The organism is Paenibacillus sp. 01T443, assembly GCF_056398325.1.
Genome location: NZ_JBFTPE010000028.1, coordinates 1 through 57,671, shown reverse-complemented (window position 1 = coordinate 57,671; position 57,671 = coordinate 1). Strand labels below are relative to the sequence as shown.

47 protein-coding genes and 1 pseudogene (1 of these 48 running past the window's edge) are annotated in these 57,671 nt (G+C 45.5%); 9 read left to right on the top strand and 39 right to left on the bottom strand.

Annotated features, from left to right (window positions below; all coding sequences use genetic code 11):
* Window positions 1-365, top strand: the 3' portion of a protein-coding gene (gene arsC / locus AC1DLI_RS30290; protein ID WP_477608768.1) for an arsenate reductase (thioredoxin). Its footprint begins 58 nt before the window's first position; the window shows 365 of its 423 coding nt (coding positions 59-423); its start codon lies beyond the left edge, outside the window; its stop codon occupies window positions 363-365.
* Window positions 366-526: 161 nt separating this feature from the next.
* Here arsC and AC1DLI_RS30285 read toward each other — a convergent pair whose 3' ends face one another.
* The 5 genes from AC1DLI_RS30285 to AC1DLI_RS30265 all read right to left on the bottom strand — a co-directional run bounded on the left by AC1DLI_RS30285 (window position 527) and on the right by AC1DLI_RS30265 (window position 6,366).
* Window positions 527-1,180: a FusB/FusC family EF-G-binding protein gene (locus tag AC1DLI_RS30285; RefSeq protein ID WP_477608766.1), complete on the bottom strand. Its 654-nt coding sequence runs from the start codon at window positions 1,178-1,180 to the stop codon at window positions 527-529.
* 294 nt (window positions 1,181-1,474) lie between these two features.
* Window positions 1,475-1,651 (bottom strand): twin-arginine translocase TatA/TatE family subunit, encoded by a 177-nt coding sequence (locus AC1DLI_RS30280; protein WP_477608764.1) that lies wholly within the window; start codon window positions 1,649-1,651, stop codon window positions 1,475-1,477.
* A 24-nt stretch (window positions 1,652-1,675) separates the two neighbouring features.
* Window positions 1,676-2,875, bottom strand: coding sequence for a ZIP family metal transporter (locus AC1DLI_RS30275; RefSeq protein WP_477608762.1), 1,200 nt, complete (start codon window positions 2,873-2,875; stop codon window positions 1,676-1,678).
* An 18-nt stretch (window positions 2,876-2,893) separates the two neighbouring features.
* Window positions 2,894-3,757 (bottom strand): multicopper oxidase domain-containing protein, encoded by an 864-nt coding sequence (locus tag AC1DLI_RS30270; RefSeq protein WP_477608789.1) that lies wholly within the window; start codon window positions 3,755-3,757, stop codon window positions 2,894-2,896.
* Between the two features lie 404 nt (window positions 3,758-4,161).
* A complete protein-coding gene (locus AC1DLI_RS30265) occupies window positions 4,162-6,366 on the bottom strand; it encodes a methyl-accepting chemotaxis protein (protein ID WP_477608760.1) in 2,205 nt (734 codons plus the stop codon).
* Window positions 6,367-6,694: 328 nt separating this feature from the next.
* Between AC1DLI_RS30265 and AC1DLI_RS30260 the strand changes: the two genes are divergently transcribed.
* Window positions 6,695-7,855, top strand: a complete 1,161-nt coding sequence (locus AC1DLI_RS30260; protein ID WP_477608758.1) for a family 8 glycosyl hydrolase — start codon at window positions 6,695-6,697, stop codon at window positions 7,853-7,855.
* 423 nt (window positions 7,856-8,278) lie between these two features.
* Window positions 8,279-9,100 carry a pentapeptide repeat-containing protein gene (locus tag AC1DLI_RS30255; protein WP_477608787.1) on the top strand — a complete coding sequence of 274 codons (822 nt, stop codon included), beginning with the start codon at window positions 8,279-8,281 and terminating at the stop codon, window positions 9,098-9,100.
* 84 nt (window positions 9,101-9,184) lie between these two features.
* On the opposite strand, the gene AC1DLI_RS30250 is transcribed toward AC1DLI_RS30255, so the two are convergent.
* The 7 genes from AC1DLI_RS30250 to AC1DLI_RS30220 form a co-directional block, all read right to left on the bottom strand.
* Window positions 9,185-10,315: a WD40/YVTN/BNR-like repeat-containing protein gene (locus AC1DLI_RS30250; RefSeq protein WP_477608756.1), complete on the bottom strand. Its 1,131-nt coding sequence runs from the start codon at window positions 10,313-10,315 to the stop codon at window positions 9,185-9,187.
* 160 nt (window positions 10,316-10,475) lie between these two features.
* Window positions 10,476-10,994, bottom strand: a complete 519-nt coding sequence (locus AC1DLI_RS30245) for a GyrI-like domain-containing protein (RefSeq protein WP_477608755.1) — start codon at window positions 10,992-10,994, stop codon at window positions 10,476-10,478.
* A gap of 17 nt (window positions 10,995-11,011) precedes the next feature.
* Complete coding sequence (locus AC1DLI_RS30240; RefSeq protein ID WP_477608753.1) at window positions 11,012-11,521, bottom strand: GyrI-like domain-containing protein; 510 nt, start codon at window positions 11,519-11,521, stop codon at window positions 11,012-11,014.
* Between the two features lie 165 nt (window positions 11,522-11,686).
* Complete coding sequence (locus AC1DLI_RS30235) at window positions 11,687-13,507, bottom strand: rhamnogalacturonan lyase (protein ID WP_477608785.1); 1,821 nt, start codon at window positions 13,505-13,507, stop codon at window positions 11,687-11,689.
* A 343-nt stretch (window positions 13,508-13,850) separates the two neighbouring features.
* The gene (metE, locus tag AC1DLI_RS30230) at window positions 13,851-16,139 is read right to left on the bottom strand and encodes a 5-methyltetrahydropteroyltriglutamate--homocysteine S-methyltransferase (RefSeq protein WP_477608751.1); all 2,289 of its coding nucleotides are present in this window, start codon (window positions 16,137-16,139) and stop codon (window positions 13,851-13,853) included.
* Between the two features lie 109 nt (window positions 16,140-16,248).
* Window positions 16,249-17,151, bottom strand: a complete 903-nt coding sequence (locus AC1DLI_RS30225) for a LysR family transcriptional regulator (RefSeq protein ID WP_477608749.1) — start codon at window positions 17,149-17,151, stop codon at window positions 16,249-16,251.
* Window positions 17,152-17,221: 70 nt separating this feature from the next.
* Window positions 17,222-19,966 (bottom strand): PAS domain S-box protein, encoded by a 2,745-nt coding sequence (locus AC1DLI_RS30220; RefSeq protein ID WP_477608747.1) that lies wholly within the window; start codon window positions 19,964-19,966, stop codon window positions 17,222-17,224.
* Window positions 19,967-20,053: 87 nt separating this feature from the next.
* On the opposite strand from AC1DLI_RS30220, the gene AC1DLI_RS30215 reads away from it, so the two are divergent.
* Complete coding sequence (locus tag AC1DLI_RS30215; RefSeq protein WP_477608745.1) at window positions 20,054-21,934, top strand: PAS domain S-box protein; 1,881 nt, start codon at window positions 20,054-20,056, stop codon at window positions 21,932-21,934.
* Window positions 21,935-22,176: 242 nt separating this feature from the next.
* Here AC1DLI_RS30215 and AC1DLI_RS30210 read toward each other — a convergent pair whose 3' ends face one another.
* Entirely contained in the window at window positions 22,177-23,982 is a 1,806-nt protein-coding gene (locus AC1DLI_RS30210) for an ABC transporter substrate-binding protein (protein WP_477608743.1), read from the bottom strand.
* A 130-nt stretch (window positions 23,983-24,112) separates the two neighbouring features.
* Between AC1DLI_RS30210 and AC1DLI_RS30205 the strand changes: the two genes are divergently transcribed.
* The gene (locus AC1DLI_RS30205; RefSeq protein WP_477608741.1) at window positions 24,113-24,304 is read left to right on the top strand and encodes a hypothetical protein; all 192 of its coding nucleotides are present in this window, start codon (window positions 24,113-24,115) and stop codon (window positions 24,302-24,304) included.
* Window positions 24,305-24,356: 52 nt separating this feature from the next.
* On the opposite strand, the gene AC1DLI_RS30200 is transcribed toward AC1DLI_RS30205, so the two are convergent.
* The 4 genes from AC1DLI_RS30200 to AC1DLI_RS30185 all read right to left on the bottom strand — a co-directional run bounded on the left by AC1DLI_RS30200 (window position 24,357) and on the right by AC1DLI_RS30185 (window position 28,068).
* A complete protein-coding gene (locus AC1DLI_RS30200; protein WP_477608739.1) occupies window positions 24,357-24,998 on the bottom strand; it encodes a Bax inhibitor-1/YccA family protein in 642 nt (213 codons plus the stop codon).
* 133 nt (window positions 24,999-25,131) lie between these two features.
* Window positions 25,132-26,667, bottom strand: a complete 1,536-nt coding sequence (locus tag AC1DLI_RS30195; protein WP_477608737.1) for an MDR family MFS transporter — start codon at window positions 26,665-26,667, stop codon at window positions 25,132-25,134.
* Between the two features lie 71 nt (window positions 26,668-26,738).
* Window positions 26,739-27,656, bottom strand: coding sequence for a helix-turn-helix transcriptional regulator (locus AC1DLI_RS30190; protein WP_477608735.1), 918 nt, complete (start codon window positions 27,654-27,656; stop codon window positions 26,739-26,741).
* Between the two features lie 4 nt (window positions 27,657-27,660).
* Window positions 27,661-28,068 carry a TerB family tellurite resistance protein gene (locus AC1DLI_RS30185; RefSeq protein ID WP_477608733.1) on the bottom strand — a complete coding sequence of 136 codons (408 nt, stop codon included), beginning with the start codon at window positions 28,066-28,068 and terminating at the stop codon, window positions 27,661-27,663.
* Between the two features lie 156 nt (window positions 28,069-28,224).
* Between AC1DLI_RS30185 and AC1DLI_RS30180 the strand changes: the two genes are divergently transcribed.
* Both AC1DLI_RS30180 and AC1DLI_RS30175 read left to right on the top strand, forming a co-directional pair.
* Window positions 28,225-29,124, top strand: coding sequence for a YihY/virulence factor BrkB family protein (locus AC1DLI_RS30180; RefSeq protein WP_477608731.1), 900 nt, complete (start codon window positions 28,225-28,227; stop codon window positions 29,122-29,124).
* Window positions 29,125-29,197: 73 nt separating this feature from the next.
* On the top strand, window positions 29,198-30,034 hold the full coding sequence (locus AC1DLI_RS30175) for an alpha/beta hydrolase (RefSeq protein ID WP_477608730.1): 837 nt from the start codon (window positions 29,198-29,200) through the stop codon (window positions 30,032-30,034).
* A gap of 170 nt (window positions 30,035-30,204) precedes the next feature.
* Here the strand turns inward: AC1DLI_RS30175 and AC1DLI_RS30170 are convergent, their stop codons facing one another.
* The 14 genes from AC1DLI_RS30170 to AC1DLI_RS30105 all read right to left on the bottom strand — a co-directional run bounded on the left by AC1DLI_RS30170 (window position 30,205) and on the right by AC1DLI_RS30105 (window position 48,108).
* Window positions 30,205-30,714, bottom strand: a complete 510-nt coding sequence (locus AC1DLI_RS30170; protein ID WP_477608728.1) for a hypothetical protein — start codon at window positions 30,712-30,714, stop codon at window positions 30,205-30,207.
* Window positions 30,715-30,869: 155 nt separating this feature from the next.
* Complete coding sequence (locus tag AC1DLI_RS30165; RefSeq protein WP_477608726.1) at window positions 30,870-32,312, bottom strand: bifunctional 2-methylcitrate dehydratase/aconitate hydratase; 1,443 nt, start codon at window positions 32,310-32,312, stop codon at window positions 30,870-30,872.
* Window positions 32,313-32,332: 20 nt separating this feature from the next.
* Complete coding sequence (gene prpC / locus AC1DLI_RS30160) at window positions 32,333-33,454, bottom strand: bifunctional 2-methylcitrate synthase/citrate synthase (protein WP_477608724.1); 1,122 nt, start codon at window positions 33,452-33,454, stop codon at window positions 32,333-32,335.
* Complete coding sequence (gene prpB, locus AC1DLI_RS30155; protein WP_477608722.1) at window positions 33,444-34,343, bottom strand: methylisocitrate lyase; 900 nt, start codon at window positions 34,341-34,343, stop codon at window positions 33,444-33,446. Before prpB ends, prpC begins: the two co-directional genes overlap by 11 nt.
* 29 nt (window positions 34,344-34,372) lie before the next feature.
* The gene (locus tag AC1DLI_RS30150; RefSeq protein WP_477608720.1) at window positions 34,373-35,515 is read right to left on the bottom strand and encodes an acyl-CoA dehydrogenase family protein; all 1,143 of its coding nucleotides are present in this window, start codon (window positions 35,513-35,515) and stop codon (window positions 34,373-34,375) included.
* A 35-nt stretch (window positions 35,516-35,550) separates the two neighbouring features.
* Entirely contained in the window at window positions 35,551-36,402 is an 852-nt protein-coding gene (locus AC1DLI_RS30145; protein WP_477608718.1) for a 3-hydroxybutyryl-CoA dehydrogenase, read from the bottom strand.
* A gap of 15 nt (window positions 36,403-36,417) precedes the next feature.
* Window positions 36,418-37,590: an acetyl-CoA C-acetyltransferase gene (locus AC1DLI_RS30140; RefSeq protein WP_477608716.1), complete on the bottom strand. Its 1,173-nt coding sequence runs from the start codon at window positions 37,588-37,590 to the stop codon at window positions 36,418-36,420.
* Window positions 37,591-37,603: 13 nt separating this feature from the next.
* Window positions 37,604-38,743, bottom strand: a complete 1,140-nt coding sequence (locus tag AC1DLI_RS30135) for an acyl-CoA dehydrogenase family protein (protein WP_477608714.1) — start codon at window positions 38,741-38,743, stop codon at window positions 37,604-37,606.
* A gap of 165 nt (window positions 38,744-38,908) precedes the next feature.
* On the bottom strand, window positions 38,909-39,883 hold the full coding sequence (locus AC1DLI_RS30130) for a TIGR03943 family putative permease subunit (RefSeq protein WP_477608712.1): 975 nt from the start codon (window positions 39,881-39,883) through the stop codon (window positions 38,909-38,911).
* Entirely contained in the window at window positions 39,880-40,755 is an 876-nt protein-coding gene (locus AC1DLI_RS30125) for a permease (RefSeq protein WP_477608783.1), read from the bottom strand. The genes AC1DLI_RS30130 and AC1DLI_RS30125 overlap by 4 nt, the downstream gene beginning before the upstream one ends.
* Before the next feature lie 105 nt (window positions 40,756-40,860).
* A complete protein-coding gene (locus tag AC1DLI_RS30120; protein ID WP_477608710.1) occupies window positions 40,861-42,432 on the bottom strand; it encodes an ABC-F family ATP-binding cassette domain-containing protein in 1,572 nt (523 codons plus the stop codon).
* 111 nt (window positions 42,433-42,543) lie between these two features.
* The gene (gene nasC / locus AC1DLI_RS30115) at window positions 42,544-44,679 is read right to left on the bottom strand and encodes an assimilatory nitrate reductase catalytic subunit NasC (RefSeq protein WP_477608708.1); all 2,136 of its coding nucleotides are present in this window, start codon (window positions 44,677-44,679) and stop codon (window positions 42,544-42,546) included.
* Entirely contained in the window at window positions 44,664-46,814 is a 2,151-nt protein-coding gene (gene nirB / locus AC1DLI_RS30110) for a nitrite reductase large subunit NirB (RefSeq protein WP_477608706.1), read from the bottom strand. Before nirB ends, nasC begins: the two co-directional genes overlap by 16 nt.
* Before the next feature lie 28 nt (window positions 46,815-46,842).
* Window positions 46,843-48,108 carry a molybdopterin molybdotransferase MoeA gene (locus AC1DLI_RS30105; protein ID WP_477608704.1) on the bottom strand — a complete coding sequence of 422 codons (1,266 nt, stop codon included), beginning with the start codon at window positions 48,106-48,108 and terminating at the stop codon, window positions 46,843-46,845.
* A gap of 412 nt (window positions 48,109-48,520) precedes the next feature.
* Between AC1DLI_RS30105 and AC1DLI_RS30100 the strand changes: the two are divergent.
* Window positions 48,521-49,497: pseudogene (locus tag AC1DLI_RS30100) on the top strand (MFS transporter).
* A gap of 53 nt (window positions 49,498-49,550) precedes the next feature.
* Here AC1DLI_RS30100 and nfsA read toward each other — a convergent pair.
* From nfsA to AC1DLI_RS30060, 8 genes are all read right to left on the bottom strand, one after another.
* Window positions 49,551-50,309 carry an oxygen-insensitive NADPH nitroreductase gene (gene nfsA / locus AC1DLI_RS30095; protein WP_477608702.1) on the bottom strand — a complete coding sequence of 253 codons (759 nt, stop codon included), beginning with the start codon at window positions 50,307-50,309 and terminating at the stop codon, window positions 49,551-49,553.
* A 24-nt stretch (window positions 50,310-50,333) separates the two neighbouring features.
* On the bottom strand, window positions 50,334-50,537 hold the full coding sequence (locus AC1DLI_RS30090; protein ID WP_477608700.1) for a CLC_0170 family protein: 204 nt from the start codon (window positions 50,535-50,537) through the stop codon (window positions 50,334-50,336).
* A 33-nt stretch (window positions 50,538-50,570) separates the two neighbouring features.
* Window positions 50,571-51,809 (bottom strand): Ger(x)C family spore germination protein, encoded by a 1,239-nt coding sequence (locus AC1DLI_RS30085; RefSeq protein ID WP_477608698.1) that lies wholly within the window; start codon window positions 51,807-51,809, stop codon window positions 50,571-50,573.
* Window positions 51,778-52,896, bottom strand: coding sequence for a GerAB/ArcD/ProY family transporter (locus AC1DLI_RS30080; RefSeq protein WP_477608696.1), 1,119 nt, complete (start codon window positions 52,894-52,896; stop codon window positions 51,778-51,780). Before AC1DLI_RS30080 ends, AC1DLI_RS30085 begins: the two co-directional genes overlap by 32 nt.
* Window positions 52,897-52,902: 6 nt before the next feature.
* Window positions 52,903-54,531 carry a spore germination protein gene (locus tag AC1DLI_RS30075; RefSeq protein WP_477608694.1) on the bottom strand — a complete coding sequence of 543 codons (1,629 nt, stop codon included), beginning with the start codon at window positions 54,529-54,531 and terminating at the stop codon, window positions 52,903-52,905.
* A gap of 197 nt (window positions 54,532-54,728) precedes the next feature.
* Window positions 54,729-55,397: a ribose-5-phosphate isomerase RpiA gene (gene rpiA / locus AC1DLI_RS30070; protein WP_477608692.1), complete on the bottom strand. Its 669-nt coding sequence runs from the start codon at window positions 55,395-55,397 to the stop codon at window positions 54,729-54,731.
* A gap of 21 nt (window positions 55,398-55,418) precedes the next feature.
* Window positions 55,419-55,865, bottom strand: a complete 447-nt coding sequence (locus AC1DLI_RS30065; protein WP_477608781.1) for a GNAT family N-acetyltransferase — start codon at window positions 55,863-55,865, stop codon at window positions 55,419-55,421.
* Window positions 55,866-55,930: 65 nt separating this feature from the next.
* Window positions 55,931-56,905, bottom strand: coding sequence for a S66 family peptidase (locus tag AC1DLI_RS30060; RefSeq protein WP_477608690.1), 975 nt, complete (start codon window positions 56,903-56,905; stop codon window positions 55,931-55,933).
* Between the two features lie 232 nt (window positions 56,906-57,137).
* Between AC1DLI_RS30060 and AC1DLI_RS30055 the strand changes: the two genes are divergently transcribed.
* Window positions 57,138-57,428 carry a hypothetical protein gene (locus AC1DLI_RS30055; protein WP_477608688.1) on the top strand — a complete coding sequence of 97 codons (291 nt, stop codon included), beginning with the start codon at window positions 57,138-57,140 and terminating at the stop codon, window positions 57,426-57,428.
* Window positions 57,429-57,671: the final 243 nt, after the last annotated feature.

Here is a 57,671-nt window from a genome sequence, read left to right as displayed (position 1 = left end):
CTGATGGCTTTCTTAATGCCCTCGGCAGTGAACAGTACGAAGTGAAAAGCGCTGGACTCGAAGCTCACGGTTTGAACCCAAGAGCGGTTCAAGTAATGAAAGAAGCAGGCGTTGATATTAGTCTAAACTCTTCTAATGTTATCGATCCGGAAATTTTGAATCGAGCTCATTTTGTAATTACCCTTTGCGGTCATGCGGATGAACATTGTCCAGTAATATCAAATCCAAATGTCGTGAAATGGCATTGGGGCTTCGAGGATCCGGCAAAAGCAACAGGCACCGAAGATGAAATTATGGATCAGTTCCGTAATGTTCGCAACTCTATTAAGGCTCGAATTGAGAAGTTTGTGAATGAAGGACAATAAAATGTCCAACATCAAAAGAATGCATGCAGCCGAGAGTGCAGTGACTGTACGTTCCCCTTAGATGTTACATGGAATATATAAATACATTTCATCGTACCAAAAGTTTCAATAGCAGAAAATAAAAAATAGCCCGGCGCATTTGGGGAACGCCGGGCTTCGTGCTATCCTAATAGATTGTTAATGAATCTTTCCAATACGGTGACATCGGAAATGTTTTTGTTGCAGATGTCGCTGTTCACGCACATATAATTGCCAATCGCTTTGTAATAGTCAGGTGATGCATTAGCTGGCCTCGATTTCGAGATCGATGAGAATAATGCAACCTCTTCATGCCGATTACACAAACAACATATGCTTTTCTTGTTTGCTCGGGTAAACCTTCCTTCGATGCCAATAAGCTGTTCGTCTAGATGATACAAAAGAAACATCTTATTCGTCGCGATATCGGTCCAACCAATGTACGYCACATAACGAAAATCGAGGGCAGATAAATCAGGAACCTTCAGCTTCTTTACTTTTGGAAACAGCTTCTTGATTTGCGCAACCGACACTGGTTCGAATTCCGTCATCAACGGCTCCAAGGAATTTAGATACAGCTGGAAATCTTCCGTTCTATTCAGCGAAGAAAGCTTCTCCAAATGATGCTTTTGAAGTATCGTCGCTTCCGGAAATGCTTCTATCAATTTAGCTGATGCGCTAGTCCTGACCGCTTCCACTACCTTTGGATCGGATACGGTATTGCAGGCATTTTGCAGCAGGTTTACCTGTTTTTTTATCAAGTTATATTGATGGTTTCTAATAAATGGATGAACCATTGCTTTTCAGCCCCTTATTTTTATTAAAAAATATAAGGTGCAAAGCCTATTATTAGAAACGATATGAGCTCAATTGGGCGAAAAGGTGAAAATATTCAGTCCGGCCCCGTGCAAAGTATCGCCCTTCTATTAGGCTTTGCAGGAGCAGCATCTAGTACAGGCAATTTGATTTGCCATTCTGATCGCCTCCATTTCTATTTAATTATAAAATGGATCCTGCCGGTGCCGCAACCTCCAATGTGTAATCTGGCGCAATCGGATGGCTATTCCATCGATAATGATACGAGATAATATTTACTTATCCTTTTCGGTTTTTTCATTGTCGTCGACTAAACTTTTTGCTCCTCTTTTGAACTCCGACAAGGTAGCCCCGAAGGCTCTCCCTAACTGAGGTAATTTCGACGGTCCAAATAGCAGTAAGCCCAAAATAACAAGCAACACAATTCCGGCTACACCAATATTCATCGGCATTCCCATCTCTCCTTCATGTCTATTTTAAAAGTTAACTAGGAGGGCCGTAACATACATTAATAGCATTCCCAGCAGCAATCCTGAAAAGTTAATCCAAGATACGGTGGCCGTTCCTAAAGCCTTCGCATCTCTTATGATCATTTTGAATATGACATAGATGACTTGAATGATTGCTCCGGCTCCAATACCGAAGAACAGTGCCGCCAATGTCTGATTAAATACAAATCCACCTATCCATGTGCCTATAATAGCCGGTGCGCCTCCTATAACAGCAAGCGCTAGGAAAGTCTTCATGGCTGGCTTTGCTTTCAGCAGCGGCGCAGCAATCCCGATCCCTTCCGTAATGTTGTGAAGCGTGAAACCAATAATGAGAAAGGTGCCGAGCGCAGCCTCGCCTGCCGCAAATGCAGCTCCAATCGCGAGCCCTTCCCCGAGGTTATGCAGTCCGATTCCTCCTGCGATTTTGTACGAAACCCGCTTACCATTATCTTCGGCATTCAGAACTTTCTTCGAATGGGTTTGGTCAATTGCAAGTAGGAACAAGAAGCTGAGCAATGCTCCGAACCAAACGAGACCCGATCCTTGGAACACGCCAGGCGCTTCCGCACCAAGCTCAAGGCCTTCTTGAATGGTATCAACCGCAAGGAAGAAAAGAAGCCCTACTGTAAATGCCAAAACGGCCTGTATTCCTTTTGAAGAAAATCGCCGCATGAAGGGATACCACAACAAACCGAGACCAACGGGAACTACTCCCACATAAAAACCGATCAGCGAGTATTGGAGAAATCGATTGGTATCTGCAGCCGGAGTTTTTATTGCCGCAGCTACATCACCAATAAAGATTAGTCCATTCGAGGTAATGAGTTTAATTTCATGCGGATCTCCCTCTACCCAAGGATAAGGGATCGATATGGTAGAGCTGTCAAATCGTCCGATCGTCGCGCTTGGTGAAAAAGCAGCATTCCAGAAAGCTCCATCTACCACAACCTGTGCGACTGTCAGCTCTTTGGGTCCGGAATTAAGTATACGTACTTCAAATCCTTCATCTGTTAAGATGATACGTTCAATATTTAGCACTTCTATCGGCGCTGCCTGTTGTTCTTCTACGCCGGTGCCCCAAGTAGCTATAATCGAAACCATGCCAGCTAACAGCAGCAGCGGCAGAACGCCCAGCAGCCAAAGCTTCGGTTTATTCGACTTTTTAATTACATTTCCAGTTAGCACTGCATACTCCCCCTTTTGTTATCCGACTTCAAAGAATCCCATCCAGCCGAGCTCCGTAAACTCGCTTTGATGAGCATGGAACATATACTTTCCTGGTGCTGGAAACGTTACTTCAATGATGCCTCTTTCCCCCTGGCATTGCATGATCGTGTCCGTATATTGCGGCCTCGCGTCCGGGTCAGCACCTGTCGYATAGTAATGAAAGAAATTGGAATGTAAATGAAAGGAATTAATAGGATCAAATTCTGTCATGTTGCTTATATAGATTCGAACAAGTTCTCCCGTTTTCACTTTTATAGGTCTGGATTGATAAGCAAATGCGTAGCCGTTGACCGTATATACCTCATTTTCGCCATCTAAATCCAAGTCAAAGCCATTCATAACCATGCTTAATTCTTTGGCCTGTTTCCTTGGTTTCTTAGGATCAACGATGAAATGACCATAGAGACCTTTATGAATATGTCTGGCCAGCGGAGGAACATGGCAGTGATAGGGTTGCAGACCTGCTGGTTTTGCTTCAAATTCATATACGAATTCTTGTCCCGATGGGACAGGCTCCAATCCATCCATATTCGTCGGATGAATGCCATGGAAATGGATGGAATGAGGATGCGCTGAACCGTTCCCGAACTTGATCCGTACAATATCTCCTTCCGTACAACGCAATGTCGGTCCCGGAATCGTGCCGTTAAACGTCCATCCCGGAAATTTGATTCCTTTCGCTATCTCCACTTCGCCATCCCATGCCTGAATTTCGTAATCTCTGATCGTCCTGCCATCAGGAGACTTGCTTACAACGCCGTAATCAAAGGAAGTTAACGCCTTAACCGCAGCTTCTAGTCCCGAGGTTGAATCGGTTCCCGGATCATAACCATGCGCCATCCCATGTTTCATCTGATTTTTAAGCGAATGATGCATTTCTTCCTTTCCCATTGCTTGAGCAGGTTTTCCGAATAGTGCACTTGTATTTAAAAAACTGCTGCCCAGAACACCCAATATGCCTGCCGCTCCGACTTTAAGAATGCTTCTCCTTGAAAATTGCCGATTCGGATCCAATGCCATGAACCATCCACCCCCATGTTAATAAAAGGAAAATATTTTGCCTGTACGCAAAATATTTAATAAAAAAATTTTATTTTACCGTAGGACAAAATGTTTACCAAAGGAAACATTCAATCTGATTAGAATATATGATACAGTGGGCTCTATGTAAAGTGTTTTTTTCAAAAGAGCCCTTCAGCAGAAATTGCTGAAGGGCTCTTCTTCCTATCTTTCTTCATGTTTACTTATTTAATCAGGAATTGGGATAAGCTTGCTTTTAGCTCACGAGAAACGGCATCCAACTTCTCGGACAAGCGAACTAAACCTTCGCTTATGCTAAGCTGCTCGGTGCTAAGTGAGGCAACTTCCTCGGAAGTTGCCGACGATTCCTCCGCCACAGCACTCACATTTGTCATCGCATCTGCCAATACTCCTTGCGAATGGTCAAGCTGGCTAATTGATGCTGTCACGAGCTCAAGCTTTTCAGCAAATTGCCCCATTTGACCCTGCACGGACAAGAAAATCTGATTCGCTTCCTTAACCGATCCAATTTGCTCCTGGAACAAAGGATAAGCGTTTGACAGCACCTGTACCGTCTCATCGATCTCGCCTCTGATCTTTTCGATAATCTGTCCAACGATATCAATGGATTGACGCGACTGGTCAGCAAGCTTGCGGATTTCGTCTGCAACTACCATGAACCCTTTGCCTGCTGCTCCCGYGCGCGCTGCTTCGATCGTGGCGTTTAGGGATAAAATATTCGTTTGCTTTGTCAGATTATTGAGTACTTCTAGTATTTTTACAATCGATCCGGTGCTATCCTTGAGCGCATCTACTTTCTCGACCATGGAGCGGGTCATTTCCTCGGTTATTCCCGTCTTTTGTATGAGAATGCCCATATAAGAAATGCCCTGCCCACTCGCCTTTTCAACCTCGTTCGCTGATCGCACCATCACTTGATTGGATTCAATAACCTTTTTCATTTGCATATTTATGTGGCTTGTTAGATCAGTACCGCGCTCTGCTTCTACTGCCAGGCTGGACGCGCCGCCTGCAATTTCTTCTGTCGCGACCGCTATCTCCTTGGCTGATAGAGCCGTTTTACGGGAGGCTTCCGTCAGATCCGCTACCGTCAGCAGTACGTCTTCTGAGGAACGTGTAGTCTGTTTGGCCAATATTTGAATTTGGGTCATCATCCGGTTGAAGCTCTCCGACAGCTCTCCGATTTCATCATGGCGCTTGTTGAGGCTGGAGCGGACGGTCAGATTGCCGCCAGCACCTTCGTTCATAAGGTTTCGTAGCTTTACAAGCGGCTGCGCAATCGTCTTGATTACTAAAGCGCCGATCGCTACGGCGATTAGAGCAGCAATAAGTACGGTTATCCAAGTCAGCGTTTGGATCGCCTTTGCATCCCTTACAAGCTCTTTAACCGAAACCGTGCCGAGAAGTCTCCAGTTCATCGTATCGAATGTGGTATATGCAGCAAGCACATCCGAACCGTTCGTTGATGCCGCCTTTTGTGAGCCGTTCAGGGCGGAATCTCCTTCCGTTGGCAGGCTTACTTTGGCGGGTTTACCGATCAGCTCCGGTTCGGATGCAGCAATGTAATTGCCTTTCGAATCTAGAATCGCCATTTCGCTGCCCTGACCAAGCACCACATCCTCGAAACGCTTGTTAATCGATGCGAGGTGAATTTCCATTAAGAGTACGTAAGAGGGTTGATTCGTCAATTTGTCTTTGATTAGACGACTCATACCGATCGACGGCGGTGCCGGCAAAACAGCCAATCCATCAGGTTGTGGCGGAATCCAAAGTGTTTTCCCATCCCTTTCAATGACCTCTTTAAACCATTGTGTTTCTTTTAAAATCTCCGACCGGTTAGCTTGAGCAGTCCCGACATTTACAGCAGATAGCTTAGAATTCAATGGAATTAATATCACACCGCTAATGGAGACGTTTCCCGTCACGTAGTTTCGCAATCTATCCTTGAGCTTGCCTGCAGCTACGGATTTATTATAATCAGAATCGCTAGCCAGCACTTTCCTGACCTGTTCATGAAAATCCTCATCAATCATGATTTGCATGGATAAATCCTCATAAGTCCTAAATATAATATCCAGATTATTAGCGACTTGATTAACCGTTTGAAAGCTTGCTTCCGATACCTTTCCTTCGACGATCTCTTTCGCTTTTGCATAAGCTATTAAGCCAACAGTCATGACACACGCGATAATACTGCAAAAAATAATTGCGAAAAGCTTCATTCCAACGGATTTATACGGATTAGCCAGCTTAGAATCCTTCAACGTTCCAGAAAACGTCTTTGAGGTGTTCGAGTCGGCTTGACTGCCCGTTTGCACTTCAGCATTAACGTCGCCATCTGCTTTCGCAAGCTTTGAACCTATTGAATACGCCAACTTTCTTGCTTGTTTCTTTTCTGAATTTGTCATTGGGAAGATACCGCCTTTATTATTGTCAGTGAAAACACATCCATATCCTTCTAAATTACGTTAAAAAACAGCATATATCTTTTGTTTTTTTTTGATCGTCTATTTCATTTTGATCTGGTTTTAAAATTTAAGCAGAACCTTATGCCGAGCAAACGATGTTTGTGAAGTCCTATACTATTTAAAGTAATCTGTAAACTTTATAGGGTAGGCACCCAATCTAATAAAAGGTAAAGTTTTTGTTGAACCATAATGCAAGCGGTTATGTTCATTGATAGGCGAAAATTAAAAGAAAGCTTAACCGGATTACTATCATAGGAGGGATTATACGATGTTGCTTAAACAGGGAACAGGCGCTTATTATACAGGGAATTATAGGAATCTATTTATGGAATACGGCTATAAGAATGAGGATATCCATGCGCGTGTCGAACAGACGTGGGAGCAGCTGTTTTACGGTGATGAGAGCACGCGGATCTATTTCGAATCCGGAGACGATATGGGCTATTTGCTGGATACCGGAAATATCGATGTCCGCACAGAAGGAATGTCGTATGGGATGATGATGGCCGTCCAGATGGATCGTAAGGATATTTTTGATCGTATCTGGAAATGGACGATGACTTACATGTACATGAACGAAGGCGAAAATGCCGGTTATTTTGCCTGGTCCTGCAATACCGACGGGTCTAGGCGATCAAACGGTCCGGCTCCGGACGGTGAAGAATATTTCGCGCTAGCCCTTTTCTTCGCTTCGCATCGCTGGGGTGATGGCTTGGCGCCATTCGATTACGGAAATCAGGCGCGAAGCCTGCTTCACAGCTGCGTCCATAAGGGTGAAAATAACGATGGCAGCCCAATGTGGGAGCCTTCCAATCAATTGATTAAATTCATACCCAATTGTGATTATTCCGACCCTTCCTACCATTTGCCCCACTTTTACGAGTTGTTTGCACTATGGGCAAATCCGGTTGACCGCATCTTTTGGAAGAAAGCGGCGGATGCGAGCAGGAAGTATTTGAAGCTGTCATGCCATCCCGTTACAGGACTGGCGCCTGAATATGCCCATTATGACGGAACTCCAAACGATGAGCGAGGCTATGGCCATTTTTTCAGCGATTCTTATCGTGTAGCCGCCAATATTGGACTGGATTCTGAATGGTTCGGCGTCGATGAATGGCAGTACGAAGAGGCTAACCGGATTCAAGCGTTTTTCGCGGGTATTGACCCGTCTGATTACAGACGCTATACGATTGCGGGCGAACCGTTTGATGAAAAATCGCTGCATCCCGTTGGTTTATTGGCAACAAATGCGATGGCCTCCCTCGCGGCTCCCGCAGGTCCGAATGCAAAAGCAAGCGTTGACTTGCTATGGAATACCCCTCTTCGCACGGGTGTTCGCCGCTACTACGACAATTGTCTTTATTTGTTCGCTATGCTCGCATTGAGCGGCAATTTCAGGATGTGGATGCCTGAAGAAAACCCTTCGTAATAAGGTTTAGCTGCCTCCGTTCTTCCTATGAAACAAGCTGTTCAGCAATCTTCTTTCCCAGAAAAGGTACTTAGCATTTCGCTGAGTCCCTTTTTTTTTTGCTTTACTGTTTATATATTGAAATTTCATTCGCTGCTGATTTAGATCACCACCATGAATTGACGGGGAAAATGATCAGTTATAATATATGGATGGAGAGTATCTCATTTTTCAATATATAAGAATTTATAAGTTTTCACTTATAAATGTGCTTATATATCTCCGCGAAACGATAGCTTTTGCCACTGAGGACGGCGACAGCCGTTTACGCTTGTATTTTAACAATAATATGATCACCGTATGCCTTGCTATATAGGCAGTGATTTAGGAGGTTATGAGTTGCCTGAGATAGACAATAATTCTGTTAAATTATCCGAAAAAGCTATGAGTCTGCTAGGAGATTGCGAGAAATGTTTTGGCCTGTGCTGTGTAGCTCTCCCCTTCTCTGCTTCAGTAGACTTCGCTATTGACAAAGATGCCGGACAGCCTTGCCAAAACCTGCAAGCCGACTTCCGGTGCGGCATTCACAATCGCCTCAGAAAACAAGGCTTTCGAGGCTGCACGGTATACGATTGCTTCGGAGCAGGCCAAAAAGTTTCCTATGTCACCTTTAAAGGTCGCGACTGGCGCAGTACTCCAGAATCAGCCGAATTGATGCTTGAAGTGTTCCAGATTATGCGGCAGCTCCATGAGCTTCTCTATTATTTGACAGAAGCAGTGACATTGCAACCTGCAAGGCCCATTCATGATGATCTTCACGCTGCGCTTGAGGAGGTAGAAAATCTAACTCTACTTAGTCCGGGCTCTATTATTGAGATAGATATTACAGCAAGACGAGCTGAAATCAATGCTCTTCTCCTAAGGACTAGCGAGCTCGTGCGAGCCGATGCCCTGCTTCAGCTGAAAGTGACGGCAAAGCGCCAGAAATCCTATGGCCGAGGAGCTGATCTCATGGGGGCTAATCTCAGAAAAGCAGATCTTAGAGGCGCAAACCTGAGAGGCGCTTATCTTATTGCAGCAGACCTAAGAAGCGCTGATCTTAGAGCAGCTGACCTTATCGGAGCTGATTTCCGTGATGCAGACGTCAGAGGTGCTGACCTCACCGGCAGCATCTTTCTTACCCAATCGCAGCTCAATGCGGCGAAAGGCGATTCCGGTACTAAGCTGCCTAAAGCGTTAACCCGCCCATCACACTGGTCTGCCTAATCTTTTTGAGATATTCATGAGAATGCTCAAGAAAAAAGGCTGATCACATAAAAGTGATCAGCCTTAACAATCGTACCAACATTATCATTCGTTACTCGGAATAGTGAGTTTCTTTGACCAGGTTTTGCCGCCATCCGTTGTTCCATACAATGCAGGGGAAGACAAGCTTGTATCAGCCATCCAGCCTCGATTTTTACTCGTAAACGAAATGACGGACTCAAATCCTTTAATCGTTTTGTGATTTACCCAAGTCTTTCCAACGTCCAATGAACGGCCGACCCCGATAACTTCACCTGCTGGAGAATAACCACCCAGTATCGCTGCTCCATCAACCAGCTCCAAATTGCTGGAATGACCGCCAGGTGAAGCGGGCCCTACTTGAACAACGCCGACTGCTCCTCCCGGCGCAGCTCCGCCTCCGGCTGTGGATTGGCTTATCACCTTGCGCCAGCTTAATCCGTTATCAGAAGAAGCGTACAGCGAATAGGATTGCTGAGACATCCCGAAGCCTCCGTTAAATCTCGCCCAGACCTGACTGCCGTTAGTGTAAATTCCACCCCCGCTGACCTCACTTGATTTCACGGTTAGTTTTGTTGACCAATTCACGCCGCCATCCGTTGTTCTGGAAAGCTTGTAGCCAAACCCAGGTACAATGATTAGTGCCCAGCCATGCTTCACGTCAGCAAATTCTGCGTAACGGGTATTAGCAGGTGTTGAGATTTTCGTCCATGTTTTTCCGCCTGTCGATGTTTTGTAAGCAAATGCCCTTGTATAACCGAAGCCGTTTTTCGTATCTGTAAACTTAATCCGTTCCAGCGCGAGAGAACCCATTGGAATTTTTGTAAAGCTGCTTCCGCCGTCTGTCGTATGAATTAAAGCATTTGTTCCCGCAGAAGAGGATTTCGCCAACGCCCATCCGGTCGTATTGGATATAAAATCAAGCTGGGTAAACTGCCACGTACCCTTGTAGATCGACTGCCAGGATGAGCCTGTATCCGAGGTGCCAATTAGAAAACCGTTACCTGCTGCACGACCTGTGGTCGCGTTTAGAAATTCAATATCGCTGAAGTGGTAAGTTGAATCTCCGGCGGGCGTACCTATAAATAAATCTTTGGCACTAGCTGCTCCCGCAGCATGCGAAAGTGGAATCGTCCCAGTGATTCCAATGGCAAGCACCGCTGCTATAATTCCTGATTTTAGTTTCAATGATCTCATTTTTTTCCTCCTGCCTCTCCGTTGTAGTTTAGACATGTATACAACAAAATACCCTTCTTGGATCCAAACGAATCCGAAGGGTATAAGGTTGCTTAACGGGAGGAACAGAAAGAAAAAGATTCATCTCGGAAAGTTAAGCAGGATAGAAGTCACTTGTTCATTAACTTCCAAGCTTCCTTCGCACTGGATAAAGCATGTTGAAATTAAAGGTCTCGATAGCTTGATAAGGGATCGTCAAAGCGTTTAGCGGTTCCATGGGTACGGTCTCCATGCCGAGTACGCCCTGTCGACGATCAAGCTCATAGTCCTTCGACTGCTCTAGCCACGAGAACATGGTTTCATAAACACGCCACATATGCGCTTCGTTCCCAAGCACGCGGGCGCTCGCACACAATCCTCCGCTTACCTCCAGCTTCTCGACGACTTCCGGCACCGAACCGAACTCGCGAACCTCCAGGCCAACCCATAGCGTATCGACCTCCTTGTTCCATTGCTGCTGTGGGATGAATACATAAGCTTTCGGGCCAGCTGCCAAACGCGCATCATCGAGAGATATATGTTTTGTAAGCATGCTCCACGCGACTCTGGTTCCGCTCTTGTCCGGTGTCATGCTTGTCCGAACTGCCAACGCTTTAAAAGGCGCAACCTCTACCAAATCAACAACAATGGACTCTTGCATACGAACCGTCTCCTATTCTATTTCGCCCGTATTGGAAAATATAAGTCAATCTCGGAATTCGGATCGCCTGGCTGCGTATAACGCTGGTCATAAAATTCAAATTCGTATTTGCCTGTGTGTATGCCCCCGTCATATTCGTAGGTACTGCTTGGCAGCCAATGTCCCCAGAATTGCATGAAAGCATCGCTTATCCCGTCAAGCTGTCCTCGAAAAGTAAGCACAGCATAACGCGCAGCTGGTACTTCAATGCTTATCATGCCCTCAGGAATGTCACCATCCTGATTAATTTGTACGGAAGCGGTATAGTCGAACGGAGCTCCCGGCGGATTGTCTGGATTTTGCAGCATTAATCCAAAGCTGCGCCAGCCCAGCTGGCCTTGTATTTCCGGTATGCGGCTGCCGAATCGTGCCCAAAGCTTGGCAATGGCGTTTTCAGAGGCGGGCAATGAAGAATCAAAATGAATGGTCTCGGTGATGCCAACAACGTGAAAGGCAGGTTTCTCGATGATTTTGGTTTCAATAATCATAATCGATCCATCTCTCCTTAATCTAAACTGATTGATTCGGCTTTCATATGATGCATTTCCATATTACCACATTATGGTATAGGGTTTATGTTCTATTTCTGCCCATTGGCCATAAAACAAGACCAACCCGCAAAGGGATTGGTCTTGTTCCGCAAATCACACCCGTCAAGGCGTTGTATAAATTTCAGGCTTGGGCGAGGAAGACATCCCGTTTCCTAAAAAGTAACCCGTATGAGGCGGCTGATTATAGGCCACATTTTGCCATGCAATGGATAAACGATATACCGGATCATGCATCAGAGTATGGATTTTGGAGCTGGTGACATACGTGGTTGTATAAATTCGCAGCGCAGAATTATCCGATTTACGCCAAATTATTTCCTCACGCCAATCACCTAGCAAATCGGCCTGCAGGGATGGCGTTGCTTTTGTTCCGTTATTGGAGGCCACGCTTACTCCTGTCAACAAATTACTGGATTGATTCGCTGCCGGATTCCACTTATCGACCTTAATGCCGTCAAGAAGCTCCCGTGATAAATCACCATCCCACCATATGCCAAAATTGATCGATGGCGTGGAGGTGCTGATTTTGGCGCCAGTAATTGAATATAAACCAACGCTGTTGCTCGCCCATACCTCAGCACCCGGATAATTCGGGTCAATATCCGCTGCCATGCCTCGGCCTGTATCTTGACCAGTCTGAACTCCCCAGAGGATCGAGCCCGTTCCAGCATCCCATACCGCGGCCCCATATGGCGAGCTAGTGCTTTCCATTACCTTAAATACTTCCATTCCGGATCGATTGGGGTTTAAATCGCTGACATGAAGGGCATCCCCATGACCTAGATTGGTATTATATAACAATGAGCCATTGTCATTAATCGTTAGAGCGCCATAAACGATTTCATCCTTACCGTCACTATCCACATCGGCCACGCTCAAGCTATGATTTCCTTGGCCTGCTGTTCCCCCATTCGTAGAGCTGTTGCTGTCGAAGGTCCATTTTCTCGTTAAGCTTCCGTTTCTCCAGTCAAAAGCAACCACCACGGTACGCGTATAATAGCCTCTTGCCATAATGATGCTTGGCCGCACGCCGTCAATGTAAGCTACGCCAGCTAGAAAACGATCCACGCGGTTGCCGTAATTATCGCCCCAGCTGGAAACGGTGCCTCTTGGTGGCACATAATCAATCGTGGTGAGCGCTTTCCCCGTTTGTCCCGAGAAAACGGTCAAAAACTCCGGACCTGACAAAATATAACCGCTCGAATTACGATAATCCGCGCTTCCGCTGCCTATCGTAACCCCAGTTCCGTCAATCGTGCCGTCAGCCGTTTTGGTAACGATCTCGGCTTTGCCGTCTCCGTCGAAATCATATACCAAAAATTGCGTATAATGAGCGCCGGCTCGGATATTGAGCCCGAGATCAATTCGCCATAGCCGGGTACCGTTCAGCTCATAAGCATCCAAATAAACATTGCCTGTGTATCCGCTTTGCGAGTTATCTTTGGCATTCGAAGGGTCCCACTTCATAACAATTTCATAATCCCCGTCACCGTCCAAATCGCCAACGCTGGCATCATTGGCGTTATAAGTGTAGCTCACCCCATCCGGCGTCGTCCCTCCAGCGGGCTGCTGGATCGGAACATCCAAATAAGAATTGCTCCAGACACTTGCCGCTGGTGAAGCAGCCTGCTCCGTACCATTCACGATGGCTCGTACCGAATAACTCGAAGAGGAAGTACCAGCCGTATCCTGATAGTTAGTGCTGTTCGTGATCGGAGCTGCGTTTATCTTCGTTCCATTGCGATATAAGTTAAATGATACGGATAAATCCTCCGTGCCGAGCAGTCTCCAGCTTACAAATACGCCGCTGGCTACCTTCACGGCGACTACGCCTCGGTTTAGCTTCTCGGCTTGTCGCGCCGCGGCGGCATGAACCGTCTGATCAGGTATAACGGTTGGCATGAGCAACGTAAGCACAAACATAACGATAGCCGCGGAACGCAGCAAATGATGCAATTTTATACACATTTTCATTCCTCCAATCACTTTTTGATCTCAAAAGAAAACGCTTACCATGAAGGGGTCGCAGCCGCCTTATTCACCTCCCCACTATGAAATAGAGTCCACAGAGACTGGTTAGTCCAATGCCGTCAACCTCATTATTGACGCACTTTATTCGAATGCCTACATTAAAAATCAGATATCTTGTTCGAAAATCAGACTTTTTAGTTGATTTCTAAAATGTCCAAATTTTTATATAAAGTGAAAATTGCACTAAACAAAATAAAGCAGTCCCTTCAGCAAGGACTGCTTTATTCATTAAGTATTAAACTGTCTGAGTATGCTTCTCACGAGCGATCTGCGTTGCTTCGACCATGTTCCGCAATGATTCAACCGTTTCCTCGTAACCGCGAGTTTTGAGTCCGCAATCTGGGTTTATCCAGAACAGCTTTGGATCGAGTACGCGTAAAGCGCGGTCAATCATACTCGTCATTTCCTCTACGCGGGGAATACGGGGACTATGGATATCGTATACGCCCAAACCGATGCCAAGCTTGTACGTGTTCAGCTCAAAGCTGTGAATTAGCTCGCCGTGACTGCGTGAGGTTTCAATCGAGATAACATCGGCGTCCATATCCTCGATGGAATCAATCATGTCATGGAACTCGCAATAACACATATGCGTATGGATTTGCGTCGTATCCTGAACCGTGCACGTCGTCATCCGGAAAGCTTTGACAGCCCATGCGAGATAATTGGCTTGGTCTTCTTCCTTAAGCGGCAAGCCCTCGCGGACGGCTGGCTCATCGACTTGAATCATGCCGATTCCTGCCTGCTCAAGCGCCTCTACTTCTTGTCTTAGCGCATAAGCGAGCTGGTATGCAATTTGCTCACGGGAAATATCATCGCGGACGAACGACCAATTCATAATGGTAATCGGACCTGTCAGCATACCTTTAACGGGACGATCTGTTTTCGACTGCGCATATTTCGTTTCCTCAACCGTCATTGCTTCCTCAAAGGCTACATCTCCAAAAATAATTGGCGGTTTCACACAGCGGGATCCATAAGACTGTACCCAACCATATTGCGTAAACGCGAAGCCCGCAAGCTTCTCACCAAAGAATTCAACCATATCTGTGCGCTCAAATTCGCCATGCACTAGCACGTCAAGCCCGATTTCCTCTTGCAGTTTAATCCAAAGATCGATTTGATCACGGATATATCCAGCATATTGCTCATCGTTCCATTCACCCTTGCGCCATTGCTGGCGGGCTTTACGAACCTCAGCAGATTGCGGGAAGCTTCCGATGGTTGTCGTTGGGAAAATTGGCAGCTGCCATTTCTGCTGCTGCGCTGCATGACGTTCAGAGAAAGGCAGGCTGCGCTCAGGATGCTTAGAGCTAATCGCGGCAACAGCCTGCTGGATGTCGCTTCGATTACGCTCGCCTGATTGCTTCAATGCTTGAACGGCACGTTTATTTTCGGCAAGCTCACCCTCAAACTCAGTCGCGCCTTGCGTTATGGCTTTCGTGAGAAGAACTAGTTCTTCCAGCTTCTCATCCGCAAATGCGAGAGCCTCCTGCAGTTCTTTTTCAAGCTTCTGCTCATTTTTCACGGTTACCGGAACATGCAGCAAGCTGCATGAAGACTGCACGATCAGTTGGTTATCTGTTACGAGTTCAGTAAGCTCAGCGATAAGTGCGAGTTTTTCGCGAAGTGAAGCTTTCCAGATTCCGCGGCCATCGATAACTCCTGCACCCAAAACCTTGTCTTCAGGGAAGCCCAGCGTTTTAATGGAGGATAGATTGCTGGATAAGCCATGAACGAAATCCAAGCCTATACCTTTGACTGGCAGCGAGACAATCTCATTGTAGTTCTCTACTGATTCAAAGTAGGTTTGCAGCATAATATTCAATCCTGGTGCGGCTGCCGCAAACGCCTCATAGATGGTTTTTAGTCTAGCCAAGTCGTCCGCGCTTACTTTCGTAACGAGTATCGGTTCGTCAATTTGTACCCATTGCACGCCTTCGGCAGCAAGCTCTTGAAGAATTTGTATATAAAGCGGAAGCAATCGTCCGAGCCATGCATCTGTTTCTGCTTTGTTATAGCCTTTGGACAGCTTCAGAAAAGTTAACGGTCCGACGATTACTGGTTTGCCCTCGATACCAAGCTTTTCCTTCGCTTCACGATAAGCAAGCAATGGTTTATTTTCGGTAAGTACTGGGGCTGCACCATCCAGCTCAGGCACAATGTAGTGATAATTGGTGTTAAACCATTTGGTCATTTCACTTGCTGTAGCATCCTTCGTTCCACGGGCAATGCCGTAATAAAGTGACAAGGGAACGGCACCGCCTGCATATGGAAAGCGTTTCGGAATAATGCCAAACATTGCTGCGGTATCGAGTATATGATCGTAATAGCTGAAGTCATTGACCGCGATTAGGTCAATTCCTTTCTCTTTTTGCTTGCGCAAATGGTTTAAACGAATCTCTTGCAGCTGAAGGTGGAATTCCGACTCTTCCAGCTTTCCTGACCAAAACGCTTCGAGCGCCTTCTTCCATTCTCTATCTGCACCTATACGTGGATATCCCAAAACACTGCTTTTTATCATCTTGTAAGCTCCTCTGCAACTTGTTACAAGAAAGATAACACGGATTCGCAGGTATAGCGTAACTGGATTAAACTATATCCAGTCATAGCCTTTGGCTATATCCAAGCTTTTATAGGGGAATTGCTTCTTTGAGCGCTTCGATATATGCGGTCCCGAGCTTCGAAAGTGAAGCGTTTTTATGGGAAATCCATCCGACATTTATCGTTTCCTCGCAATCCAAAGGCACTGGTATGATTTCATTTCCATTCAAATCAGCGCTTAATACACCTGTCGATATGGTATATCCGTTTAACCCAATTAACAGATTGAATAGCGTTGCGCGGTCATTTACCCGAATGCTTTTCTTATGTGACATCGTGCTGAGAATTTCCTCCGAAAAGTGAAACGAGTTATACTCCCCTTGGTCAAAGGAGAGGTATGGATAATTTTGCAGCTGGTCAATGGTCACGATGGATTGTTTGGCGAGCGGATTCTTAATACTGATAAAAATATGCGGCTTTGCCGTCAACAAGCTGTTAAACTGTAAATTTGCGGTTTTGAGCAGTTTATTGATAACTTTCCCATTAAACTCATTCAGATATAAGATTCCGATCTCGCTGCGCATGTTTTTGACGTCTTCAATAATTTCATAAGTTTTGGTCTCGCGCAATGAAAGCTCATATTCATCCTGACCGAATTCCTGGATCAAACTTACAAAAGCATTAACCGCAAAGGCATAATGCTGAGTCGAAACCGAAAAATGCTGCGGTGACGGCTTGGCATTGAGGTACCTGCTCTCCAGTAATTCCGCTTGCTCGACAACCTGCCTCGCATAGCTTAAGAATTCAACGCCTTCCTTCGAAAGTGAGATTCCTTTATTGGATCTCTCGAATATGGCAAGCTGCATCTCATCTTCTAAATCCTTGATTGCATTGGATAGGCTTGGCTGCGAAATAAACAAGCGCTTAGCCGCTTCGTTAATGGAGCCTCTGTTTGCAACTTCTATCACATATTTTAATTGCTGAAGAGTCATTAATATACGTCCTCTCTAAACTTGTATATAGAAAATGGACGCGGCAGCATCCATTCTTCTTGTTATAGATTTACTTTCTAATCGTTTGAAATTTCTCCAGCGCGCCGGAAATGGCGCCGAGAGTGAGCGGTTTACTGAGGTAGTCGTCCATTCCCGCGGTTAAGTATTTTTCGCGGTCGCCAATTAAGGCATTCGATGTTACTGCGATAATGTACGGACAAACATTGGGAGCCAAGGTCTCTTTCAGCACCTTCGTTGCTTCCAATCCGTTCATTTCAGGCATTTCTATGTCCATAAAAATAATATCATACGACGCATAGGCCAAAGCTTGAATCACTTCATTTCCGTTTCCGGCGGTACTGGCTGAATAACCGAGCTTGTCCAGCATTTTTATTAATACCAGTTGATTGATTTCATTATCTTCCGCAATCAAAACTTTTAATGCCTCTGCGTCCATTTGATCGTCCAAGTTCGTCATTTCCTGCCGCACGGAATCTTTTCGGGTTTCCTTACGGAAGTAAACGTTAAATCGAAAGGTTGCGCCGGTTTCATCAACAGATTCTGCCCAAATTTGTCCATCCATGAGCTCCACAAGCCTTTTGCTGATAGCTAAGCCGAGCCCGCTGCCCTCTTGCTTGCGGGTCATAAAATGCTCTAATTGATAAAATGGATCAAATAAATGCTCATGTTTTTCTGCAGGAATCCCAATGCCGCTATCATTTATTGTGAACTGGCACCGTACCCGGTCTTTGTCAGCGGATATATTTTGCACGGATACGGTAACGCTTCCGTAAAAAGTGAATTTAACCGCGTTGCTAACAAGGTTGATTAGTACCTGTCTAAGACGGTTGGAATCGCCATTTACAATTTCGGGAACATCCGCGTCAACATTTACGTTCAATTTCAAGTTCTTCTCAAGCGCTTTGTGATAAAAAATATCAAGCGTCTCTGCGATAATTTCTCTAATTTGAAACGGTTCATTCATCAATACTGTCTTGCCGGATTCAATTTTCGATAAGTCTAAAATATCGTTGATGAGGGCAAGCAGAGCTTCACCGCTCTTGTTAATAATCTTCACATATTCTGTTTGCTGCTCGTCAAGTTGAGTCGTCTGGAGCAGTAAATCGGTCATGCCGATAACGCCGTTCATCGGTGTTCGGATTTCATGACTCATCATGGCCAAAAACTCGCTTTTTGCTTTGTTCATTTTCTCTGCTGCTTCTTTCGCAATTAACAGCTTTTTTTGTTCGGTAATATCTTTGGCAATAATGTAATAACCGACTGTTTCCTTATTGACTATAATAGGCGCAATCGTAGTTAAGACCTCGACGAAATGACCGAATTTATGTTTAAACTTATTAATATTTCTTTCAACTAAAACATGGTCCTTGGATTCCGATAATATTTTAATAAGATTATCCTCACCGATAAATGTTGAAATACTCATCCCAACCATATGTTTAATAGGGAATCCTATGAGGTGTTCCGCGACTGCGTTGCTATTAATAATACAGCCTTTCAAATCAAGGGATATGATGGCATCATGGTTGTATTTTTTTAAGGAGGTATAACGTTGAACGCTTTCTTCCAACGATAACTCCACTTTTTTGCGTTCTGTGATATCTTGCGTTGTTCCTAGTACTTTTACCGGAGAGCCGTTTTCGTCAAACTTAACGGAGATGCGAATATTTAAATACTTAATAGATTGATCGGGCTGTAAATTTCGGAATTCGTAATTAAATTCCTCCCCTTTCATTGCATCCATAAAGCAATCCCGATAACGCTGTTGATCTTCGGGGTGAATGAGTTGGATGAGATCATCGTTCGAGATTAAGTGATTACTGCTTCTATTGAAGATTTTATAACAATACTCGGACATGGTAACCTTATCATTAGGAATATCCCACTCCCAACTCCCAAGAGACGCAATATCTTGTGCTTCATTCAAGTTGTCCTCATAATTTTTCCGTTCGGTAATATCACGTCCGATACCTATTACTTTCTGGACGCTTCCCTGTTCATCTCTAATGGTAGTGAATGTAGTTTCAAACCATATATATCGACCGTCTTGATGGCGTACGCGATAAGTTATAACATCGTTATCCATATAGGTTGATGTTAACATTTCTTTCAAATCATCTGGATGGTAGTACTCGAAATTATTTTTCCCAATGAGATCTTCTGGCTCATACCCTAGCAAATCACGGACAGAAGGCGAAATATATTGGGTAACGCCATCTGGGGTGTTATAGGATATAAGGTCAAGTACATTGCAGGCAATAAGATCATGAAGCTCCTTCGTTTCCAGCAATTCAAGCTCGATCGCCTTTTTCTCTGAGATATCAATAATATGAGTAATAAAATATAAAGGGTTTTGATTGGTTTCATCATGAACTAAGGAAACATGAATAGAAGCCCATACGGTATCTCCGCTTTTATGTATGCATCTTTTTTCTGTTTTGTAAAAAGTGGATCCGCCGTTTAAAGCTTCTCTTCTAAAATCCAGATTTGCTTCAATATCATCGGGATGCGTGATGTCCATGAAGCTTTTGTCCCTTAATTCCTCTTCCGAATAACCTAGGATTTCACAAGCAAGGGGATTGGCATTTAGTAATCTTCCCTCTGGCGACACCAAGGCAATGCCAATTGGAGCATGCGTATAGAGCTGTGCAAAGACATCATGCCGTTCGTTCATATTTAGCAAACAAAGCCCCTCCAATCGGGAGTATCCCTTTATATGAATACCAATTGATTTAATACTTTCTAGTATACTTACTTTAAATGAATGTAAAAGAAAATTAAAGCCATTAATCATTTAATCATTTTATTAATAAGTCACATGTTATTCGAGGAACAAAAGAGTGTATAATTTTAATGGTGATAGCTGGAAGGAGCGAAATAAATGAGCCAAAAGCATTTTGATATTTGGGGAGATATTACAATCGTCATTTCACCCTCTTTGAAAATTAGAAATGTCAACAAATCTATTTTCAATTTCCTCCTATTCACTGAAGAAGAGTTAATCGGAAACCAGATCCAAAGCATTCTTCCGGAATACCCGTTGGAGCAGCTGATATCGGGTGATTCTGAATATATACCCTATCGTGATACTTTCCTCATTAATAAAAACGGAGACCGTTTTCCTATCTCTGTCTCAGCTTCTTCCATCAAGGATGAGGATGGCAGTCTGCTCGCGCTAGTGCTCCTTTTACACGAAGTTAGCGGCAGAAACCAGAAGAAAGCAACACTTGCCGATATGGAAAACAGATATCGTTCCTTAACCGATAACGCCTTGGATGCGGTCATTGTTATGAATCACGACGGTATGGTTATCGAATGGAACCTTCAAGCAGAAGCCCAGTTCGGTTGGTTATCAGAGGAAGCTATCGGGAGTAATCTTGCCAATCTGATAATCCCCCCAGCTATGCGTGAAAGACATCAGCAAGGACTAAACCGATTTATACAGACTAGAGAACGACGTATCCTTAACAAAAGGATTGAACTGTCAGCTCTTCATCGCGAGGGTTATCTTATTCCTGTTGAATTGACCGTATCCCCCATACCATGGGGAGATACCTATATCTTCAGCGCATTCGTAAGGGATATTACATCACGAAAGCTCTCTGAGAGGGAACTTGTACAGGCGAAAGAAGCAGCTGAAGCGGCCGCGCGTTCCAAGAGTCTCTTCCTCGCAACGATGAGCCATGAAATAAGGACTCCCTTGAATGGGATCGTGGGTATGACGCAGTTGTTAAAGGATACGGAACTATCCTCTGAACAACAAATGTATATGGAGCATATTTCAAAAAGCGAAAACGCTTTACTCGCGATCATCAACGATATTCTGGATTTCACCAAAATCGATTCAGGAAATGTTGAATTGGAATGGCTGCCTTTTAATCTAGCCGTTTGCATTGAAGAAACCTTTGATCTGCTATCCGGTTTGGCTGCAGATAAACGCTTAGATTTGAAATATGTATTGGATCCGGATTTGCCGCAAAAAGTCGTGGGCGATATGACTAGATTAAGACAAATTCTCATCAATTTGATAGGGAATGCAATCAAATTCACTAATACCGGCGGCGTTTCTTTACGTGTTGATTTAACGGAACGAATCGATCCGAATCAATATCAGCTGCTTTTTACAGTGATAGATACAGGGATCGGTATTCCAAGCGATCAAATGGGATTGTTATTCAAGCCCTTTTCGCAATTAGATTCCTCTACTACCCGGAAATTTGGAGGAACCGGCTTAGGTCTTGCTATATGCAAGAACCTTGTTGAGCTTATGGGCGGAGAAATTTGGGCTCAGCCTGTTCAACAAGGAGCAACCTTCGTTTTCACCATTACAACACATTCAGCAGACAGCTGGACCAGCCAACAAGAATTGGCAGCGTTTGACGCAGCTAGCGATCGGAGCTCTATTCGAGTCCTGATTGCGGAGGATAATGAGATTAATCAGAAGGTGCTTATTCATTTATTGCAGAAAGAAGGAATAAACGCAGATGTCGTAACGAATGGCTTAGAAGTATTGGAAGCATTCGAATTGAAAGCATACGATCTTGTGTTGATGGATATCCAAATGCCGATTATGGATGGCATAGAAGCAACCCAAACCATCAGACAAACCTTTTCAAAAGAAAAACAGCCTAAAATCATTGCCGTTACCTCAAATGCTTTCACGGAAGACAAAGAAAAATGTATGGCGGCAGGAATGGACGGTTATATAAGTAAACCCATTCGACGGACTGAATTGCTAAGCGCATTGAATAATATTTTGTAATAATACCCCCGCAGCGCAAGTGTCATAACCGAAGCAGTGAACGGAGCCATCGATGCTTTATGTGAAAAAACACCGAAAAGTATCGCCAGTTCATCCCGTATGCCCCTTTCGAATCAATATTTTACTCATCGCTATTATTACCAACGCTGCCGTATTCTGAATCCTTATTGACCTGTACATGAAAAAAGAGGAAGAGCATAGATACGCTCTCTTCCTCCGCCTAGCTTTATATAAAAAGTGGATTACACCTTAATTTGGGCTTCAACAGCATGTTCAAGCCATATATCCTTAAAATCGATCCAGCCGAGCGAATTTACGCCTACCCCTTTTATGTTTGRATTATAGAAGGTGTTCAGTTTCTTATGGAGCAGAAAGAGGACAAGTGTGTCCTCCCTTAGCTTATTTTCAATTTCAAGCAGATGACTCCAGCGTTCCTCCGCCGTTTGGCAAGCCAATGCTTCATCAATTTTATCCTTTACCCAGCCGCGGAGACTCGGATCCAAATGTTCTCTAAGAAAGTTTCCGGTCTGCTCATAAAGCTCGATTAAACAAACCTCATCCTCCGCAAATACGACGCAATATAAGAGACAATCCGCGCTTTGGAGTACGTCCGGCTCTCTAATCGATTCCCAGGTCTCGACTTGCACGATAATGTTGATTCCAAAGTCAGCCAGATGACACTTCAGCCACAAAGCATCCTGCTCATGAATACCATATGTGCAGATCTGTATCGTTGAGCCGTCATAACCGGATTCCTCAATCAGCTGGGCGGCAAGCTCGAATTCGCATTGATCCTGCCAATTCGCCGATAAATCGTTCGGATGAAATCCTCTTGCGGGATACATGCGATCCTCACCCAGCTCTCGGATCATGCGGGTACGGTCAACAAGAAGATCAACCGCTCTCCGAAAGGCAGGAGACTGCTGCGGTCCTTCTTTCCCCATATTCCAAGTCAATAGGCTGCAGCCATTGCATACCGATTCGATTTTCTGCCACCCTTGCTCGGGCCTAATATCTCTTAAGTCATGGTCAACCAACAGCTGCTCCCAGCTTTTTGAATATTCAATCGTATCCTCCGGCATCATGACAATGACAACACCGTCAAGATGGGCCCGCTCTCCATAATAATTCGGATTAACCTGCATCGTAAATCGGTCCGCCGTCCATTCTGCGAACTTAAACGGCCCCGTACCGATAGGATGCTTCCAGAATTGTTCATCTTGATCAACCAGATCATGAGGCACGATCGATAGACCGGGTGCACAAAGGAATCTCGGGAACAACCAATTAGGCTTCTCCAATATTATTTTCACGGTCCGCTGGTTCTTTGCTTCAATCGCTGTGATCGAGCGGACAAACCAGCCTGAAGCGCTGCTGCCGCGCAGTCGATTAAGTGTATAAACGACATCCTCAGCGACGAGCTCCCTGCCGTGATGAAACAGAGCTCCTTTGCGAAGATGGAAGGTCCATTCCCTTCCGCTTGCATCATGCTCCCAGGCGTGAGCCAGCGCAGGCACGATCCTCGCTTTTTCACGGTCATATTGAACCAAACAATCAAACAGCTGCTTGATCATATGCGCGCTGAAAGAATAATACAGTTCCTTTGGATCCAGCGTCAAAATCGGCCTGTACACCGGAAGGCGAAGGATATCTGATTCCACTTCGTTTATTTGCTCTGTACGATAACCAAAATGTCCGTTCAGCCATTCGATAAATTCGCTTCTAACATTTGTGCCCGTGCTAAACCTTTCAATCATTTCGAAAGCGTGCTTATATTCGCCTTTCAACGCCATCTGCTGAGCGAGTGCAAGCAGTTCCTTCTCTTTTGCGACGAGGAAGGTAATTTGTGATCGATTTCCGCGCCCTCTCCCTGCGATCCATTCGATTAAGCCCTCCTCTTCCAGCTTTCTTAGGATGAGCTTCACATTTCGCGGTGTGCAATATAAGGTTTCGGCCAGCTGATCCAGCGAGACTTCAATCGCATTTCCTGTCCCTTCTGCTCCGGCAAACTTCGTATATAACAATAAATAACGTTCATTCGTAAGCAATAGGCGACCTCCTTGCCTTCAAACTAAAATAAAAGGGGAAATTTATGAGTTTGATTATACTCTTTTTATCCCCTTTTCGCGACCGCATAATAAAGACATAAGAAACACATTGTCGAAGGAGGAAACGAACATGCTGGTAAATCATTATATTGCCGAAAAATTGTGGGAAGACCATGAACGAGAATGGGAAGTTAGGGTGCGAAGAGGAGAATTTGTTGAAGGGGATCAGCCTAAAGCATCTTTTTTCAGAAGATTATTCTCCAGCCGAAGGATTGCAGATACAGCGAAGGAGGATTCGCATGATGCCTCCGCATCTCGCTGAAAAATAAAAAGGCTAGTCTCTTTATAGGAGATTAGCCTTTTTGATTGTTATATTAGTCATCCAGCAATGATTTCACAAATCGCAGCGCATATAAAATGATGTTGACCAAATCAAGATAGATATTGACGACCATCAATGGAATTTCGCTCTCATCGAAGCCTTCCTTGGACATCCGGCTGAAATCATACAACGTATAGCCGATGAATATTAGCAAGCCAAAGCCTGCATACACCGTCTCCATGACGCCTACAAACGGAACGAAAAACTGAATGAGCCCAAGTACGATAAGACCGATTAACGAGGCGAATAGAAATCCGCCAAGGAATCGAAAATCCTCTTTCGAATAGGTCGCGTAGATGGCTAAACCGGCATACACCAGTACGGCAACAGCTACGGTTTGAAAGACGACTGCGGTACCGATCGTGGCGATGTAATAACCAATGGCAAACTGCAGCGTGGCTCCCGATACAACCATGAAGGCGTACATTAACGAATACCCGACAACTTTTGATTTGCGCAAAAACATAATGCCGATAATTAAAGCAAGTTCTACTACAAACAATGGGATTCTTGCGGAAGCGGGCAGCAGCGTCCCTAAGTACATCCCGCCGATGGAAACAAGCAAAGCAAAGAAAAAGGTTAACATTAGCTTTTGCATGGGCTTGCCATAACCGCTTGATTGACTATAGCTCATTTTCTCTTTCTCCTCGTAACAATATGATTTAGTCCCCATAATATCATGAATGTCAGCGATTAAAAAGAGGCATTACAAATCTCAATAGCTTTCAAATAAATGCTGCATATCTTAGCCAGGTCATAGCCACCGTTTAATGAACGGAAGAGTAAGCTGGGGCTTCTTCCGCTTCTGCCGAAGAATCAAGCTTTTTATTCCCCATAAATAGTGCGGCCAGCAGCGCCAGCACTACCGGAACAATCGCCCATGCAAAGGTAGTCACAATAGAGCTGGAAAGAAATTCTGAAAACTGTTTAAGTAAGTCGGCGGGTATAACAGCACGGGTTTCCGGCGAAAGCAGCGCATGCGGATCTTGAAAATTAAGCCCTTCAGGAAGCTGACTGTCAGAACTTATTTTTCCCATTTGACTAGAAAAATGGTGGCTTTGAATGAGTCCGAACATCGTGATCCCCATCGTCATGCCGAGCGAGCGGATGAAATTCAAGGTAGAACCTGCGGACCCTCTCTGCCGGTACGATAAGCCATGTATCGCCGCATTGCTAAGGACGGAGAACGAAGCGCCTATGCCAAGGCCGATAAGTACCATATAGACGGTTACAATCAATCTGGAAGATTCCGCCGTAAGACTGGCAACAAGCCCGACTCCGACAGCTAACAAAATAAGCGTAGGAATCAAAATACTGCGATACGATATTTTGGTCATCAAGCTGCCTCCAAGCGTTGCGGTGATGACGGATCCCACCATCATCGGCAGGAGGACTAGACCGGAATTGGTTGCTGATCCCCCGAGTACGCCTTGAATGAATATTGGGATATAGACGGATGCTGCGATAAATGCCGCTCCGCTAAAGAGCGCTACCAGGATACTGGATGTATACAGCCTATTTTTGAATAGGCCAAATGAAATAATCGGTTCCTCCGCCCTGCTCTCTGTTATAAGAAATGCCGCCAGCAAAAACGCGAAGCCTCCGAATAAGCTTAAAATAATACCTGAATGCCAAGCTAGCTGCTTGCCTCCAAGCTCTAAAGCAAACATCAGGCATACGATAGCTCCGATGAGCGTAATGGCGCCTAACCAATCGATCGGCTGCTTCGAATGCTCGTGTGATTCTTTGTAAAAGAACGTAACCGTAGCGAAGGAAATAATGCCAAGCGGCAGGTTTATATAGAAAATCCATTGCCAAGCAATATGATCCGTTATAAATGCCCCAAGCAATGGACCGAAAATACTTGATAAACCGAATACCGCGCCAAAGAGTCCTCCCATCTTTCCGCGCTTCTCCAAAGGGACGGCATCGAACAAGATCGTGAATGTGATCGGCACGAGCGCTCCTCCGCCAATTCCTTGAATAGCTCTAAAAATAGCAAGCTCCGTGATCGAACCCGCTGTTCCGCATAGAACCGAGCCAAGCATAAAGACGATAATCCCAAAAATAAAAAACTTCTTTCGGCCGTACATATCGGAAAGTTTCCCGAAAATCGGCATACCAGCCATCTCTGCCACCATGTAAGCTGAGGTTACCCAAATAAATTTATCCATGCCTCCGAGTTCGCCCACGATATTTCCCATTGCAGTGGCCACGATCGTATTGTCCATCGATGCCATTAGAATGCCGAGAAGCAACCCTGCAATAACAAGGGATAGGCTGCTTTTTTGCYGCTGTTTCACTGATAAACACTTCCTTTTCCATTTCGGATTTCTTGATATCAGTGTAATAAAAAAAGTATGACACCTGAGTGTCATACTTCGGAATAACGTTTTATCATTTTTTCAAGCTTGGCTTTGACCTTCTCGCGCAGCTCTTTTGGTTCAACTACGGTAACGCCTTCACCGAAGCTTAACACGATCGGAATGAACCAGCGCGACTCGGAATAGGCATTGACCATTAAAGATACGGTAAGCGTGCCATCTTCATTAAAACTCTTCTCCGCGCTGTAGAAGAAGTCCATCGCCCTGGCCAAGCAGTCAACGGAGAAATGTAAAACGGCGTTTATTGCGTTTACAGACTGCTGTTGGTATCTTGCGCTGTCTCTCTCAGGCACATGCTTATGTTTTTGAAAATATTCAGTTGATGCAGCCAGATTAGCTATGCGGGGGAGCTTGAATTCACGGTAGTCCTTACGCTCTCTGCAATAACCATACAAATACCAGGCATCATATTTATAGTGCAGACTGATGGGTTCAACGTTACGGTCCTTCCGTTCGCTCTTCGCATTGACATATTCGAAGCGGACCAGCCTGCATTCCGTTATCGCCGTTCTTAATGTACGGAGAGAGTCGTTATAAGCACGGCTTCCGCCGACGTCCATGGTTAAGCTCGGCGTACCGGCATCATGCTGCAGCGTTTGCAGCTTATGTATCGTTTCCTGCGCGCGATCATCATCAAAAACGGTCGACATGCTGTGAAGAATCGTAATAAGCGAGCCGACATCATAGGAGCCCAGCAAGCTTTTGTCCATTTTGTAGGCATCCATGATACCGTAACCGCCATTTACGCCTTGATAGGATACAACCGGGATTCCTGCGGCGCAAATGGCATCGATATCGCGGTAAATCGTGCGCTGGGATACCTTGTATTTATCGGCCAAAGCAGAAGCCGAAAGCACTTCATTGTTCAGCAGCATATAAATCATTGAAATAAGACGTTCCAGCTTCATTTGCTTACGTATTCAAAATGAGCTTTAAGCCTTCGATTTTCAGCTGATCCATACGAATGACCCAATTTTTAATCGTTTCATAGGTTTCATCAGACAATCCGAACTGCTGTTTCATATCTTTCGTAAGCTTTTTCTCATCATCATTATAATCACCGTCAGCGAAAATGAGCAGCAAAATTTCTGCGAAAAAAATATTTTTCAAGTGGTCATCATTCAGGCCGGCGACGATATCGGAAAGCTGCTTTTCAGATGAAAAGGTTACCTCCGAGGGGTTGATTTCCATCTCATTCATATACGATTGAAGATAGCCTTGTTCTTTCTTGTGCACATACCCATCCGCATTAGCTACAAGATGAGCCAACTCTAGAAAAGCTAATTTATGTTCCTTGGATTGYAGAAAATGTAAAAACAAACGGTCCACTCCCTTATTTCAAATAAAATTGATTATTCTCTTATTCGACATCATTAGCGCATTTCCTACATCAATCCGTATTCTTTTCAATTTTGATTGATGTTTAACATTCACATGTTCTTGTTTAATTTTATAGGAAAAGGAGGGTGACCACAAATGACAAGCAATACTCAAATCGTACAATTCGTAAAATGCTTATACAGCAGATTTCGTGATGATGATGTTCCAGCTTTAGGGGCCCAGCTGACGTATTATTTAATTTTATCGTTTTTTCCCTTTTTAATTTTTATGGTCAGCCTGCTTGGCTTTATCGAGCTGTCGGGTGATAGTGTAGTTGCAGAGCTGATTCGCCTTCTTCCATCTGATGCGAGCGAGACGATAAGCGGCATTCTAACGGAAGTGGTAGACAATAGCAGCGGTACCCTTCTCTCATTCGGGATGATCGCAACGATTTGGTCAGCATCTAACGGCATTAACGCCATCGTGAAGGGCCTGAACAAGGCTTACGATGTCAAGGAGCAGCGTCCCTTCTGGAAGGTTAGGGGCATTTCGTTATTAGCGACTGTTTTTCTTGTCGTCGTCATCATGCTGGTGATGCTCATGTTGATTTTCGGCAAAGCAATCGGAGAGTATTTGTTTCAATGGATGAATTATCCCGATGGCTTCCAGTGGATATGGGGGATTTTGAAATATGCCATTCYTATCGCAGCGATGGCAGCTGCCTTCACACTGCTTTATTGGATGGTGCCAAGCAGACGGCTTAGCTTTAAAGAGGCATTGCCTGGCGCCGTTTTTGCTACTTTTGGATGGATCATTACGTCGCTTGCCTTTCAATTTTATATGAACAACTTCGGGAACTATTCCAAAACCTACGGCAGCCTTGGCGGTATGATAATATTATTAATCTGGCTGTACATCAGCTCAATCCTGATTATGCTTGGCGGCGAAATCAATGCTACTTTAGCATCCGCCAAAAACAACCCGCCTCGAAGCAGCGCTGCGAGGCACAGCTTCCGTTTTCCGGCGAGTAACTGCAGCAAGATCAAAATTACGTAAATGCCAAGGAGTCATTAACCTCGTGAGGATTTAGGCATATGCTGATTTATCTGAATACGAGGAGTAGTTATACATGTATCCATATCAACAAGATTGGGTGAGATGGACTTATCCGCATCTCAATATGAATGTTTACCCTGCTTTCGCTAGGTGGACACCTAGACCAAGCGATCAGCTTCTTACCTTTGTTCTGATTCACGGCGCATGGGCTGATACAAGCTTCTGGGATGGTATTGCCTATGAATTGCGTAAGCTGGGGCATACCGTCTATGTACCGGAATACCCGGGACACGGGGCGGATATGAATAAAAATGTCACACACGCGATGCTTACAAAATCAATCGCGGATTATATCGTCTCAAGAAATTTACATGATATTGTCCTTGTCGGACACAGCTTCGGCGGAACGCTCGTTCAGAAGGTGGCGGAGCTGGTTCCGGACCGTTTGAAACGACTTGTTTTTTGGAATGCCTTTGTATTAAACGACGGCGAAATGGTAGTAGATGAGTTCCCCCCTGCTGCTCAAACCCTTTTCGCGCAGCTTAGGGAGAACTCGCCGGATGATACCATTATGCTGCCCTTTCCACTCTTCCGTGAGGCTTTTGTCAATTTAGCGAGTTTAGGCATAGCGGAGCAAATCTACGGCCAAATCCGTCCAGAGCCTGCGAAACCATCTTACGAGAAATTAGATCTCAAAAAATTTTACAGCCTTAGCGTTCCGAGGAGCTACATTTACCTAACGGAGGACAATGTACTGCCACAGTTCAATAGCCAATACGGTTGGCATCCGCATATGTCGAATCGGCTTGGCTTATTCCGGTATATTCAAGGATCGGGCGATCACATGACAACGGCAAAAACGCAGCCTGCCATGCTTGCCCAGAAAATCTATGAAGCCGGAAGAGATTAGACAAGCGTAAACGGCTGTCGCCGTCTTCAGTGGCAAAAGCTATCGTTTCGCGGAGATATATAAGCACATTTATAAGTGAAAACTTATAAATTCTTATATATTGATGAAAAAAAGGTGAGAAGTCATGGATTGACTTCTCACCTTTTTTTGGTATTCCGCAAGCGATTAAATTAAGGTACGAATTGTTGAACGATACGAATGATTTCTCCATCCTTTACGGTCATATGGTAAGGGAAGCCCTTGATATCGAGGTCATCCTCTGTATTCAATAATTCGATGAATTTATCAACGGAAATAGGCTCGTTCCATACGATATCAGCTTCCTCGACATTGCCTGTGCGATTGTAAATTTGCATGAGAACCTCTGCATTTTCAGCTATCGGAAGTTCATGCAGGCTCTCATCGTCATTTATGATGTAATAGCCGTCCGGCGGTCCATCAAGCTCGGAATCCCCTTCCCGCTCCAGGAATTTATCTGCAGCTTGATCACCCTCGTACCAATCAATCTGATCGATAGACAACAGATAGTGTTGATCCTGTTTCTGAACACTCTCGATATATCCGCTTTCCATATCTGGCGTTGGTTCTACCGGCGTATAATCACGGCCTCCCGTCGGCGCAAAGCTAAAGGCCGTGAGACAAGCTATCGCAACCATTGCGATCATTGCATATTTTTTCATAGCGCTGACGCTCCTTCTGTTTGGTGTATATTCGGTGTATATTCTTATTCGTCTTACATATAGAATATAACGCATTTGGGGTGCAATAAGTTACAGAAAAGCTACAAAAAAAATATTAAAAAAAAGAAAAACCTGCGGCGATCGCAGGCATTCGTTTARATGACAAATAGCTCCATAAATTGCTGGACTGGAGTGTTCTCTAACGCGATCTGATTCTGGCAAAGTTCCAAAATCGCTTGCGATTGCTTTGTTGGAAAACGGCTTTTCAAATTGGCTTCGAATTTACGCTCAAGGAGCGGGATGCCTTCGTCCCTTCTCCTCCGATGACCGATTGGATAAGCGATTTCCACCCTTTCCGATGCCGTGCCGTCTTTGAAAAACAGCTGTACGGCATTAGCGATCGAACGTTTATTTTCATCCAAATAGTCTACCGAGAAGGCTGCTTCTTCGACCGTTACCATTTTTTGGCGCAGCTCATCAATACGGGGATCAAGCGATGCAGCATCCTCATAATGATCGGCCGTCAAACTTCCATGAAGCAGCCCAATGGCAACCATATACTGTAGACAATGATCACGGTCAGCCGGGTTATGCAGCGGCCCTGTCTTGTCGATAATGCGCAAAGCAGATTTATGCGTAGTCAGAATGATTTTGTCAATTTCAAGATATCGCTCTGCAGCAACGGAATGTAATCGGATGGCAGCTTCAACTGCGGTTTGTCCATGGAACTCCGCAGGGAACGATATTTTAAATAAAATGTTTTCCATCACGTAAGAATCGAAACCGCGCTTAAGAATCAGTGGATTCCCTTTATTGAGCACATCGTAAAATCCCCATTCCGGCGCTGACATCGCGGAGGGATACCCCATTTCACCGCGAAGCGACATTAGTGATAAACGAACGGCTCGGCTCGTCRCATCCCCGGCAGCCCATGATTTCCGCGTACCCGTATTAGGTGAATGCCGATAAGTGCGAAGCGGGTGCCCATCTATCCAAGCATTAGATAAAGCAGAAGTAATTTCGGCCTGCGTCCCTCCAAGCAGAGCTGTCACGACTGCCGTCGATGCGATCTTAACCAGAATGACATGGTCGAGCCCAATACGGTTAAAGCTGTTTTCCAGCGCAAGAACACCTTGAATCTCATGCGCCTTTATCATAGCGGTGAGCACGTCGCGCATGACTAACGGCGGTTTGCCACCTGCGATATTTATTCTGCTGATATAATCCGCAGCTGCAAGAATGCCTCCTAGATTATCGGACGGATGCCCCCACTCGGCAGCGAGCCAGGTATCGTTGTAATCAAGCCAGCGGATGATACATCCGATATTAAAGGCTGCGGTAACGGGATCCAGCACAAAGGAAGTACCGGGTACGCGAGCGCCGTTCGGCACGACGGTGCCTGGAACGATTGGACCGAGCAGCTTCGTGCATTCCGGATATCGAAGGGCCAGCAGGCCGCAGCCAAGCGTGTCGATGAGACAATGACGAGCCGTCTCGTATGCCTCGGGGCTGTTAATCTTATACTCAGCCGCATAAGAAGCGATATCGACTAGCACCTGGTCAGGCGACGGTTTTATGTTTTGGGACGGGACTGACATGGCATTTGCTTCCTCCTTTATCAGGCTCGTTGATCTATGGACAGCCATGGTGATGGTTCTGGTCCGACATAATCAGCATTTGGACGAATGATCCGATTATGTGCCCGCTGCTCGATAAGATGGGCGACCCATCCGCTTATTCGGGAAATGACGAAAACAGGCGTAAAAAGCGAAGTAGGGATTCCCATTAATCGATAGGCAGATGCGCTGTAGAAGTCCAAATTTGGAAACAGCTTTTTCTCCTGCATCATGATTTGTTCTATTCGTTCGGATATGAAATACAAACTCGAATCCTTCGCTTCGTCGGAGAGCTTTTTTGACCACTGCTTGATGATATCCGATCTTGGATCACACACCGAATAGACGCGATGCCCGAAACCCATAATTAACTTTTTACTTTGCAGCATTTGCAAAATCCCTTTTTCTGCTTCGCTCGGACTATTAAATGCTTCGATGAGCGCCATGGCCGCCTCGTTGGCACCGCCGTGAAGATTTCCCCTTAATGTGCCGATGCCAGTTGTAACCGCCGAGTAAATATCGGATAAGGTTGATCCTGTTACTCTAGCCGCGAAGGTAGAAGCATTGAATTCATGCTCCGCATACAAAATAAGTGAAGCATCCAGTCCTTTTTCATGCAGCTGGTTTGGCGTATGGCCGTGCAGGAGCTGGAGAAAATGGCCTGCGATACTGTCATTTTCCGTCTCCGTATCCAGCCTGAGGCCGCTAGTATGGAAATGATGCCAATAAAGCAGCATGGAGGCACTGCTGGCCAGCAGCCGATCGACAACATGATATTGGTTATGTTCATCGGTCTCGGGCTCTAATGCGCCAAGTGCTGATGCGCCCGTCCGCAATACATCCATCGGATGCGCGGTTCCAGGAAGCTGCTCCAAAATCAAAAGCAAGCCCGAAGGCAGCTTACGAAGTCCTTGCAGTTTTTTCTTGTACTGCCGCAGCTCTGCTAAATTAGGGAGCTTACCATAGATGAGCAAATATGCGGTTTCCTCAAAGGTAGCTTGGCTGGCCAGATCCTCGATCGAATAGCCGCGATAGGATAGGCCTTTACCCTGCTTGCCAACCGTTGAAATTGAGGTTTGCCCGGCAATAATATCGGCGAGCCCGCCCTGTTTCTTAGTCGTCATTGCTGCTTCCCTCCTCCTTGCTGCCATAAAGCTGATCCAGCTTTTTCTCATAGCGGTAATAGTCAAGGAAATCATAGAGCTCTGCTCGTGTTTGCATGCGGCTGATCACGTTTTTTTGTGTACCTTCACCTCTAATCGTCTCATAGACGAGCAGAGCGGCAGCATTCATTGCCCGAAAAGCAGACAAAGGATAAAGTGCCATACTAACGCCCGCTTGCCCCAGCTCTTCAACCGTAAACAGCGGAGTTTGGCCGAACTCGGTAATGTTGGCGAGCACAGGCACCTTGACGGCATCAACAAATGCCCGGTAATCCTCAAGTTTTGTGACCGCCTCCGGAAAAATCATATCGGCTCCGGCCTCTACACATGCACAGGCACGTTCAATTGCTGCAGCTAAACCTTCTGATGCCAATGCATCGGTGCGAGCCATAATGACAAATTGCGAATCCTCTCTTGCATCCGCTGCGGCTTTGATCCGGTCCACCATTTCTCCTTTGCTTACAATCGTTTTGCCCGGGCGGTGTCCGCATCTCTTTGCCGATATTTGATCCTCGATATGAACGCCTGCTGCTCCGGCTCGATTCATTTCCTTGATCGTGCGCGAAATTTGAAAGGCGCCGCCAAAGCCTGTATCCGCATCAACGAGCAGCGGCAGCTCCGACACGCTCGTTATTCGTCTTGCCTCCTCAATGCAATCCTGCAGCGATGTTATGCCAAGGTCAGGCAGACCAAAAGATGCATTTGCAACACCTGCCCCTGATAAATATAAAGCTCGAAATCCGACTTTTTCCGCCATCATGGCGGAATAAGCATTTATGGCACCGGCAATCTGCAGCGGCGTTTCCATTTGCAGCGCCTCGCGCAGCCGCTGACCGGGAGTAGCAGTCATTGCACCACCGCCTTTCATAAATAGAACGGTTATTTAAGCAATTGTCCGCTGATGACAATGCGGTGAATCTCATTCGTTCCCTCATAAATTTGAGTTGCCTTTGCATCGCGAAACAGCCGTTCCATGTTTGATTCCTTCAGGCACCCCTCCATCCCAAACAGCTCAATCGCTGCATTGGTAACCTTAACTGCCGTGTCAGATGCAAACATTTTCGCTGCCGAGGCTTCCTTTGTACAAGGTGAACCATTTTGACGCAAATAAGCGGCACGGTAAACGAGCATTTTTGCCGCTTCGACTTGAGCGGTCATCTCGGCCAGCCTTATATGCTTGTGCTGCAGCGGTTTAGGCCGCTTGCCCGTTTTTTTGACGCTTGGATATAATCGGTCATCCATTTCTTGAAGAGCAGCCTCCGCGATCCCCAGCGCTTGAGCGCCGATGCCGATTCTTCCGCCGTCAAGCGTTCCTTTCGCAATGGAAAACCCTTTTCCCTCCATCCCCAAACGCTGCGTAACTGGAACCTTAAGCTGATCGAAAATCAATTCACAGGTGTTGGAGCCATGAAGTCCCATCTTCTTTTCTCTTCTTCCGATCTTAAAGCCTGGCATATCACGTTCAATAATGAATGAGGAAATGCCATGAGATCCTTTTGCGGAATCAGTCACCGCGAAGGTAATATAGGTATTTGCCGCATCAGCATTCGTAATAAAGACCTTTGTTCCGTTCAAAACGTAATGCTCCCCGTCAAATAATGCTGATGTCCGAATGGCGGCTGCATCCGATCCGGCATTTGGCTCCGTTAAAGCGAATGCGCCTAAGCTTTCGCCGGACGCAAGCTTTGGGACATATTCCGAAATCTGTTCGGCGCTGCCATATTGTAAAATGGGAAAGGTCCCTACGGAAGTATGAACGGACAAAATAACCCCAACTGCCGCACTTATTTTGGACACCTCGTTAATCGCAAGAATGTAGGAAATAAAGTCAGCGCCTGCCCCGTTCCATTGTTTTGGAATAGGAATGCCCATGAATCCATTCAAGGCCATTTTTGAAATTAGTGAATAAGGGAATTCGTCCTGTTGTTCCATGTTGCTTACGACTGGAGCAATCTCTTGCTCCGCAAAATGCCGGACCGCTCTCCGCAGCTCTTCTTGTTCCCGCGTATACCGGAGCTCCATCGTCCTACACCCTCTCCGATGCAACTATCACGCATTTATGAATAACGATAAAACCCGCGTCCGGTCTTCCGCCCCAACCAACCGGCCTGCACGTACTTGCGAAGCAGCGGGCATGGTCTGTATTTTGAATCACCGAAACCAAGGTAAAGTGTCTCCATAATAGCTAAACAGGTATCGAGCCCAATAAAGTCAGCAAGAGTGATAGGGCCCATCGGGTGGTTCATTCCAAGCTTCATTACCTGATCCACGGCTTCAGGCTCCGCTACCCCTTCATAGACGGTATAAATTGCTTCATTAATCATCGGCATTAGAATGCGGTTAGAGACGAAACCAGGAAAATCCTTTACTTCAACGGGCGTTTTCCCTAGCTTATGAGTGAGGTGTTGTATCCTTTCGAACGTCTCATCCGACGTTTCAAGACCTCTGATGATTTCTACTAATGGCATGATTGGAACGGGATTCATGAAATGCATCCCGATCACGAATGAGGCTCTATTGGTCGCTGACCCAAGCTCTGTAATGGAGAGTGATGACGTATTGGACGCCAAAATCGTATCYGGCATACAGATTTGATCTAGCTCAGCGAATATCTTCTGTTTCGTTTCCATTCTTTCGGGAGCAGCTTCAATAACAAGCTCAGCTTCCTGCATGCTGTCAAAATCCGTAACGGGAACAATCCGCTCTAATAGCTGCGAGCGCTGCTCATCCGTTGTTTTCCCCTTGCTTACAAGGCGGTTAAGCGAGGTGCTAATCATCTTGATACCGCGGTCAACCGTGCTTCTATCGAGATCATAAAGCGTTACCTCCATACCGCTTTGGGCAAGTGTTTGGGCGATTCCGCTGCCCATTTGTCCCGCCCCGATCACTGTTGCTTTTTGTATGGCCATCGTTCTCCCTCCGCTTCAGCCATCCACCCGCAAGAGGATCGCATCTCCCTGCGCACCGCCGCTGCAGATCGCGGCAATGCCAAGACCGCCGCCTCGCCGCTTCAATGCTTGAGCTAATGTGAGGACGATCCTTGCACCGCTTGCTCCGATCGGATGCCCAAGGGCAATGGCTCCGCCGTTTATATTGACCTTTTCTTCATCCCATCCGAGTATTTCGCCGCATACCAAAAGAACGGATGCGAATGCTTCGTTTACTTCAAATAAATCAATATCCTTTAGCGCTATGCCCGTTTTCCGCAGAAGCTTCTGAATCGCAAGAGCTGGAGCCTCTGCTAAATGAGGCGCTCGCGTGCCAATCGTGCAGTGGCCGATGATTTTCGCCAGCGGCTCGTAACCGCCGCGAATCGCTTCTTCCTCAGACATGACGATTAGCGCGGCGGCACCATCGTTAACGCCAGGAGCATTCCCCGCCGTAATGGTTCCGTTTGGACCTTGAATCGGCTTAAGCTGAGCCAGCTTCTTTAGGTTCGTGTCGCTGCGAGGGCATTCGTCAAGCGCAATCCGGGTGTTCGCACGTGTCGAAAACGGTTCGATTTCTTCAACGAAAATCCCTGATTCCGCAGCGGAGCATGCACGATAGTGGCTTCTTAGCGCCCATTCATCCTGTTCCGATCGGCTAAAGCCGTATTCCTCGGCAGCTTGATTGCCGTGCGCCGCCATCATGACGTTGTGGAACGGACATAGGAGACCATCGTGAATCAATAAATCAGTGAATTCCGCATTTCCCAGCTTGGCTCCCCATCTTGCCGCTTGGGTAGCAAAAGGCGCCTGGCTCATGCTTTCCATCCCGCCGGCTGCAATGATGTCCGCATCGCCAGCACGAATCATTTGCTCTGCCATCGTGATAGCACGCATGCCTGAAGCACACACTTTATTAATCGTTTCCGCGTTCGAGCTCCAATCAAGTCCAGCGCGAATGGCTGCCTGACGCGCCGGGTTTTGCCCGCTGCCGGCTTGCAGCACCATGCCCATGATGACAATATCTACTTGATCGACTGCAATGCCTGCATGCTTCAGTGCGCCTTGAATTACCGCCGCTCCCAGTTCGGCGGCCTCCATCTCCTTGAAGCTGCCTCCAAATTTTCCGAACGCGGTTCGCTTTCCTCCGACAATGACAGCTTGGCGCATAATGGACCGCCCCCTATTTGTCCAGCAGGTGAGATAAACAATCATAGTCTATTCCGCCAGTCCCCAGCTCCGATTCCAAGCATTTTGCGTCCCGTAAAAAACGCTCCATTCGGTATTCCTGCATATAGCCGTAACCGCCAAACACCTGAATGGCTTCTATGGCTGCAGCAACTGCGCACTCGGCCGAGAATTTACGGGCGATTGCCGCTTCCCTGCCGCATTCTAAGCCAGCGTCCTTGCGCCATGCAGCCTGATAGGTAAGCAGGCGTGCAGCTTCAAGCCGTGTCCACATATCTGCAAGCTTAAAAGATATGCCTTGCTGCTTACCGATCAGGAGTCCGAATTGTTTGCGTTCCTTGGCATAGGCCGCAGCCGCTTCATATGCGCCTTGTGCAATGCCGACAGCTTGCGCTGCAGCGCTAATGTGGGCGATGTCCGCTAGAGACAACGCCATCGCATGTCCCTGACGATTTAAGCCCAACTGGTTTTTCTTCGGAACGGGGCATTGCTCAAGCCTGATTTTCGCGAATGGGAAAGATCGCAGGCCCATTCTATGAATTTTCTCCTCCATGTGTAGTCCAGGTGCCCCGCTCTCGATTAGAAATGCATTAAGATCGTTTCTTCGTCTTTTCGGTTCGATTTGCGCAAAAACAAGATAACAATCCGCGATGCCAGCCTGCATCACACAAGAATGCGCACCGTTAAGCAGCCAATTTTCGTTGCCGGATTGGGCAGCTATACGGCTGTATATTTTACTCTCCATGTTATTTGGCATGGGCAGCGCGCTAGTCCCCAGCATGGTCCCCCTTGCAAGCTCGCCTAAATAGGCTGCTTTTATAGAGTCATCGCCATAAACGTAAAGCGGCCATGCCGAAAACACCGTATGCGCGGCCAAGGCCGCAGCGGTAGAAGCGCATACACGCGCGAGCTCTTCCACGACAATAGAAAAGGTCAGCCAGTCACTGCCTGCGCCGCCATACCGTTCACTAATCGGAATACCCGTTATACCAAGCTTCCCCATTTGGTCAAAGAGCTTACGATCAAACTGTTCTCTCTCATCCCGTTCCCCCGCAAGGGGAGCAACCTCGCTTTCCGCGAATTCCCTGACGAAAGACCGGGTCATTTCCAGCTCCTCGTTTAAAGAAAACTGCATCTCCCTCCCCCCTTCATATGGCAAGCATAACAAGTGGACAAAGTTCGACGGTATCCGCGTATAGCGTATTATATGAAAGCAGTCAGTGGAAAAATGACCTCGAAAGCACCTTTATAAACGCAAAAAAGCCAGCCCGTTTAGGCTGACTATTCCACGAATTAGTTTTTATGTGGTTCGATAAACATAAGGGTCCTTCGGTGTATCTATCGCATGCCAATCCTTCACTTTTAAGACGGGGATCGTCTGTTTAAAGGGCTGGTAAAATTCCCATGTGAGCTTGCCGGAAACATGCACCCAGTCATCGTCTTTCATTTGAGTATTTTTCGGAAATTCAACCAGCATGCCAAATACGCCGGAATCAGCCACGCAATGAATGAATCCAAAGCGGAAGATGAAATAATGATTGCCGTCTACCTGCTGCCCCTTATAAGCGAAACCGTCGAAACCTATCGTTTTGCCTATAAAAGCGTCTGGTGAATTGTAAATGACCTCCATTCCTTTCAAATAATCCGCATCCGTTAAGGTAACGGCTGGACGGTTTACGAATTCGGCCAACTCTTTGTTTTTTACCTTGTCGTAATCATCCTTGCGATAGAAAACACTTGAGTCAGGCTTCAAGAACTGATGCGCGCCAGGGTTTTTCTCGATGTTTTCTTCAAAGCTCGGGAAGGAAAAACCTTTGGCTTTGACAAAGCTGGAATCGAGTGCGTAGGCCGGAAGAAAAAGGCCGGTAACGATAGGCACGAATAAAATAAGATAACTAAAAAAACGTTTTAGCTTGGTGTCGTTGCCGTGGGAATGATCGTGTCCATGGGCATGTTCATGCGAATGTTCATGCGAATGATGATCATGAACATCCTGATGTGCTTGATGCTGATGCTGCCCATGACCGTTATGTTCCTTATGCAGGCAATCATCACCGCTTTCGGCTGCCAATGAGAATGCCGCTTGCTTCTTCTCTTCCGCAATTTGCTGGCGCGAGACGCGCACAAACTCGAAAATACTGAGCAGCCCCATAATGACAACCGCACTAATGGAAAGATAAGCATATTTCATATTGATGTATTTATTAATATCACCAGTATAATGAAGCATAAAAAACATGAAGGAAAATCCGAACAAAATGAAAAAACGAATCATCCGAATAACCTCCCCACGATTAATGAGCCGATTAAAGTAAACACAGTAACTAACCCGATCAGCACAAAAACAAATTTGCTGCGATACGTTCCAAGCAGCATAAGGGTATTTTTAATATCGATCATCGGTCCAAAAACAAGAAAAGCAGACAAGGAGCCGACGGTAAACGTGCTTCTAAATGAAGCGRCAATGAAGGCGTCCGCTTCCGAGCATAACGAAATGATGAATGCTAAAGCAATCATGACGAGAGATGACGTTACCGGATTGCTTCCCAGGTGCAGCAAATACGAGGTGGGAACGAATGTTTGCATGCATGCGGCGATAAAAGCTCCCAAAACCAAATACTTGCCGACAGAGAAAAATTCATCTATAGCATGAACGATGACCTCATAGATTCGCTTCCATACCGACACGAGTGTTGAACCCGGAGCGGTTCCTGTTCCATGCTCGACAGCCGCTGCCGCCTGCCCGTCTTGGACACGAAAAGGAAGATCCTTGAACATAAATGAAAGAATGATGGATACCGAGAAAGCAACGACTATCGCTAGACCAGCCCGAATACCAACCATTTCCCAATCATTTCCAAACGCGATATAAGTTGAAAATAAAACGATTGGATTAATTATAGGCCCTGTAAGCATAAAAGCAATTCCTGCATGCAAAGGCATACCCTTATTAATTAATCGTTTTGTAATCGGTACGATTCCACACTCACAGGAAGGGAAGAAAATACCGATCCCGCAGCCAAATATCGTGGCGAGATAACGATTTCGAGGCATGATTCGCGCAATCCAATGATCTTTTACGAAGGTTTGGATCAAACCTGAAATAAGCACGCCGACAAGGACAAAGGGAATGGCTTCCATCACCATACTGATAAAGATTGTGTTTAATTGATAAAGAGTCGTCAAGCCTACTCATCTCCACTGCATATACTAAAAAATCATGTTTCCTCCATAAACCAATTAGTTGCTTGTTTACACGCTTTGCTGACTGATGAATCCGCCCGGTTCATACGTAAGAAGCTTTGTCGCGATTTTATCAATAAAGAAACGATCATGACTCACCGTAACCACCGCGCCCGGAAAATGGATTAGTGCCTGCTCCATGACTTGGATGCTTGTCAGATCGAGATGGTTCGTAGGCTCATCCAAAATGATAATCTCAGCACCAGACAATAAGCATTTCGCCAATGCGACACGCGCTTGCTGGCCTCCGGATAAGCTGCCGATCACCTTCTGCAGATCGGCTTCAGAAAATTGCAGCATGGACAGAAATTTATTAACCTTTTTCCGCGGTGCGTCAAGGCCAAGACCGTATACATTCACGGCATGGCTTACGGTATCCTTCTGATCCAGCTCGTCCCACATCCGATTGAAAAAGGCATAGTTTACACCTTTACTAAAGCGCACCGTTCCCGTATCCGGCTGCTCCTGACCTGTCAGTACTTTAATCAACGTCGACTTTCCGCTACCGTTAGGTCCAATAATCGCAATGCGGTCTTCTTTCTGAATGTCGAAGCTGACGTCTTGAAAAATCATACGGTCTGCATAGCTCTTTCCGATGGCTTCCACCGTACATAAATTGTCTGGGAAGCGCAAATTTTCATAGATATCCGTAATCAGCACATTCACCGGATGCGGCTCTATTCGTTTCTTCATATCCGCAAGCTTACGAGACAGCCGATCCTTGGATGCTTTTCTTTTGGATCGGTTATCAAGCTCTTCCGCTTCCATGAGAAGAAGCTCTTCTTCCCACTCGAATTGCCGATCGAGCTCTTTTTTACGCAGCTTTTTTTTTCGAATATAATCCGTATAATTTCCTTCGTATTCTTGAAAATGATAGTTCTCGATTTCTATGGTGCGCGTTACCACCCTATCAATAAATTGCCGGTCATGCGACACCAGAACCATCGTGCCGGTAAAACGGTTCAGCCACTGCTCGAGCCAAGCGAGTCCATCTAAATCCAAAAAGTTTGTGGGCTCGTCGAGGAGAACCACATCCGGCAGCTCAATGAGCATTTTCGCAAGGGCAGCACGGTTGCGCCATCCGCCTGACAGCTGATCCACGGGCTGCTCACGCGAATGCTCGTCAAATCCAAGCTTCGTTAAAACCGTATCAATCTCTACTGCTGCATTCCAGCCGTCGTGATGCTCCATTTGCTCAAAAAGTTCAGCTTGCCGATCCAATAATTTCTCCATTTCACGTTCATCCGCTGCGATGCCAAGCTTCTCGCCAATCTCATTAAGCTCGCGTTCGATATTCCAAATATGCTCGTAGCACTGCTCAAGCTCCTGGCGGACAGAACGATTGCCGCTCAGCTCAGAAAATTGGGAAAAATAACTCACCTTAACTTTAGGGTCAACCTCTACCTTTCCGGTCGTTGGCTCTTCTCTGCCAAGAATAAGCTTGAATACGGTAGATTTTCCGGCTCCGTTTCTTCCGATGAGACCAATTCGGTCCCCCTTGCTAATACGAAAATAGATATCACGAAAAATAAGAGTATCCTCATATTTTTTCGTTACATTTTCCAATCGAATCACGCTCATGTCTTTCACCTCTGTATATGGTTGTAAACCACTCACGCCCTCTATGTCAAGCTGGACGAAAAAGAGGACTGCTCCGCTCCGGCTTGGGAGCTTATGGCAGTCCTCTCTTCTCTAAATATTTAATCGCAAAGGATGAACGGAAACGGTTGAGGTTTTGAAGCCTGGCATTTTACAGTTGGGATCGAGCTCAGGACTGGTCGCCTTGTTCACGTTTTGTATCCCGCCCCAGTGCATCGGTACAAATAAAGTATCTTCTCTTATTTTATCCGTTATTCGGCTTCGCACGCTGAAGCTGCCTCTGCGTGAGGTAACCTCAACCCATTCCCCATCCACAATTCGATGCTTTCTTGCCGTTTTTGGATGGATCTCCAAATAATTTTCTACGTTTCGCGCTGCCAATGAGGGACTTCTGCGCGTTTGGACGCCGGTTAGATAGTGTGAAAGCACCCTTCCGTTCGTCATGGTAAGCGGAAATTCATCATTCGGTGTTTCCTGTGGGAGTCGACTTGCAACCGGCATAAATATAGCTCTTCCATCCGAATGAGCAAAGGCGCGTTCGAACATCATGCCTTGATTCCCGTCTTCTTCTGTAGAGGTACAAGGCCAATATATCCCGCCGTCACGCCGTAAGCGATCGTAAGTAATGCCGTAATAATCAGCTAATCCGCCGCGGCTGGCTAGTCTAAGCTCTTCAAAGATTTGCTCGGCTGTTTCAAATGGGAAATAGGTCTTCTTGCCAAGCCCTTCAGCGATTTGGCATAAAATCTGCCAATCATGTCTGGTTTCACCGGGAGCCTCCAGCGTCGATTCACGTAATAATACGCGCCCTTCCAGGTTGGTTAAGGTTCCGTCATTCTCTAGATAAGCCGTCACAGGCAAAACGACATCCGCCATTTGCGCGGTCTCCGACATAAACATATCCGCGACGACCAGGAAGTCTAGACCTTTTAGCCCCTCCTCTACCAAATCAGCATTCGGATTCGATACGACAGGGTTAGAACCCATGACTAACAATGACCGGATGTCTTTCTTATGAACAAGCTCCATCATCTCATAGGCAGAAACACCCTTGCGAGGAAGCTCCTCCGGATCAATTCCCCATACACTCGCGACATAGGAACGATCCTGTTCGTCTTCTATGTTGCGATAACCGGGCAGCTGGTCGCTTTTCTGTCCGTGTTCCCTTCCGCCCTGCCCGTTACCTTGGCCGGTAACTGCTCCGTAGCCGCAGCCTGGCTTGCCGATTTTTCCGGTAGCGAGCACCATATTTAAGAAGTTTCGAACCGCAACATGACCGTCCGTCTGCTGCTCAACGCCCCTAGCTGTGAAAATAATTCCGGTTTCCGCATGCCCGTAGGCTTTGGCGGCATTTCGAATGTCTGCTTCATCTAAGCCTGTCAATGCTGCTACTTCATCCAAAGCAATCGTTGATAGATGTGTGATTAATTCGGCGAAGCCATTCGTTCTTTGGGAGATGAAGGCTTCATCTATCAGCTTCTCATCCAAAAGTACCTTAAGCATGCCATTCGCTAACGCAGCATCGGTGCCCGGCTTGATTTGCAAATGGATATCCGCGATTGCAGCCGTCGCTGTGACACGCGGATCAATCACGATGATAATCGCGCCGTTTTCTTTCGCTTTAGTGAAATAAGGCATTAGCGTTGGCTGGCATTCAGCGATATTCGTTCCAGCCAAAATAATGCAGCGCGCTAGCGGTATGTCAGCCAGCCGACAAGTCAGTCCGCGATCAATCCCAAATGTTTTGTTGCCCGCGGATGCAGCGGCTGACATGCAAAACCTGCCGTTATAATCAACATATTTGGTTTTAAGAGCTACTCTGGCAAACTTGCCAAGCAAGTAAGCGGACTCGTTCGTTAAGGAACCTCCGCCATAGACGCCAATCGAGTCGGGACCATACTCATTGCTGTTGGCCTGAAAATTATTAATAATGGCTGTTAAGGCTTCCTCCCAAGAGGATGGCACTAGCTGTCCGTTTTTCTTGACTAATGGCTGCAGAAGCCGATCCTTGCTTGTCGCATGCTGATGAGCATTCATCCCTTTTACGCATAGGCGACCCTCTGATGCGGCATTCGGCATACCTTCAATGGAATATGAATATCGACGGGAGCCCGGTATTGGCAGCTCTTTGGTTACTCGCATCTTGCATTGTACGCTGCAAAATGGGCATTGCGTTTCCGTTACGAAGCCAGAAAGATTGTTCTCTTGCGCATTTAGCAATTGCCGCATATCCCTTCACCGAGCCTTTCCGCGTTTTTTAGCCTAGCTACTGAAGCCTCTGTCCGCTCTACAAGCTCAAGGCGATAATCAGCATCGAAAATCATTTCTCTAATTTCCACGATTCCCTCTCGCTCTATCCATTTCCACAACGGTTCACCATAATCTGCTCTTTCCCTGTACAGCTGCAAGCATGAGACAGAGAGTGCCAAAGCGAGCTTATCGGAATCGGCGATTCCGATGAGCTGTCCTTGCTTAACCGGGTGCTCCGCATGGCCGCCGATGTAAATTTCCCAGCCCGCCGGAGCTCCAGTAATCCCAAGGTCATGAACAAGCACACCTGCCGGATTATGCATACCCGAAGTGATTGCTGCTTTCAATGTTGAAGGATACTGAAGACCGTTACAATATTGCTCTAAATCAGCTCCAATTGAACGTGAGTCATACTCCGAAGTAATATCGTGAATGAGGCTGGAGCTAACGCCAACAGATAGACTATTTTGCATGATACGAGAAGTACTTTGAAAGTCCTCCTGTTCATGGGATGGATGATAAAGTGCCGAATAATAGCGGATAGCAGATGAACAAACCGAGCAGCCCGAAAAGCGATTCCAGCCTAAGTCTGTCTTTAAGTTGACGAGATTCGATATGGAACTTTCGGAAATAGCTGTTTTTAAAGCTGCATGACTGACTTCAGTGCAGCTGCAGATCGGCTCAGCCGCTGCTGCCATACCTTCTTTTCCATGCTTCAGCGCATATTGCACAATAGCCGCTACCATCGGACGGCAGCCGCCGCAGGAGCTGGATGCCTTGGTGCAATCTCTCACCTGCTCTGTCGTTTGCATGCCATCCTCAATCACAGCGCACATAATCGCAGCTTTGCTAACGGCGTTACATGCACAGACCGTCTCGCGATCCGGCATATTAGCGGCCAGCTCCTCATTTAAATCACTGCCGCCTGCATTCGCTGGCGAGGATAGTTCGCTTATTGACGCTCTCTTTTTCACTAGATTAAGCAGCGTTGTTCCTTCGGAAGAATCACCGAACAAAATGGCGCCTCGTATTGTTCCTTCTTTCATGGTGACCTTCTTGTAGGTGCCACGGATTCCGTCGAATAACTGGATAGCCGTTTCGGCGGAATCTGAATTGATATCACCTACGGAAAAAACGTCAACGCCAGAAACCTTAAGCTGAGCATAGGGGACTGAACCCTTATAGGGATCTGATTCCATTCCGCATAGCAGGCTGGCTAGCACCTTGCCTTGTTCGTATAGCGGTGCAACTAGGCCGTAAGCAACGCCACGATGCTCTGCGCATTCGCCAACGGCGTACACATTAGGCACGCTAGTTCTCATATAATCATCAACCATAATTGCTCGATTCGTATCAATGCCGCTCTTCTTGGCAAGATCAATGTTCGGCCTAATGCCTACGGAAATTACGATCAAATCAGCTTCTAATGAGCTGCCGTTCGTGAAACGAATGCCTTTGGCGCGATTTAAGCCCGTAATGCTTTCAGTTTCCTTGCTAAGCCAAAAACGCATGCCCTGCTCTTCCAATTCCTTGCGGAGCATGTCAGCTGACATGCGGTCAAGCTGCCTATTCATGAGATAAGGCGCATTATGGATGACATCGGTTTCCATACCTAGATTAAGAAGCCCTCTTGCTGCTTCGAGACCCAACAAACCACCGCCAATGACAGCAGCTTTTTTATATTTTTTTGCATATTCCATCATCGTTTTGCAATCGTTAATATTACGGAAAGAAATAACGCCTTGCTTATGAACGCCGGCTATCGGCGGAATGAATGCTGAAGATCCTGTAGCTATAATAAGGCAATCATAATCGGTACGAATGCCGGATAATGTTTTTATATATTGTGAATCGGTATTTATTTGAGCGACTGTCTCCCCTGTATACAGCCGTATCCCTCTTTCCTCATACCAAGACCAATCGTTAATAACGATGCTTTCAATAGAAGAATCCCCTTGTAGGACCTTCGACAACAATATGCGATTATAATTAGGGTGAGGCTCATTGCCGAATACTGTAATTTGATATTTATTAGGCGCTAGCTTGATAATTTCTTCTACGCATCTAATTCCTGCCATTCCATTTCCGATAACGACTAATTTTTCTCTACTCATCTATGCTCACATCCACTCGCGTGTTTTTCTAGATCGTTAACGAAACAAAACGAACCTCTTGCCCTGCTTCGGCGCCTGCACCTCCAGCTTGGATAAGCACAAGCGCGTTGGCTCTTGCAAAGGCAGCAACATTGCCGGATTTATCGTTTCGCAAAGGTTCAACCATCCATTCCTTCTCAGCACGGTATACAAATGCCCTTGCATATCTTGGATATGGTGATGGTTTTTGAATGGAATCGATTAGTTTTCCTTCCAACCATTCAGAACGGTATTCATTTCTACCCGCCGCCTTCAAAACAACGGGGCGGAGCAATAGCTCTACTCCGGCAAAGCATGCCGAAGGATTTCCTGAAAGGCAGACAAGCAGCTTAGGTCCAAATTGATAGGCTGAGGTTGGCGTACCAGGCCTCATCACTACTTTCGTAAATATGGCATCACCACCTAGAGACTCGGCTGCAAGCTTTACATAATCATAATCGCCGACCGAAACGCCCCCAGTTGTTACAACGATGTCAGCTTTATCCAGGGCATCTTTAATTGCGACTTCTAACATCTTAGGACAATCTGGAATCGGTGAATGCCGAATGACCTCAGCCCCAAGCTCGCGAAGTCTTGCGCTTACCATAAAGCTATTCGCATCATAAATCTGTCCGGACTGCAAAGCCTCGCCTGGCAAAGCTAATTCATCACCAACTGGCAATATGGAAACGACTGGTTTTCGGTAAACCGAGACATCAGTTTGCCCAAATGAAGCCAGCACCGCAATCTCTTTTGCTTTAATTGAAGCCCCCCGGTACAGCACCTTCATGCCTTGCGGCACATCCTCGCCCTTCTTGGCAATATGCTGTCCTTTCTGATAGGACCGATCAATCTGCACGGATGGAAAATCACGCAGATCTTTACGCGCAACCGCCGTTTCCTGCATCACGATACAATCATAATCGGATGGAACAGGAGCACCTGTAAATATACGAACGGCGTTCATAATACCCGAATCCATTGAAAAGTCTATCTCCGCTTGCCCTGCACGTACTTCATCTCTAACATGTAGCAATACAGGTTTCTCTCTAGTGGCTCCTGTTGATGCAGAAGCACATATTGCATAACCATCCATCGCTGCGCGCCGGAATGGCGGCAAAGAAAACGGACTTTCAAAATCGTATGCAAGCACTCTGGATAATGAATCTTCTAATGATACCGTTTCAGTAACAGGTTCTTTCCTATCACGTGTCATCTTCATGACGGCTATCGATACGGAAGCTGTCAGCGGGTCTAATGCGCTTATGACCGACATATTTATCAACCTCCAGCCAGATGTATGAGTAAAAATGGACAGAAAAGACCCTTTCCCTTCATTGAGGAAAAGGCATCGTTGCCGTTTGAGTTCGCACGACACTGTGCGTTACTCGTTCTATAATGTTAGATTAGTTGATGACAGCGTTAATGTCAATATATATAACACGGATAAATGCTAAAATGGACGACTAAAAATTTTATATGTCAGAAATATTCACACGTACATTACGTGAACTTATAATTCGAATTGTGATAACAACTTTGTGATCCGATTCATGAGAAGATCGCACAATGACGTGCAACCATCGGCAATGAGGCCGCAATTCGTTCCTATATAAGGACTAATTGCGGCTTTTTAAGTTGATTACAGAGGATTTGGGTTGATTACAGAGATTAAGGGAGAGATTGGAATGGAGAGAAAAGGATTTTGGCAAAGCGGGCATAAACCTACGTTATTCAGTGCATTTTTGTATTTTGACATGAGCTTCATGATTTGGGTGTTAATTGGACCTTTAAGTGTAATTATTGCGGCAAACTATCCAATGGATCCTGTTCAAAAAGCAAATTTAGTGGCTCTTCCCATATTGGGCGGTTCCATTCTTAGGTTAGTGTTAGGTTTCATGACAGACTATATCGGACCCAAACGAACGGCACAGTTCGGTATGCTATTCACGCTTATTCCATTAATCATGGGCTGGAAATTCGTAGATTCCTTAGATCAGCTCTATATTGTAGCTTTGCTGCTTGGTGTCGCCGGCGCTTCCTTTGCCGCAGCCTTGCCGTTAGCCAGTCAATGGTATTCGAAAGAGCATCAGGGCCTCGTGATGGGTATTGCAGGGGCTGGTAACAGCGGTACCGTAATTTCAACGTTGTTTGCAAATCGTCTGGCACAACATTATGGAAGCTGGGAAGTTGTTTTCGGACTCGCCATCAACCCGTGGGCGGATATTTATCCGATAAAATCGGCGGTACACGAATGTTGACCATTCTATATGCCGAGGCAGGACTCATGCTTGCAGCCGTTGCATCCCTTCCAGCCCTGCCTGTTGTCATAACCTTGCTCTTCATCGGTATGATGTGTCTGGGCGCAGGGAACGGCTCTGTATTCCAACTGGTACCTCAGCGCTTTGGCAGCGAGCTTGGTCTAATGACAGGCATTATCGGAGCTGCTGGCGGCTTGGGCGGCTATGCGCTCCCTTTGATTCTCGGAAAGCTTTATCAATCAACAGGCTCTTATACTTCCGGCTTCCTTATTTTAAGCGTTGTAACGCTTGCCTCCCTTACCTTATTGACCGTCATGCAATCGAAATGGAAAAATAAATGGATGGCAAAAGGCGGCAAAGCAAATTTGGATACTCGATCCGACATATCTTCTGTTAATGTTTAAACCATAAAATCAATAAATTGGTTGAGCAAATGCCCTTGGACAATGAAGCCTCATTAGTCTAGGGGTATTTTGTTTTCCTTTAAAAATTGTTTCATTTCTAGACGTTTTGGATTTTGCAGCAGCTTCGTCATCGCCTCCGTCCAGCGATCACTGCGTGCTCCTTGCGTTCTTTCTGAATAATAACTGGAAATTTCTTGATCATAGGTATGTAAAAGTTCCATCAATTGCTCTTTGTCTTGATAGTATCCATCTTCATGATAAACGCTCATTACTGGCAATCTTGGTTTTTGATCAGAAAGATTCGCTGGGTATCCCACGCTTAATCCAAATAACGGAATCACTCTTTTGGGCAGTTGAAGAAGCTCGGTAACGGCTTTCAACTGGTTTCTTAACCCTCCAATGTAACAAATGCCTAGGCCCATGGATTCCGCTGCTATTGCCGCATTTTGGGCGGCGAGCGCGGTATCAATAAGCCCAATCATAAACATTTCTGTTGAATTTAATGTCAACTCAATTGTTTCGGGCTTCGCAACTTCGATCTCGGCCGCCATCTCAAGCCGATGTAAATCTAAGCAGAACACGAAGAAATGTCCGTTTTTTGCAACATAAGCCTGATTTCCTGCAAGCTCGGCGAGCTTATCCTTTTGAAGTTGGTTTTTTATGCCAATGATTGAATAGGCTTGTACGTAACTGGAGGTGGCCGCTGCTTGTGCGCTTTGTACGATAATTTTTATCTGCTCCTCCGAGAGCGGCTTGTCCAAGTATGATCGTATGGAACGATGGTTTAATAACATTTTTATAACATCATTCATCGTTTCACTTCCTTGTTCATTGGTTTATTGAAGCAACATATTTAATATTAGCGAGACGAACCCAATAATAATATTAAACCATCCGAGGAATTTTGAAACTTTACGTTCTTTGTTCATTCCCGCAATTTGAAAGCCTCTAACATCAATGATTAGGATGAGTATTCCGCTAAACATCCAAAGAAGAATAGCATAATTTTGATAACTGATTGTATAGCCCTCGCCAATCATCCCAACAATGCCCCCCCATCTTTAGTCGAATAGTTATTGGGCTTTCATCCCAATTCGCCGCACTTTCATTAAAGCCTTTATTTCAAAATTACATTCCTTATATAAATTACGCCAACCTTCATTTGTTTTCACTTGCGTATTCCAATAGTGAGGCTTTTTGGCCCGTACATACTCACCAAAGCCGAATATGTCAGAACCTTTTGCTTGTGTTTTCTTGATGATATCGGAGTAAAACTTCACGGATATTTCCTCCTGTTTTTTTTCGATTGCTCGCAAAGTAGCGGGGTCATTTATTTTAACCTTCTCGCTAATCTTACCCTCTATATTAAGCTCAACCGAAATTTTTATCGTAAAAAAAGGGACATTGTCCTTAATCCGGACATCAATTTCGGATTTTCGATGGGTAGCATTTGTCATCACCGTTTCGGATGAATCATCCAGCTTAATGAAAACCCGATAGCCTGCGGGATTTACTCCTTTTATGGCTAAATATCCTGCTATTTCAAGGGGCTTAGTTACGCCGACCATTCGATCGCCGACAAAATAAGCGAGACCTTTTATTTCTACATTTTGTTCTTTCTTCATCTCCACATAAGGCAAAAAACCCTCCTGGCCTTTCTTAGACAAGTTACTCCAGAATATACCGATATAATCCTTGGGGAACTTGCCCATTCTCATCCCTTCATCTAACGTGGACATCAAATAAAGGGTGGGTACCCGTTCAAGTTTTGGAGCTGCTTTCATGAATTTAAGCGCATTCCCCTGAGCGATCATCAGCCAAGCCATTCTGCGCACCTCTGGATTACGCCGGAAGTAATCATTTACATTTTCCAATCCCTTTTTTGCCATTGCTTCAGACACGACGATCACACGCAAATGTCCAAAAAAAAGTCTGCTGGAAACCTGCTGCTGTAAATTCATGAACGCATCATTGATGCTATGGCCGACGACATCTATGACCCAAACCGTTTGCTCTGCTGAGCCGCTGGAGCCGCCGCTTTCGCCTGGACCGAGCGGGATTCTGCCTGGAAGCGCGATCTGAACTGCGACTCGCACCATGTTGTTTCTTGGGGCTTTAATCGTTCCTTGAAGATGAGAAATCTCATCCTCCTCATTCTCCGCCTTTTCGGGATCAACCGTGTCGATGGACACGCCTAAAACAACGGCTCGCTCTTCGATTTCAAGTCGATCCCAGCAGCCTGTTAATAACGGTATGAAAATGCATAAGCAGCATAATCCTTTAACTGTTTTGATCCATTTTCTTGTCCTCAACGCGAGTACCTCTCTTCTTGCGAAGGATAGAAACAAACAATAGCAGTGCGGGATAAACAATCGTGATATACAAACCGAAACGACCAACATTCTCAATAATTTCATACATTTGAACAATGTTTTGAGGAAGCATCGCCATAACGAATACAATAGGCAAAATGAAATATGAGAATAGCTTATGGTCACGTAAACGGAACAATTTGTTGATGGAGTAAATCGTTAAGAAATAGCTTGAGAACAGTGTCGTAAACACCGCAGTTACCCACACCGCTAAAAACGCGGCATCCAAGCGCTCTAATATATTTGCCGGCAATGAAGTCGCTTTCGCTAATTCCAGCGTAGGCCAGAGAAGCTGTTTGATTTCTTCCGCGCCGAACACACCAACCGCTGCAACAACGATCACGAAATATAGCCCACCAGCGATAAGCAATCCCCATATACTCGCCTTCATTGCTTTTTCAGGCTTCTTCATAGCTGGAATGACAGCTGTTAATACGAATGAGCCTTGGAACAAAGCAGCGATAGTCACAATTCCTTTCAGCATTTTCTTTGGTTCGTTTCCCCAGACCGGCAGTAAATTGATCATCTCTGCATTTTTTAGAGAAAGGGCTACAATGAGCAAAGCAGGTACAAGGAGTAATGGAAAATAAAAAGTATGGATATAAGCAAAGGTCGTGATGTTGTTTCGCGTGGATATAGCCGCGAGCAGCAGCATGACGATTACCGTAACCTCAACTGGCGTTGATCGAAGTACAGATGTGACGACAACTTCCCCAAATTCTCGAGCCGTCAAGGAGGTCAGAATGGCAAAGAAAGCGATAATARAGACACTTCCTATCCACGCCAATCCTTTTCCAATGATGTTCTCGCTATATTGAATTACGGATTGATTAGGAAATCTCATGCCCAGAATGGTAATCAACACAAGGCCAATAAAAGCAAGCAGCATGCCAAGCAAAGTCACGAGCGGAGCACCAGAATCAGCAGCTTGAACAGCAAATAGCGGAAGTGCGAGTACACCTACCCCAATAATCGTGCTAACGAGAATAGCGGCTGCTTGGATTACGGTAATCTGACGAGTCTCCATTCGATGCTATCCCCTCTGCTGATTTTTATCATTTTCCGGATCAAGTACATTGGTTGTTGAATGATCCATCTCCTTAAAAGATTGTTCATTCACTCTCTGTGAATCCACGGTCTGCAGAAAGGACGGTCTTTTGCTCATCCACCATAACGGGCCTCTAATTAAAAGATCCTTCATACCTTGGAACTCTGCTGGAACAAGCGGGCTGAGATACGGAACGCCAAATGACTTCAGTGACAGCAAATGATTCGCAATAAGGATGAGCCCGATCATTACGCCGTAAAGCCCGAAAATGCCAGCCATAATGATCAGCGGAAACCGAAGCAAACGCAAAGCTAGAGCTGCATTATATGCAGGCGTTGCAAACGACCCAATTGTCGTTAATGCAATGATAACGATCGTAATCGGGCTCGAGAATCCTGCTGCTACCGCAGCCTGACCTATAACAAGAACACCTACGATAGAGAGCGCGCCGCCAACCTGCTGCGGAAGGCGAATCGTCGCTTCTCGCAATACTTCCATGGATATCTCAATGATTAATACCTCTACAACGGCCGGAAAAGGCACCCCTGCCCTGCCCCCTGCGACGGCTACCGCAAATTCAGTTGGGATCAGCTCGGGATTGAAGGAAATGATCGACACGTAAATGGCGGGAAAGATCAATGAAAACACCAAAGCAATGAGTCTGGCGAAACGAATCGAGCTCATCAATAAAAATCGTTCGGTATAATCCTCAACCGTCTGATAAAACTGGCTGAACACGGTAGGTACGAGCAAGGCGAGCGGCGAACCGTCCACCAAAATTGAAACTCTTCCCTCCAATAAGTTGGCAACAACCTTATCTGGTCGCTCCGTGTACTGAACCTGAGGAAACGGCGAGTAATGATTATCTTCAATAAACTGCTCTAAATAACCAGAGTCCAGTACGCCATCGATATCAATTTTTGAGAGCCTGTTATTTACTTCTTTTACAAGCTCAGGACTCGTAATCCCCTCCATATAACAAACTGCGACCTTTGATTTTGTTCGCTGGCCAATTTCCATCGTCGTTACTCGAAGGTCAGGTGATTGCAGCCGATATCGGATTAAAGAAATATTGGTGCCGATGGGCTCAATAAAGCCTTCCCGCGGTCCTCTTATGACCTGCTCGGTCGCGGGCTGGTCGATGGATCGCTTATCAATATTTCTTGTCCCAATCACAAAAGCCTCATCGAGCCCTTCAACAGCTACGACCGTTTCACCTCTTAGAATACTTTCGACTAAAGTGGCAATTTTGTTTTCAAACTTGCTCTCGCTGTGATAAAGGGCATCATTAAGCAATACGTCCTTCAAATGCTCGATTTCGATGGTGTGTCCTTGGAGATGCGGAGGAATATACATGAGCGGTTTAACGATATCCAGATTAATGGTATTTTGATTAATCATGTTAGAATAATACATAATGACAGCGGAATACTTGCCAAATACATGGAATCTTCGTATCGTCAAATCTTCGTTTACTCCCAAAATCTCTAGAATAAATGCGATGGTGTCTTTGATATTTACACTTATCAAGTCATGCTTGTGTTTATCAAGAGTGCCGCTCGGATCTGTAATAATCGGCTTTGCTTTTTTCTTGTTCATACCCTGTATTGGCATTTTCTCACCGACCATTCAAATATAATGACTTATCGTGAATGCATTTTGGAAAATTTACTCATGAGTTATCTTTTACACATCTTTGCAATAATAACCATCGCTCGCGAACTTGATCATCCTTGAAATAAAGCAAAAAGCCTTGAAGGGCCATCACTCTGGTCCTTCAAGGCTTTTAAGTCATTTTTATACCTCATGCATTATTTTTCTAACTGACGAACGGTCCCATTGGCATACCCAACAATGACAACTGAGGCCATTTCAATAAACAAACCGTTGTCTACGATACCTGGAATTTGATTAAGCGTCATATGAAGCTCCTCTGGCTGAGCAATGCTGCCAAAATGACAATCCGCAATATAATTCCCGTTATCCGTTACAAAGGCTTGATCACCGGCTTTTCTCAATACAGGTTCTGCGCCTAGCTTCTGCAGCTTTCTCATCGTCATTTCAAAACCAAACGGAATGATTTCGACCGGTAATGGGAATTGACCCAGCTCCGAGACCATCTTGCTCTCATCAACAATAATGATAAGCTGCTTGCTTGCAGCCGCAACGATTTTCTCGCGAAGCAATGCCCCGCCCCCGCCTTTTATAAGATTCCAATGGGTATCAACTTCATCAGCGCCATCAATCGTAACATCAATCTCATCGATTTCCGCAAAAGGAAGCAGCGTGATCCCTAGCTCCTTGGCGACCTCCTCCGATTGCTTGGAAGTAGCGATCGCCTTGATCGAAAGTCCTTCCTTCACTCTTTGTCCGATTCTTTGAATAGCCCAATATGCGGTAGAGCCTGTCCCTAAACCAACAATCATGCCGTCTTTTACATATTCCACTGCTTTTTCAGCAGCTAATTTTTTGGATTCCATTAGAATAACTCCCTTTTGATACTAAATTGTTAAATAATAATGATAATATATTTCATCTCTTTCATAACCGTTCCGTTCATATAAACGTTGTGCTTGCTTATTGTCCATTGCCGTAGAAAGCTCTAAGCCTTTCGCGCCGTTTGCTTTCGCATAGCTCTTAGCATGGTCCAACAGCAGCTGAGCAGCGCCTTGACCTCTTTGTTTCTCGATCACAAACAGATCATTCAATATAAAAGACCTTTTCATCGATACAGAAGAAAATGAAGGATAAAGCTGCGTAAAGCCAATTGCTTCACCCGTTGCCTGATTGACGGCAATAAATAAAATAGACTGCTGATGTTCCAACCGTTCGGATAAAAACGCGTTTGCCCCCTCTAGATCAGAGGCTTGCTTATAAAATATTCGGTACTGATTAAATAGATCTGCTAATTCAACGATATGGTTATTCGTTGCCCGTATAACTTCGATTTTCAGGGGGAATTCCTCCAATCCTTCATTTCCTAACTTCATGCAGCGTATACATTTGTGCTGAACTATTCCGATATAGTCAAAGACAAATCTTTGCCGTTTGCAGCAATGATCGCTCTACCGCCTATCGGAAAGGTAAACATGGGTGATGTGTGGCCGAAGTCGAGATCACCGATTATAGGAATATGTGCTAATTCTGCTTTGGAACTGATGATTTTCGCAAGCAGATTTCTGGTCATATTGGATGAGCGCTGGAACCTTCCGATGACTAAGCCTTTGACATCCTCAAATCCTGGCTGATGAATAAGGGATTGCAAATCCCTATCGAATGTAACGGGTTGAGATTCATAGTCATCTTCTATAAATACAATTGCATCCTTAAGGCTCGGCATATAAGAGGTTCCCTGCAGTAAATTCAACGTACACAGATTTCCGCCAATTAGGGTGCCTTCTGCTTGTCCTTCATTAATAATATACGGACCGTCATTGGTTTGGAAAGATCTATTCTCTTGATCGAGAAACCATGCATCGTCACTCCAATACTCAGCCGGTTGAATCCTGATAGATTGATTCTCCATTAGCATACGTTTGAAATAGTCCACTGTATATTCATTCCCGTATTTAATCGCAAATGTAGAGAAATGTGGTCCCGAATAACTTATTAAGCCTGTTTTTGAGTATACAGCGTTGCTTAAGGCTGTAATGTCGGAATAGCCGCATAGGCGTTTCGGGTTTGAGGCAATGATGGAATAATTAAGGCTGCCGAGCAGCTGGTTACAGTTATATCCGCCGATTGTCGTGAGAATTCCTTTTACGCTGGAATCCAAAAAAGCTTCATGCAAATCGTCGATTCTTGCCTGAATGGATGATGAAAAGAAGTCATCTGTTTCCAAGCAATTGTTGGCGTATGAAACGGTAAACCCCATAGCTTCCAGCCGTTCTTGCGCAAAACGGATCTGTTCTTCGGCAATGATTGACATGCTTCTTGAAGGAGAGATAATACGAATATCATCGCCTGGCTTTAATAAATCGGCTTTCATTTTCTAGCACCTCTTCCTCTAGAATCGAAAATGATAGGGATTCCAAATAGTATAGCAGTCATCCAAATTATTGAATACAAAAAATGTAACCTTCTTGTTTTTCCAAGGCAAAAACGAGCGCTATTTATGTCGTTAATTATTTTATTTCAGATGCAATAACCGACAAACATCACATCTATCATCTGCTAAAATTTCTAGTAGGTTGTCCCATCACAGAATAGGAGCGCTGATCATGAACACAATTGCCAATGAACATTTTAAGAACGAAACGATTGCTTTTGATGGTTTTAGTTTTATTAGCTGTACCTTTACGAATTGCGTAATTATCATTACGACACTCGACTTCAATTTTGAATATTGTTCCTTTTATGAGTCCTCCCTGCATGTTAATCCGAARCTTTCTATTTTTGCAATCTCTCATAAGCTATCGCAATCGACATATGATTCAGAAACAAGTTGTTATCGCAATGATTATAAATATCCGCAAACCGTTGTAGAGCTTCCTGCCGTTACCACGCCATAATTGACAGTTCTTCGTGTTACTTCGATTACTTCTGGTAAACGAAAAAGAAACACGCTCTGAATGAGCGTGTTTCTTCAGCTTGTAGAGAAACCCACGTTTTTTCAAAACGACAGGTTTCTCTTTTGTTTTTTTATCCTCTCTTTTCGTGAGAAACAGAGGGTTTAAACCTCTTACGCCCTCCGTTCCAAGTGGAGGGCGATCTTCTTCATGTTCTGCACGGCGGCTTCATGTTCTGCACGGCGG

What these genes read in the sequence shown, in the direction of transcription:
- AC1DLI_RS30190 (WP_477608735.1), bottom strand. Translation starts at nt 27,656, where the DNA reads ATGAAGCTGGAACGTCTTATTTCAATGATTTATATGCTGCTGAACAAT.
- AC1DLI_RS30060 (WP_477608690.1), bottom strand. Translation starts at nt 56,905, where the DNA reads ATGAAAGCCGATTTATTAAAGCCAGGCGATGATATTCGTATTATCTCT.
- nfsA (WP_477608702.1), bottom strand. Translation starts at nt 50,309, where the DNA reads ATGAATGATGTTATAAAAATGTTATTAAACCATCGTTCCATACGATCA.
- AC1DLI_RS30140 (WP_477608716.1), bottom strand. Translation starts at nt 37,590, where the DNA reads ATGCGCCAAGCTGTCATTGTCGGAGGAAAGCGAACCGCGTTCGGAAAA.
- AC1DLI_RS30225 (WP_477608749.1), bottom strand. Translation starts at nt 17,151, where the DNA reads ATGACTCTTCAGCAATTAAAATATGTGATAGAAGTTGCAAACAGAGGC.
- AC1DLI_RS30280 (WP_477608764.1), bottom strand. Translation starts at nt 1,651, where the DNA reads ATGCCGATGAATATTGGTGTAGCCGGAATTGTGTTGCTTGTTATTTTG.
- AC1DLI_RS30130 (WP_477608712.1), bottom strand. Translation starts at nt 39,883, where the DNA reads ATGATTCGTTTTTTCATTTTGTTCGGATTTTCCTTCATGTTTTTTATG.
- nasC (WP_477608708.1), bottom strand. Translation starts at nt 44,679, where the DNA reads ATGCGGCAATTGCTAAATGCGCAAGAGAACAATCTTTCTGGCTTCGTA.
- metE (WP_477608751.1), bottom strand. Translation starts at nt 16,139, where the DNA reads ATGATAAAAAGCAGTGTTTTGGGATATCCACGTATAGGTGCAGATAGA.
- AC1DLI_RS30205 (WP_477608741.1), top strand. Translation starts at nt 24,113, where the DNA reads ATGCTGGTAAATCATTATATTGCCGAAAAATTGTGGGAAGACCATGAA.
- AC1DLI_RS30105 (WP_477608704.1), bottom strand. Translation starts at nt 48,108, where the DNA reads ATGTCGGTCATAAGCGCATTAGACCCGCTGACAGCTTCCGTATCGATA.
- AC1DLI_RS30150 (WP_477608720.1), bottom strand. Translation starts at nt 35,515, where the DNA reads ATGGAGCTCCGGTATACGCGGGAACAAGAAGAGCTGCGGAGAGCGGTC.
- AC1DLI_RS30255 (WP_477608787.1), top strand. Translation starts at nt 8,279, where the DNA reads ATGAGTCTGCTAGGAGATTGCGAGAAATGTTTTGGCCTGTGCTGTGTA.
- rpiA (WP_477608692.1), bottom strand. Translation starts at nt 55,397, where the DNA reads ATGGAATCCAAAAAATTAGCTGCTGAAAAAGCAGTGGAATATGTAAAA.
- AC1DLI_RS30220 (WP_477608747.1), bottom strand. Translation starts at nt 19,966, where the DNA reads ATGATTAATGGCTTTAATTTTCTTTTACATTCATTTAAAGTAAGTATA.
- AC1DLI_RS30200 (WP_477608739.1), bottom strand. Translation starts at nt 24,998, where the DNA reads ATGAGCTATAGTCAATCAAGCGGTTATGGCAAGCCCATGCAAAAGCTA.
- prpB (WP_477608722.1), bottom strand. Translation starts at nt 34,343, where the DNA reads ATGACTGCTACTCCCGGTCAGCGGCTGCGCGAGGCGCTGCAAATGGAA.
- prpC (WP_477608724.1), bottom strand. Translation starts at nt 33,454, where the DNA reads ATGACGACTAAGAAACAGGGCGGGCTCGCCGATATTATTGCCGGGCAA.
- AC1DLI_RS30240 (WP_477608753.1), bottom strand. Translation starts at nt 11,521, where the DNA reads ATGATTATTGAAACCAAAATCATCGAGAAACCTGCCTTTCACGTTGTT.
- AC1DLI_RS30215 (WP_477608745.1), top strand. Translation starts at nt 20,054, where the DNA reads ATGAGCCAAAAGCATTTTGATATTTGGGGAGATATTACAATCGTCATT.
- AC1DLI_RS30250 (WP_477608756.1), bottom strand. Translation starts at nt 10,315, where the DNA reads ATGAGATCATTGAAACTAAAATCAGGAATTATAGCAGCGGTGCTTGCC.
- nirB (WP_477608706.1), bottom strand. Translation starts at nt 46,814, where the DNA reads ATGAGTAGAGAAAAATTAGTCGTTATCGGAAATGGAATGGCAGGAATT.
- AC1DLI_RS30135 (WP_477608714.1), bottom strand. Translation starts at nt 38,743, where the DNA reads ATGCAGTTTTCTTTAAACGAGGAGCTGGAAATGACCCGGTCTTTCGTC.
- AC1DLI_RS30120 (WP_477608710.1), bottom strand. Translation starts at nt 42,432, where the DNA reads ATGAGCGTGATTCGATTGGAAAATGTAACGAAAAAATATGAGGATACT.
- AC1DLI_RS30235 (WP_477608785.1), bottom strand. Translation starts at nt 13,507, where the DNA reads ATGTTTGTGCTTACGTTGCTCATGCCAACCGTTATACCTGATCAGACG.
- AC1DLI_RS30170 (WP_477608728.1), bottom strand. Translation starts at nt 30,714, where the DNA reads ATGAAAAAATATGCAATGATCGCAATGGTTGCGATAGCTTGTCTCACG.
- AC1DLI_RS30175 (WP_477608730.1), top strand. Translation starts at nt 29,198, where the DNA reads ATGTATCCATATCAACAAGATTGGGTGAGATGGACTTATCCGCATCTC.
- AC1DLI_RS30260 (WP_477608758.1), top strand. Translation starts at nt 6,695, where the DNA reads ATGTTGCTTAAACAGGGAACAGGCGCTTATTATACAGGGAATTATAGG.
- AC1DLI_RS30075 (WP_477608694.1), bottom strand. Translation starts at nt 54,531, where the DNA reads ATGCCAATACAGGGTATGAACAAGAAAAAAGCAAAGCCGATTATTACA.
- AC1DLI_RS30090 (WP_477608700.1), bottom strand. Translation starts at nt 50,537, where the DNA reads ATGATTGGCGAGGGCTATACAATCAGTTATCAAAATTATGCTATTCTT.
- AC1DLI_RS30245 (WP_477608755.1), bottom strand. Translation starts at nt 10,994, where the DNA reads ATGCAAGAGTCCATTGTTGTTGATTTGGTAGAGGTTGCGCCTTTTAAA.